A 54,105-nucleotide genomic window follows, 5' to 3' on the forward strand; every position below is an offset into this window, starting at 1 on the left:
GGGGGGGGGGGCCGGGGGGGGGGGGGCCGGGGGCGGGGGGGGGGGGGGGGGGGGGCGGGGGGGGGGGGGGGGCCCCCCCCCCCCGCGCCGGTTATCGGATTCTGATGATGACCTTTCCGAACGGGCTGGTCGACTCGTAGTAGCGGAACGCCGCGCCGGCTTCCTCGAACGGGAACGCTCGGTCGATGACGGGCCGAAGCTGGTGCGCGGCGATGATCTTGTTCAGCTGAGTGAACTGTGCGTGACTGCCGACGGTCAACGCCCGGACCGTCGCGGCAACACCGAACAACAGGCGGGGGTCGAGTGGCCGCCAGTCACCGGTAACGGACCCCACGAACGCGACGTGCCCGTTGACGGCGAGCGACTTCAGCGACTGCTCCAGGGTTCCGGCGGTGTCGACGACCCGGTCCGCCCCCCGCCCACCAGTGAGGTCGCGGACCGCGGTGTGCCAGTCGGGAACGGCGCGGTAGTTGACGACCTCGTCAGCGCCCAGGTCACGAAGGCGCTGCTCCCTGTCCGCCTGGCCGGTCGTAGCGATCACTGTCGCACCGAGCAGTTTGGCCAGTTGTACCGCGAACAGTGATACGCCGCCCGAGCCGGTGGTCAGCACCGTGTGCCCGGGCTGGATCCCAGGACCGTCCCCGGTCAGCGCGTTCCACGCGGTGACCGCGGCACACGGGAGCGTCGCGGCCTCGGCGTAGGAAAGGTGTTCGGGGACCGGGACGAGGGCTTGCTCCGGCAGGACGGCGAGTTCGGTGAGCATGCCGTCGAGCGAGCCCCCCAGTTGTGGCAGGTACGCCGGTTCCAGGGGGCCGTCCAGCCACCGCGGGAACAGGGTGGCGGTGACCCGGTCACCCGGTCGCACCCGCTGGACACCTGGCCCCACGGCGACAACCTGCCCGGCGCCGTCCGAGACGGGGATGACGTCCGGTTTGACCGGCAGCACGTATTGTCCACGCAGGACCAGCAGTTCGCGGAAGTTGAGCGAGACGGCGTGGACCGCGACGGCGACCTCGCCGATGCCGGAGATGGGCGGCTCGTGGCTACGCAGCGACAGGCCATCGATGCCGTCGCCGCTGTTGACGTGATAGCTACGCACGGACGGGGGCAGCACCGCCGTCATCGCGGTCATCCCTCGATGAACTGGTAGTCGCTGACGATGCGCCCGTCCGCGCCGAGCACGAGGATCTCCAGCCCGACACCGGCCACGTCGCCACCGGCGCGGGGCACCATCTCCCAGCGGAACTTGACCACGTCGTGGAGCCGGTCGGCATCGCCGCGGGACCGGAACACGAAGGAGCCCGGGGCGACGAAGGTTTCGTACGCACGCGTCACCCGGACCTCCAGCGCGTCGTACCCGCGCGCCTCCAGGGTCAGGCGACCGAACCCCAACCCTTCCGCGGTCTGTCGCATCTCCTGCGGGGGCTGCAGGACATGGACCGCGTCGGGCGACCAGAGCGCGCGAATGGCGGCGCGGCGACGTTCCGGGTCAGGCTCACCCCACACCGCGACGTAGCGGTCGGCGAGGTTCTTCAGGTCGTTGTCAGCCATGGTGATCCTTGGTCGTAGATGATCGTTTGCGACCACGACTGTGCTGTGCCCGGCGCGCCGTCACAATTCCCCGAAGGGAATCGCCGACCAGCGCTCCACCCCGTATACAGAACGGATGATCACCGAATCGGCGGGCGGCGGACTCGCGGGCGCGTTGCGCACCTGGCGCACCCGCCGACGCGTCAGCCAACTCGAACTGGCGGTGCGCGCCGGCACCACCCAACGGCACGTCAGCTTCATCGAGAGCGGACGCTCAACCCCCGGCCGGGCGATGATCATACGGCTGGCCGAATCGCTGGAAGTGCCGATCCGCGAACGCAACGAGCTGCTCCTCGCCGCCGGATTCGCGCCCGCGTACCCGCAGACCGATCTGGACGACCCTCGGTTGGCGCCGGTCCGGACCGCCCTTGATCGCGTCCTGCACGGCTACCTGCCGTACCCGGCCGTGATCGTCGACCGACACGGCGACCTCGTCTCGGCCAACGCCGGGTTCCACATGATCACTCGGGGAGTCGACCCGGACCTGCTCGCTGCGCCGGCGAGCGTCCCCAGGATCCTGCTGCATCCCCGAGGTCTCGCGCCGCGCATCGTCAACCTCGACGAGTGGGCATGGCACATCATCGACAGCGTCCAGGCCAAGAGTTTGCGCAACCCGAACGACCGGCTTCGCCGACTCGCCGCAGAACTTGTCGACCTGGCGCCACCGCGTCCACGGCAACTCCCGCCGCATCACCTCGGCTTCGCGGTGCCGCTGCGGCTCCGCACGAGCGCCCCGGACAACCGGGAACTCCAGCTCATCACCACCCTCACCCACTTCGGTACCGCCACCGACGTCACCATCGCCGAACTGCGACTGGAAGCATTCCTACCGGCGGACGAAGCGACCAGCGCCGCACTGACCGAGCTCGTCAGGTGGTAAACACCATCCGCTCATGCCCCTGACCGTGTGCCACCTGGCGTCCGGCCCAGACCGCCTGAGCCTCGGCATGACCTGCCGTCGGCACTCCGCGTTGCCGCCCGGCGTTCGGGAGGGCATCGTCAGCCCGGGGCCTTCTCGAGGCCGGCTCGTTCGCGCGCAGCGAGGATGTCCGGGACGTGCGCCTCGGCCCACTGTCGTACGGCACGCAGCGGAACCAGCAGGGAACGGCCGAGTTCGGTCAGGGCGTATTCGACGTGCGGCGGGTTGCCACCCAGGTCGGTACGGGCGAGCAGGCCGTCAGCCTCCATGGCGCGCAGCGTCTCGGTGAGGGCCTTGGGGGTGATCCCGCGGATATGCGCTTTGAGTTCGGTGAACCGCATCGGTCCGGCCTCCAGCGCGTTGACGGCGAACACCGTCCAACGCGCCCCGATGCGGTGCAGCACGGTGCGACTCGGGCAGGTCGCCGCCATGACGTTGTACGCCTCGCCCACGGGTGTCCTCCCGGTAGCGTTGAAGATACCGGTAGCAAATGTATACCGTCCCCGTCATGAGCGAGAGCCTGACAGGCAAGCGGATCCTGGTCGTCGGCGGCGCCCGCGGTATCGGCGCTGAGATCGTCCGGCGCACCGGGCAGGCCGGCGCCGACGTCGTCGTCGCGACACGGTCCGGCCCCGAAGTCCGGATCGACGTCACCGACGAGACCACCATCGCGCGGGCCGCGGAGTCGCTCGGCGCCTTCGACCACGTGATCTCCACCGCGTCGGCTCACCATGACGTGCCGGTGCCCGACCTGGAACCCGACAAGATCCAGGCCGCGTTCTCCGCCAAGGTCGTCGGTCCGCTACTGCTGGCCAAGCACTTCGCCCCACGGATGCCTGCCGACGGATCGTTCCTGTTCTTCTCCGGCATCGTGGGCTGGCGGCCCAAGCCCGGCACCGTCGTCAAAGGTACTGCGAATGCTGCCCTGGCCGCGCTGGTCACCCACCTGGCCGTCGAGCTCGCGCCGCTGCGTGTCAACGCCATCGCGCCCGGCATCACCGACTCCGGCACCTGGGACCGGCTTCCGGACGAGCGCCGCCGTGCCCTGTACGACAGCGCCGCCGCGGCCTCCCTCGCAGGCAGGGTCGGGACGCTCGAGGACGTCACCGACACCGCCCTGTGGCTCCTGAGTGCGGGATGGGTGACAGGCGAGACGGTCCATGTCGACGGCGGTGCCCGGCACCGCTGATCCCAGCGCCACCAGTGCCGTGGAAACCACCACCAGGATCCGTCCCCGCGCCCTTCTCCGCGCCTGCGGAGGTCCCCGCTACGCCGTCGCCCTGGCCGTGCAGACCCGGTGCGACAACAAGGCGGGCATCCGGCCGATCACCATCCACGACGCCCGGCGCACCTGCCCCTCGCTGCTCGCCGACCTCGACGTCCACCCGCGAGTCGCCATGCAGGTGCTCCGGCACGCCCGCTCATCGGGGGGATGTGCGGGTGCGGCGGTATTCGCCGGGCGTCACAGCGAAATGGCGCCGGAAGGCCAGGTGGAAACCGACGGCCGAGCGGTAGCCGACCCGTTCGGGAAGCACGCCGAGCGGCAGGGCGGTCTCGTTCAAAAGGCGGGCCGCCTCGCGCATCCGGCGGCCGGTCAGGTGGCGGGCCGGGGCCTCGCCGACGAGGCGGGTGAATGTGGTCGCGAACGCCGACCGTGACATGTTCGCCTCCCGGGCCAGTGACTCCAGCGTCCACGGCTCGTCGAAGCGGGTCTGGATCGCCAGCAGGGCACGGCCGATCGCCGGGTGCCGCAGCGCCTGCAGCGCGGGCGAGGCGTCGGCGAGCCTGCCCACCGCCACCCGCAGCGCCAGCACGAAGACCAGCTCGAACGAGCGCAGCGCCACCAGCTGGGCGCCGGGCGCGTCGTCGCGCGTCCCGTCGGCCAGACGGTCGAGGGTGCCGGCCAGCAGTGGCTCGCCGGCCAGCATCTCACGGTCGAGCACGAGGACCTCCGGCAGCGCACGATACAGCGGTGACACGGCGCTCTCGTCGTAGTGCAGCCCGCCGCACAGCAGCTCGGTCGCCGGGCCCGGGCCGTCCACGCGGACCTCGGTGGTCGTCCCGGCAGGGCGGCCGGGGAGCAGCAGGTCGATCGGGGTCGTGGCGCGGCCGGGCCGGTCCGTCAGCTCGTGCGCGGTGCCGTGCGGGAAGACCGTGAGCTCGCCCGCGCCCAGGGTGATCGGGTCGGATCTGCCGGGCATGGTGATCGCGCACTCGCCGGAGTGCACGTAGTGCAGGATCGCGTTCCGTTCCTGGTCGCCGCGCAGGCCCCAGGGCGCGCGAGCTTTCCAGCGGCTGGCGAACACGCCCCTCAGGCGCAGCGGCGCCAGCAGTTCTCCGAGCAGATCGGCCCCGGGCGAGGACATCTCCCGCACCTTCACGGTCATGGACGATCCTTAAACGAACCAGGACTCATGTTTATGGAACGTACAGGAGGATTCCCGGCAGTCTGGAGGGCATGAGCGGTACCTACCTGGTGATCGGCGCGGGCGGCGCGCAGGGCGGAGCGGTCGCGCGGCGGCTGCTGAGGGACGGGCACCGCGTGCGCGGCTTCGGCCGGAGCGCGACGGGGCCGTCCGGTGTGGACTGGGTGCGCGGCGACCTCGCGGACCCCGCCGCCGTACGCGCCGCGTTCGACGGGGTGACGCGGGCCTCGGTCACGTTGCCCCTGGAATTCGATCCGGCAGCGGTGGCCCGGCATGTGGACAACATCGTCGCGGCGGCCGACGGCCTGGAACGACTGGTGTTCAACACCGGTAACCGGATTCCGGTGACACGGACGGGCGTTGCGACCTTCGAGTCGAAACGGGTCGCGGTCGAGGCCCTCCTGTCGTCCGGCGTCCCGACCATCGTGCTGCGCCCACCCGTCTACCTGGACAACCTGGCCGCTCCCTGGGCACGGGCAGCCCTGGCCAACGGCTTCCTTCCCTACCCGCTTCCGGAGGGCCACCGGGTCGCCTGGCTGGCCCACGACGATCTCGGCGCCCTTACGGCCGCCGCGTTCGACTGCGACGACCTGACCGGAACGGCCATCGACGTGGGCGGAAGGGACGCGGTGACCGGCCCCGAACTGGCGGCCGCCTTCGCCTCCGTGCTCGGCCGGGAGATCCGGTACGTGCCGGTGCACGCCGACACGTTCGAGGAAGACATGGCACCCATGCTCGGCGCGACCGTCGCGGCGGGCGTGGCCGACACATACCGGTGGCTGGCCGCACCCGAGGGCATCGGTCTCTACGACGGCGAGGCGGACAGAATCGAAGCGCTCTTCGGCGTCGAACTAACACCTCTGCGCACCTGGATCGAGAGGAACACCAGGACGGAGCGGAACGCCGGGGCCGTGCTGTGAACGGCGCCGTCGATGAAATCGTCCAGCATCATCGTTTCATTGAGAGCTGGCTGCGTGGCGAGGCGGACCCGGCCGACATCCGCCCCTTTCTCGACATGCACACGCCGGACTTCACGTGGTACGACCCGGACGGCTCACTCAAGACCCTGCCCGACATGGCGCCGATGATGAAAGAGGCCCACGGAGCCGCCCCGGGCCTCGTCCTGGAGATCCGCGACCGGCGCGTACTGCTGGACGAGGACGGCATGGTCGTGGCCGCCTACGAGGAGCACCAGCGGACGCCGACCTCGTCCAACGCCCGCCGCGCCGTGGTGATCTTCGCGTCCGCGCCCGACGCCCGCAACGGCCTGCGCTGGCGTCACCTGCACGAAACCTGGATCACGTGAAGCAGGACCAGGATCGCGGCGAGCGCGCACCACCGACCGGCCCGCCGCGGTCCTCCCGGGCGCCGGCCGATGACGGTGCGCCCGCTGATGGCGGCCTCTGATGACGCGAGCGCGAGGACGCCGGGCCCGAGGCCGGTACCGTCCGGGTGCACACATCCGCTCGTCGGCGCGCCCAGATGTGTGCACCCGGACGTTCACTACCGTCGCCGGTACCGGGCCGGCCCTGACGTTGGTTCGCGCCCGATCACGAGCGAGCGCGCACGGACCGCCGCGCGATGTAGTCCGGCGCGTGGCCACCGCGCCTCCCGCCCCGGCTGAGGCCCACGGCGGCTCATCGGTTTCAGGTACCGGACCGGAAGGCGATCGTGAACGGCAAGTTTGCCGGTGCGGTCACGGGAAACGCGGGCGACCAGGCGCCGGACGTCGGGAAGTGCGCGGTTGGCCTCGACGCGGAACGTCCCGTCGCCGGCGTTGACGAGGCCGGGATGGCAGTGGACGCAGCGGAACGAAGGCAGGGCAAGGCTCGTGTGCCGAAGGGTCCAGGACAGCACGATATGAGGATGCGTAGACATGATCTCCCTGAAGACCTGACAGAGGGCATGGGAAGGAGCCGACGGCGACGTCGGCGACCGATGCACGGGAAAGTTGTCAGGTCTAGAGGGCAGGCGGCGTCACGCGGGGCGAGTCCTCTCGCAAGTCGGAGGGCGAAGACGATGCAGGTGCACGGTAGGGCGGGGCGGGCCGGCCAGGCCACCCATTTTGTTCTGGTGCCGAGCACGGAAGGCGTGGTGCTGCCCACGCCCACCCTCGATGAGTCCGTTCTCGCCGAGGGGGTTGCGTTCACTGATGCTCGGCGGTCGACGCCGGCCCCAGGAACAGAACGGGTTCTCGGGCGGGTTTGTGGCGGCGTGCCAAGCACACTGTTCTCCGTACCGACCGTGTGAGCCAAGCCTGACGGCACGCTCAGCAGACCGGATTGTCCCCGGATCCGGACCGGTCCACCCAGCACATCGGTCCCAATGAACCACCACACGCATTCGGCGGCTGGGCGCGCCCGGGGTGTCGAGGTCCTTTTGCTGCCTTCCCGCTTCCTCCGAAGGCTGGCCCCTCAGTTACGAGTCAGGGCCCCTCTACCGGGAACCTCGATTGGCCGCGACTGACGTGAGCACGCCTCCTGCGTGTCATCCTCCGCTCGTGTGTGAGCGTTGCTCGGAGAAGCGATCGCTAGCCGGGTGTCGCGTCGCATCCGCGTCTTTCGGCGAGGCGCCGGGCCTGTCCTGTGTGTATGTCGCTCACCCACTCCCAGCCAGGCTTGGCCGACGGGCCGATCCGTGGGTCGTCGGGAGCACGGCCGTCCCGCAAAGCATGCATGTAGGCGCGGTCCTGTTCGATCCGCGCGGGTACCTGGTCAGCCCTGCCTACGGACCCGTGACCCGGAACGAGGACATCGACCTCGTCCGCCACGCCCTCCAGGAGGCTGAGCCCCGTGAGGTAATCCTCGACCGGGTCGTTGGTGCCGTTGAAGTCGTCGAGCATCGGAATGAAGACGTCAGACAGCATGTCGCCAGCCACGAGAACCCCTCGCTCCTCGATCAGGAGTGCCGCATGGCCCGGGGAGTGAGCAGGATGCTCGATGATCCGGGCCCGAGGGCCGTCCCAGGGAATCTGCACCGTTCCGGTGGGCAGACCGGTGATCAGGCCGAACAGGTCGAGCGGCACCTCCTCGGCGATCTCCGGCGGTAGCGCCTCGGCGGCGCGGGCCTTCCAGTCCGCGCGGGACCGCAGATCCCTCATGACGTCCGCGCAACGCGCTGTGCCGTACCGGGGCACCTCGCCCAGTTCGGCGTGCCAGAGCACGTGATCCCAATCAGGGTGGGTCGCGAAACCCGCGACAACGCGCTGGCCCGAATCGGCCAGGTCATTTGCGAGGCAGCGCATCTCGCCGTCCGTGAGCCCCGGATCGATGACCAACACGCCGGCCCGGCCGTGCACAACAACGGCATTGTTCTGGAGCAACTCGCTCTGGTGGATCAGTACACCCTCCGCGACCTGTGTCAGCACGGGTGGTTCCTTCCGCTCGTGGTCTGCCGCCGTCTGTCGGGACCGTACTCCGTGAAGACGGCCGTCTCGTGCCGAGCGACTCAGCTCACCAGTGCTCGTTGCAGGACGGCGCGGAGGTAGCCCGGATCAGCGGGGCCGTTGTCGAGCAGGATGGCAGTGCAGAGCCCGTCGGAGGCGGCGACCACGCCGGCGATGGCTGTCGGATCGTCGGTGAGGGTGGCGGCCAGCTCGGCGACGTTCTCCCGCCATCGACGCGCCACCGGACGCAGGGCGGGCCTGCGGGCGGCGAGGGTGGCGAGCTCACGTTCCGCCAACGCGCGTTCACGTCCCGCGCCGGCGGTTTCCGCGATGAGTTCGGCCAGGCCGGCGAGCTTGTCTCCGGGCGTGTCGATGATCTGGCGGATCCGGGCGGTATAGGCATCGGCGACGCTGGTCAGGGCGGCGACGAGGAGGTCGTCGAGGGTGGCGAAGTAGTACGTGCTCAGGCTCGTGGTGATGCCGGCCTGCCTGGCGACGGTGCGATGGGTGACCCCCGCGGCGCCGTCGCGGGTGACCACCGCCAGGGTGGCTTCGATGATCTCGGCTCGGCGTCTGGCTCCACGGGCGAAACGCCCGTCGACGTGCTCGGCACCGTCGTCGTCGGTCATGCCACCTCCTCCTCCCACCCACCGACCCCCAGGGTAGTCGGACCATCGTTCAACCAATCGCCTCCGTCTCCTGCTCGTGCTGCTCGTGCCCGAGTCGCGGCAGGTGACGCAGCATGCGCAGGCACAGCACGGTGGCGGCGGCGATCGCTAGCCCGGCGACCAGGGAGGCGATGTTCACGCCCGTGGCGAAGGCCAGCTGCGCGTCGACCAGCGCGCCTGCCGGCAGGTCATCGGCGATGGCGACGGTCGCGCCGAGGCTGTCGGCGAGCGCGGCGGTCTCGCTCGCGGAGAGGGCCTCTGGCACGGTGACGTTGTCACGGTAGATGGCCGTGGTGAGGCTACCCAGGATCGCGACGCCGATGGCGATGCCGAGTTCCTGGACGGTCTCCGACAGTGAGGCCGCCGAGCCGGACTTCGACGCCGGGGCGGCGCCGACCACGATGTCGGTGCCCAGGGCGGCGATCGCGCCAAGACCGAGGTAGACGAAGGCGAACCCGGCCGCGACCGGCAACTCGTCATGCAGGCCGGCGGTGGCCAGTAGCCCGTAGCCGATCAACGAGACACCCAGGGTGCCGCCCATCACGTAACCGGGACGGATGCGTCGAGCCAACATCGGCGCACCGACACCGGCGGCGAACATCGCCAGCGCCGGGGGCCCCATCCAGAGGCCCGCCACGAACGGAGTCAGCCCCTCCACCAGTTGCAGGTACTGGGTCACCAGGTACATGGTGCCGCCCACCCCGACGAGCCCGATGAGCAGCACGGTCAACGCGGCGCTGAACGCCCGGTTCCGGAACAGGGTGACATCGAGCAGTGGATCGGCCAGGCGGTGTTGCCGGCGCCAGAACGCCACCCCGGCGATCAACCCCACCATCACGGCGATGACGACGCTCGCATCGAATCGCTCGGCGGCGGCACGCTTGACCGCGTAGACGATCGGCAGGATCACCGCCAGCGACAACGCCACGCTGCTCAGATCGAGCCGTCCCGCCCGCGGGTCGGCGTATTCGGGCAGCAGCACCCGACCCAGCGTCAGCACGACGACCGCGATCGGCACCGCCACGAGGAACGCCGCCCCCCACCAGAACCTGTCCACCAGCGCCCCGCCCAGGATCGGACCGGCAGCCATGCCCACGGCGAACATCGTGGCCCACACCCCGATCGCCACCGCCCGCTGCCGCGCGTCGGTGAACATGTTCGAGATCAGCGACAGCGTCGAGGGCATCAGCGTCGCACCCGCGATCCCCAACAGCGCCCGCGCCGCGATCAACAGTTCCGGGTTCGGCGCGAAGGCGGCGAACACCGACACCGCCGCGAACGCGGCGACGCCGATCAGCAACAACCGGCGCCGCCCCAGCCGGTCCCCCAGCGTGCCCATGGTGACGAGGAATCCCGCCAGCAGGAAGCCGTAGGCATCCATGATCCACAGCGTCTGCGTCGCCGAGGGCCCGAGGTCAGCCGCCATGGCCGGCAGCACCAGGTACAACACCGTCACATCCAGCCCCAGCAGCACCGTCGGCAACGCCAACAGCGCCATGCCCGCCCATGCTCGCGCACCCGCCGGCGCGGTTACCTGCCCCGTCATCGATCCCCCCTCACCCCTGCAACTCGGCAATTGGACCTTCGTACAAGTAGTACTAACGTACAAGCAGTTGTGACGAGGGTCGCGGTAGGGGCCCGAGCGGGAACCGTCGGGTCGGGAGTCGCTGCTGCCACTGCTGCTGTCGACACCCGCCTGGCTCACCGCTTGCCGCCGAGGGGTGGGTGTGGATGCGGGCGGCTGAAGCACCTGCGAGCCGGAGTCGTGCGACGTGCAGCCCGGGTGACCCGGCTCAAGACAGCGACCGACACTCCAGACGTCCTCGCCGAGCTGGTCCAGTTCGTCGCGGGAAACTCGGCGTCGCCGAGGAGGCCGCCGGTGCTGTCGATGATCGCCGCGTGGTGGGTGTCGTGGTGGGTATCGACATCACCGATGACCGATCGCTTCTTCGCTGCCATGCTGGCGAGGTCCGCCCTTCTCGTTCGCGTCGAGAACACGTGACCACGTCACCGGTCAGGCGATGCGGACAACACAGTGGTGGGCGCCTCTCGCACAGGCTCCTATCAGGTCACGCTTCCTGACTGGTGACATGCAACTGCCGGGGCCACCGAGCCAGCCGATGAATCGGGCTAAGGACAGCAACCGTCGGTCTGCGGTGAGTCAGACCAACCCGGCGACCCACCCCACCATCCTCACTGTCTGCCGTCGACCCGCACTCCCGTGGAGCGGGCCTCCGCCCGGCCCGCCACGTCATGACGGTACGGGTCCTGGTTGTGCCAGCCTGGTACGGGCTCGGCGGGATGATCACCGGCCCAGTACGGCAGTTCGAAGTCGTACGGTCGACGACGTTGCCGGACCGGGTGTCGCGTTCCTGTGTCACGCCGTAGACCTTGAAACGGGATCTGTCGAAGACCGACTTCGTCTACGTGTGGGCCAACGGCGTCCACCTGAAGGTGCGCCTGGACAAGGCCAAAGCCTGCGTGCTGGTCATGGCGGGCGTCCGGACCGACGGCAGCAAAGCTCTGATAGCCCTGGACGAAGGTTACCGGGAGTTTGGCCAGTCGTGGGCGAACCTGCTGCGCGACTGCGCCCGGCGCGGGATGCGGGCTCCGGGGCTGGCCGTCGGTGATGGGACGCTCGGATTCTGGAAGGCGCTACGCAAGGTGTTCCCCGAAACGCGCGAGCAGAGATGCTGGGTCCACAAGACGGCGAACGTCCTGGACGCCCTGCCGAAGTCGGCACAGCCGGCGGCGAAGAACGCGATCGCAGATATCTACAACGCCGAGGACAAAGACCAGGCCACGGCCGCCGTCAAGGCGTTCGCCCGGCAGTACGGGGCGAAGCTCGGAAATGCTGTAGCGAAGGTCGTCGACGACGAGGACGTGCTGCTGGCTTCTACGACTACGCCGCCGAGCACCGGATCCACCTGCGGACGACCAACCCCATCGAGTCCACCTTCGCCACCGTGCGGCTGCGCACCAAGGTCACCCGCGGCGCCGGCTCGCGCACCGCGGCGCTGGCGATGACGTTCAAGCTGATCGAGTCCGCCCAGGAGCGCTGGCGCGCCATCAAGCACCCCACCTGGTCGCCCTCGTGCGCGGCGGAGCCCGCTTCGAGAAGGGAATCCTCGTCGAGCGCGAGCAGGCCCGGGTGGCATGACCAGCCGCCCGGCCCTCGGATGATCTCTGGCTCAGCGGGCGGAGCGCATGTACTCGTCGATAGTGCGGAAGATGGTGTCCGACCCGCCTTCCCACGCGGGTTTCGGGTCCGGCTGCCCCGGAGCGGGCTGGTACACCCACCACAGATTGCCCCACGGGTCTTCGATACGAGCAAGCGTCAGTGATCCATAGAACGGTGTCGGAGGTGTCACGATCACCGATCCCCGATCGACGGCGCGAGCCAGCATCGCCTCGACGTCGGACGTCCAGATTTGGAACATGCCCGAGTGCGTCCGCCATCCTTCCTGCGGGTCGGCAAGCAGCACCAGGGAATCACCGATCCGCACCTCGGCGTGGATGAGCTTGCCCGCCGGCGTCGGCGTTCGCGCCTCGGCGACTTCGCGGGCGTCGAAGACCTCCTCTGCGAAGGCTATGAAGCCGGCCGCGTCCTCCACGACGAGGAACGGATTGACCGTGTGGCCACGCCCCGTGATGGTGCCGGCATCGAGCGTGATCTGATCTTGTGTCATGCGCGCATGTCTACCAGGCGGCACCGACAAGGCACAGCTCATGGCCGACCCCCCAGCTCGCCTAATCGGGGGTTTCCTGCACAAGGCAACCAACGAGCCCGGCTCCGCGAGCCGAGGGGATCGACCCACGACCCCCAGAATTTGACAACTTCTCCCGGTCGTCTCTATCCGGGCCTGCTGCTGTCAACGCTGCTGTCGATGCCGCAGCGTGGCCAGTTTGTGTGGCCGGGCTGCGTCCACGGGAGTGGCGTACGACTTGCCCGTGATGGACGTGTTGCGTAGATAAGAGACGGCCATCGCGTCGATCCTCCAAGACGACCAAGTCAGAGAAGGAAGAGAGAACGCGATGGCCGCATCAGAGAGTGCGAACCCTGTTGACCTGCTGCGCGAGCAGATCGAGGGCGCGTCGCCGGACATGTTGCAGGCGATGATCAAAACGTTCGCGCAGGCGTTGATGTCCGCCGAGGCCGACGCGATCTGCGGCGCCGGTTACGGGCAGCGCAGCGACGAGCGGGTGAACTCCCGCAACGGCTACCGGCCTCGGGAGTGGGACACCCGGGCCGGGACGATCGACCTGGCAATCCCGAAGCTGCGTTCTGGCTCGCATTATCCCGGACTGGTTGCTGACCCATCGCCGGCGGGTGGAGCAGGCCTTGGTGTCGGTCGTGGCGACCTCCTACCTGCTCGGGGTGTCGACCAGGCGGGCGGAGAAGCTGGTCGAGCAGCCCGGGATCCGGCAGCTGTCCAAGTCGCAGGTATCGGAGATGGCCGCGCACCTGGACGCGCAGGTCGAGGCGTTCCGCAACCGGCCCCTCGACTCAGGCCATTACACGTTCGTGTGGATGGACGCGCTGACGATGAAGGTCCGCGGGCAGGCCGGACCGTCAACGTTCATGCCCTGATCGCCGTCGGCGTCAACGCCGACGGCGGGCGCGAAGTCCTCGGCCTCGATGTCGCCTCAGATGAGGACGGCGCCGGTTGGCTGGCGTTCCTGCGATCGCTGACCGCCCGCGGCCTGTCCGGTGTCCGCCTGGTCATCTCCGACGCCCACGCCGGCCTCGTGGCCGCGATCGGCGCTGCACTGCCCGGCGCGTCATGGCAACGCTGCCGCACCCACTACCTGCGCAACCTGCTGACCAAAGTTCCGAAGTCGGCGCAGCCCTGGATCGCCACACTCGTCCGCACGATCGGTGGCTGGCCTGCTGTTTCTTCGGTGTTACTGGTCGTCGTCGGTCATCTCTGGTCGGCGTTTGACGGCCCGTCGACGGCCCAGACGGCCCAGGGACGGCCCAGAGCGCCGTTGTGGGTGTGCACGCCGGCAGCCAGGTTGCCGCCAGCGCACACCGCATCGGTCAGCAGCAGCTGACGCAGCTCCGCTGGTGGCGGGCTCCTTCTCGGTGGCCGGCGTGCAGCAGCTTGGGAATCGGGTTGATCTACACGGCGGCCGTCAGATCAACTTGACGTCAGGATGATCTGACGAAAGACTCGGCTGCGTGACACCAGATGAGGCGGAGCGGCAATTCACGCTCCTGACGGCGGCGGCACGGTTCGACGAGCTGCGACGGCGGGACGCGCTGGCACCGCCAGGGCTAGAGGACCCAGATCCGCAGGCGGAGCCGCTGAGCAGAGAAGAGGCGTTGGAGCTGCTCGCGCTCGGCGAGGTGCTCATCCGCAAAGCGGGTTATGGGCGGCAGCTGTCGGTCCGAACGGCCCGTGCCACCGGCGCCTCCTGGTCACAGATCGGCGCCGCGCTCGGCACTACCAAACAGTCCGCTTGGGAGACCCACCTGAGGTGGCTAGAAGAGCAGGAGGACCCCGATGAATGAGGACACGAAGGCCCTGCACCCATTCCGACTAGAGGTATCGGAAGCTGAGCTGGCAGACCTGCGGGACCGGCTTGCGCGGGCCCGCTGGCCGCAGCCACTGCCCGGCACCGGCTGGAGCCGCGGCGTACCGGTTGACTATCTGAAGGAGCTAGTCGACTACTGGCTCACCAAGTACGACTGGAGAGCGCACGAGGCCCGGCTCAACCAGATCCCGCAGTTCACCACCGTCATCGACGGGGCGGCAATCCACTTCCTTCACGCCCGCTCACCCGAACCGAATGCGCTGCCGCTCATCATCACCCACGGGTGGCCGGGCTCGGTGGCGGAGTTCCTCAACATCATTGACCCGCTCACCGATCCACGCCGGCACGGCGGAGACCCGTCCGACGCCTTCCACATCGTGGCGCCCTCCATCCCTGGCTTCGGGCTGTCCGGGCCCATCTCCGAGCCGGGCTGGGACATACCACGGATCGCCCGGGCATGGGCCGAGCTGATGCGGCGACTCGGTTACGACCGCTACGGCGGCCAAGGCGGCGACTGGGGTCACGCCATCACCCGGGAACTGGGCATCATTGACGCGGATCGCCTCATCGGAGTGCACCTCAACACCGTGCTTACCCTGCCCTCAGGTGATCCGGCCGAGGCGGCAGCGCTCTCTGATGAGGATCGGGCCCGGCTAGAGCGTTTCTCTCGGGTCGAGCCGGAACTGTCCGGCTACGCGAAGATCCAAGGCACCCGGCCACAGACCCTGGCATATGGGCTGACCGACTCCCCTGTCGGCCAGCTCGCCTGGATCGTCGAGAAGTTCATGGAGTGGACCGACTCGAAGCAATCACCCGACGATGCCGTCGATCGCGATCACCTGCTGACCAACGTCATGCTGTACTGGCTCACCGGCACCGCTGGCACCTCAGCCAACCTCTACTACGAGACCTTCCACCCGGCGACGCCACCGGCCAACCAGCGGTCACGCACACCCACAGGCGTCGCTGTCTTCCCAGGCGACACCGTGCTACCCGTACGGCGGTTGGCAGAACGGGACAATCACATCATTCACTGGCAGGAGTTCGACCGTGGTGGTCACTTCGCCGCGATGGAACAGCCCGACTTACTCGTCGGTGACATTCGCGCCTTCTTTGGCCAGCTGCGGCGACAGGAGTCGTCCAGCGAGTAGCGGCACCGACAGAATCACTCGCCATTCCGTGTGCCGCCGACCCGCCCTGCTGGGGAGCGGGCCGCCGCCGGGCCCGCCACGTCATGCGGACCTTGACGGCTCGTACGGACGCTGGCGGGCCGGGCGGCGGTCTGCTCGGCTTGCCCGGGTCGATGGCGGACGGGATGGCCTACCGCAACCACCCATGGATCCGGCGGTTGCCGTCGATCTTCGGCCGTCCTGGAGCCGCTGCGCCCCCGCCGGAGGCGCAGTGACCGCAACCCCGCGACTGCCGCCAGCTCGCCGACGCGGGCGGCGTGCGCTCCCCTTCGCCGCGCGGGCTCTTGGCCGCGCGGTCCGGCCGGCTGTCGGCCCGCCACACCCCCGGCCAACGGTCTGTCGTGCTGCGGCGGCCCTCCGGGCTTTCCGCTTTCCGCGCCAGCCGCCGGGCGTCAGGCGTCAGGCGTGTCGGCCGCAGAGCGCCAGCGGCAGCGGCCGGCGCGCGCCCAGGCGGCGGCCCGTTCAGGGCCGCCTTGAATAGACGTAAGGAAAGTCCCCTCACACACGGCCGGCAGCCGGCTTGTCGTACTCCACATGACGCGTTACGTCGTGGCTTCACTTGAAGCGTGAAACCCCGATCCGGCTGGTTGGCTACCCGCCGTAGACGCGGGCGGCGGAGAGGCTAACGCAGCCGCTTCTGCCGACGAGCGCGTGCCCGTGAGGCATCTGGCACCATGGGCCCCGTGCGGCGAGATTCGACCGGACCACCGACCTCCATACTGGCGGGCGCCGACGTGGTGCTCGTAGGCCTGTTCTCGGCAAAGGATAAGGAGTTTGGCGCAAAGCTCGATCGGCTGGCGGCTTCGGTGAAGGCACATGGTGGGCGGGTAGTGAGCCGGCATGTCCAGCGGCGGGGCGTCTCGCACGGCGGTGCGGCCAAGATGACCGAGCCGTTCTCGCGGCGGACGCTGTTTAGCCCCGGCAAAGCGCGCGAAATCGCGCAAGCGTGCCGGGCCGCGGAGGTCGGCGTTGCGGTCTTCATAAACCCGCTCACGGAACACCAACGAGCTGTCCTCGGCGACATGTTCGGGTGCCGCGTGATCAGCGGCGAGGACCTCCTCACCCCCGGTCGGTGAGCGCCCGCACATGCTGACCGCGCCCCTCTGACGGACCGTCGAATCCCCAGCGTCCGGCAGAGTAGTAACTAATAACTCTGGTGCAGCGGCAGCCCATCCTGTGGGAACCCGTCGCGCATCAAGTGAAGCCACCGTGTAACGCATCAACCGGAGTCGGACAGGCCGGCAGCCGGCTTCCCCAGGCCGCTACTCGGCCTCGGCCAGATAGCCGACGTACGGTGGCCCAGCCGCAGAGCGCACGTTGTAGCCCCAGCGGCGCAACGCCTGCATGATCTTTCTAGCGCCGGCCGGGTTCGCTGAGTGGACGTAAACGACGCCGATATCGAACGGGTGCTCCTCAAACGCGGCCCGCTCCAGCACCTCGATAACGGGCCAGATCGTGTCGTCCTCGCCGAGGTCGTGATCCAGCCACAGCTCGTCCAATCGCTGTCCGCAGTGTCGCTTCAGCGCCTCAATGCCGGCCCTGCTGGTACGCGCAACTTGTGCCACCCGGCCATCAACGAACGAGCGCAGGTCGTCAACCAGCACAATTCCCGGCAGCTTCTCGGTAACCACGGCACCATCCTTGGGCCAGCACCGCCACCATCGCCACCGCTATTGGGGCCCGCACTTCGCACCGGACTACGGCGGGTTGACGTGTCGGTACCCGGTGCTACCCTGGCGCTCGTCCTGCACACCAGCGCGGCCTTCCTGCCGGATCGCTGGACTCGACGTCGGAGATGCTGAGCGGCCTTCCTGCCGCTGACGCGGGCCACGTCCCGCCGGCTCTCGATCGCACCGGCCACCATGCCGGCTCCCGAATCCGCTGAGCGGCCCCAACACGGTCTTCCCTGCCGTCCACGATGGCCCGGATTCGCACTGCTTCACGGGTGGGGACAGCCTGCGGCAACCCGCCGGATGCCGACATCCCAGGCTCCCACCCGTGCCGGCCATTCGCCAGGTTCACGAGCGTGAAAGGACATGACCCATCGGCGGAAAGTGGCATCACCAGTCATCCGCCCTCCGGCGTCAGCCGCCCTCTCGGCGGTGCCAGGAGACACGACGAACACCACCAGCGGACCCAGGTCCACGGCTGGTGGTGCTTCGTCTCCCGTCCCTGCCACCTCGAAGAGGGTCGCCGAGATGCAGCGCCGGGCCGCCGTGCACTTCCACGCATTGCTGCGCCTCGACGGCGTCAACCCCGACGACCCGGACGCCCTCGTGCCGCCGCCAGCCGGCATCACCGTCGACGACCTGGAGGAAGCCGTCCACGCCGCCGCCCGGCAGATCACCGTCACCACGCCTCCGCACCCTGACCAGCCCGAGGGCTGGCTGGTCGCCTGGGGCGAGCAGGTCGACATCCGCCGCATCAACACCGCCGACGGCGACCTGACCGACGGCAAGGTCGCCGCCTACCTCGCCAAGTACGCCACCAAGACCACCGAAGCCACCGGCCGCTCCTTCACTCGGCTCACCCCGGCCACCATCGACTACTACGCCGATCCGGAAGGCGACCACGTCGCCCGCCTCATCGACGCCTGCTGGCACCTCGGCCGCACCACCCCCACCGACGGGACCGGTGGCGCCGCAACAGCCGACGACCGTAGAGACAGCCTTGACACCAAACCGAACACCTGCGCCGGACTACGCCGATGGGCGCACATGCTCGGCTTCGGCGGCCACTTCCTCACCAAAGCCCGCCGCTCCTCCGTCACCTTCGGCCAGCTCCGCGACACCCGCGCCACCTACCGCCGCACGGAGGATGGCCAACCCGCCGACACCATCATTGTCGGCATCCTTACCTACATCGGGTCCGGCTGGCTCACCGAAGGCGACGCCCTGCTCGCCAACACCGCCGCCCAGCAGCGACGCGAGAGCAGACGCATCGGCCGGGAAGAACTCGCCCACGAAGGCTGGCTGATCGGGGCCGCCGCATGAGCCATGACCTCCGCCCCCGCTGGTACTCGCCCGCCAAGGTCGCCGTCCTGCTCGGCTTCGGCCTGTCCAAGGTCAAGATGAAGATCGCCACCGGCGAGCTGCGCTCCATCAGGACGGCAAGTACCGACGCATCCTCCCCGAATGGGTCGACGACTACATCCGCGAACAGGTCGAACGGCAGGAGGCCGCCTGATGCCCGGACGCGCACGCGCCAACGGCGAAGGCTCCATCTTTCCCTACCGCAACGGCTTCGCCGCCTACGTCTGGGTCACCAAGCCGGACGGCAAGCGCACCCGCAAGTACGTCTACGGCAAGACCCGCGAGGCCGTCCACGACAAGTGGATCAAGCTGCACCAGCAGGCGAAGCAAGGGCCGGTGGCGACCAGCGTCCCGACGGTCGGCAGCTTCCTCACCTACTGGCTGGCCGAGATCATCGAGCCGAACCGGGCACCGTTGACCTACGCGACCTACGAGACGTTCGTCCGCCGCTACATCTCCCCCGGCCTCGGGGCCAAACGGCTCGACCGGCTCCAGTCGCGGGACGTGCAGACCTGGATCAACCAGGTGGCCCGCACCTGCCAGTGCTGCGCCCAAGGCAAGGACGCTGCCCGCCCCAAGCAGAAGCGGCGCTGCTGCGCCGTCAGCCGCTGCTGCCAGGCCGTCCCGTCCACACGGACGGTCAGCGACATCCGGGCCGCCCTCACCCACGCTCAGGCCGAAGACCTCATCGCCAAGAACCCCGCCGTGCCGGTCACCCTCGCCACCGTTCGCCGGTGGCGGGGGAAGTCGTGGTCGAGCGACGAGGCCCGGAAGTTCCTGGAGTCCGCCCGCCGAGACGAGGATCCGCGCTACGCCGCCTACGCCCTGGTCCTCGTCGTCGGTCTGCGCAAGGGCGAGACGTCGGGACTCACCTGGGACGACGTCGACCTAGACGCGGGCGAGCTGACCGTCGGCCGCCAACTGCAACGAGTCCGAGGAAGACTGCTTCACCGTGACACCAAGACCCAGGCGTCCGACGCCACACTCCCCCTCCCCGATATCTGCCTGACCGCGCTCAAGTTGCGAAGCGAACAACGCAACGTGGCGCGAGAACAGCCGGAAAGGCGTGGCAGGAAACCGGCCTCGTATTCACCACCCGCTATGGCACACCGATCGAGCCACGCAACTTCCAACGGAGTTGGCAGACCCGGTCCGACAAGGCGGGCACACGGCCGATCACCGTCCGCGACGCACGGCGTACCTGCGCCTCGCTGCTCGCCGACCTCGACGTCCACCCGAGAGTCGCCATGCAGGTGCTCCGGCACGCCCGCTTCTCAGTAACGATGGAGATCTACACCCAGGTCTCGTCCAAGGCGACGCGGGAAGCCCTCAAGCGCCTCGGTGACTCCCTCGGCCGATGACGCCGCTGCTGTACTTCACTGCTGTACGACAGCAGAAAAGCCACCTCCCGAAGCCGGGAAGTGGCTTTTGACCTGCGTGGGCGATACTGGGATCGAACCAGTGACCTCTTCGGTGTGAAGCGGGACGCCGCACCCACTCTGACCCGCGAAAACGAGAAGCCGCAGGTAGGGGTGGGTGCCGTTGAGCGCCGTTCAGTGCCGTTGGATGCAGTTCAGCGCCGTTCAGGACACCCGGCTGCTCCCACCGCGCTCCCTGCGCCCGCCGCGCCCGTCGGCTCGCGCTCCAGTTCCACCGTAGCCGCGCTCGCGGGCCAGACGCGATACTCGTCGTCTGGTGCCGCCTATGGCTTTGCATTCCGGGTCGGCGGTTCAGAGCAGGGCGGTGTGGGCGTCGGTGAGGAAGCGGTCGCGGTCGTCGCCGTGGGCGATTGCCGCGTTGTAGATGGCGTCGATCGCGGCGACCAGCGGATCCTCATTTGCCAGGGCGATCAGGGCGGGGAACGCGGCGGCCTGCTGGAGCGCGTCGGTGACGTGACGTGTGCCGGACGCCCTCACGGCCAGGTGGAGCGTGATGGTGGTGCGCGGCACCTCGGGATCGGACAAGAGCCGGTTGAACGCGGCGGTGCCGCCCTGCTCGGTGAAGGGTCGGGGCAGTGAGCGGTCGGCATCGGCAGCGGCGAGCGCGTCGGCGATCCACCCGATCCGTTCCAGTCCGGCCACTCGCATCGCGCGGCGGGCCGCCCAGCGGGCTACCTCGCGCTGACGGGCGGCGGGCAGCGCGTCGATGCGGTCGAGTAACAGGCGGTCGATCCGGGCAAGGGACCGCGCCTGGCTGACGAGCACGCGGACGCGGTCCGACGGCGGCGAACCTCCCCACTGCTCGGCCTCACGCTCGGCCTTAAGGCGGCGGGTCTTCTCGACCAGCGCGGTCGCCTCTGCGGCCTGAACCCGCAACGTCTCCATCCACGGATACGACCCGGCGGTATCGAGCAGATGGTCCCAAATCAGGCCGAGGGCGAAGGCGTGCCGGCCCAGCACTCCCTCGTGCCGCAGTGTGAAGCCGTCAGGGTCGGACGTCAGACGTACGTAACTCTGCTCGTCGTCGGGCAGCGTGTCCAGCGGATGGGGGAAGATCGGCTCGCTGGCGGTGGCCCACGACCACGTGAGAGTCTGGCCGTCGACCCGCTCCAGCCGGACCTCCAGGTCACCGGCGGGCAGCACTCCCCCGGCAACCTGGACCGGCGCGGGCCGGTGACGGACCACCGTCACCCGGGGCAGACCGGCGTCGTCGTCATACGGGTTGGCTGGCAGTGGCCACGGGATGGCCGGACGGCCGGACGGGCGCGGCACCAGAGACAGCATCGCCCGCTCGGCGGCCTTCGCCGGCTTCTGCTCCCAGTCACCGCCGCTCGGGTCGGCCAGCACCGTGCGCCTTGGCGTCTCCTCGGACACCGCCCAGATGTGCAACTCGTGCCGCTCGGGCGGGTCGTCATCGGTGCGTCCCGTCTCATGCAAGCGGTCGCGCGCATGCACCCGCACCCGGATCAGCCCGCGCGGCACCGCCACGTCGGTGAGCGCCTCCGCGGTGCCACCCATCAAGCCGACGACCGAAAGCCTGCCACTGGGACTCCAAAGGGTCGCCTCGCTGATCGCGTCCCAGCCGGTGTCAACCTCCGCCGGAGGCCCGGGCAACACACGGACGCGTGCCTCGATCCAGCCGGTGTGTATGCCGCAGAAACCGGTGAGCTGATTCGGGCCGTCGATGTGCAGCAGGTCGTCACCGAGGACATAGATCCCCACGCCGGACGCGCCCGGCACGGTGAACACCTCGTACTGGCGGTGGCTGACGAACAGTCGCGCCCAGCCAGTCACGGATGCCGGAGGTCGATCATCTGCGCCACGCACATCGTCCACCCCCAGATCCTACGGACGTCGTCATCGGACCCGTGGCCCGCGAGGTCGCCGGAACGTCCTCCCAGGAACCGTCCGACCAGGCTGCGGCATTGTTCGGACCTGAGTTCGTAGACCTGGGCCTAGGCTGGGCCGTCATGAGTGAAGAACTGCTCAACCAAGTCGTGTACACCGACTACCGCCAGCTGACGTTGGAGTGGGGGGAAGAGATCTGGGACGGCGACGCTGAGCGATTCTTCAAGGACCAACAGAACGGGCTTGTCGGCGCAGCGGTCCCCGATAACGTCGTGATTATGCTTGCCCGTCGGTCAGGTGGTTCCGCCGTACGCATCGTGCTGGAGGTCACCGAGCCAAGAGCAAGTGCCGATTGGGAAGACATCGTCGAGGCATCGATCGACTTGCCCCCAGGTCGCGTCATGCGATGGTCGACCTGGGCGGGCGAGTCCGGCGGGTCGCTCGCCGTGCCGCCAGGGCAATACCGTCTGAGAGTGTCGGCCGCGGGTCGGGACGCCGGTGCGCAGGGCGAGTTTGCCGACGAAGTGGTCGATAGGTATCTCATCGAACTCTGGCCTGCGCCGGCGGCGCCGGATGCTGTACTTCGCGTGGGCAGCGACGACGCCGGCCACTGGCATGAGAGATGGGGAAGTCGCCGCTGAGCCGCCTCACCAGTCTTTTGGACGGGCCGGCCGCGGGCTCTCAGAGGTCGGGGCGCCAAAGAACGGTGTCTGCTCGGTCCGGCCCCGGAAACGGCCGAAGGACTCGTATAAGCGGTGGGAACGACCTGCGCCGATGCAGTTGTGGCAGATGGACATCGTCGGTGGGGTGCAGTTGGTCAACCCGGCCACCGGTGTGCTGCGAGAGGCGAAGCTCGTCATCGCCGTCGACGACCACTCCCGGTACTGCGTGATCGCCAAGGTCGTCGAGAGAGCCACCGGCCGGGCGGTGTGTCTGGCCCTGGCGGAGGCCCTGGCCCGGTTCGGGGTCCCGGAGGAGATCATCACCGGCAACGGCAAGCAGTTCACCGATCGGTTCGGCAAGTATCGTCCCCGCACCGGTGAGGTGCTGTTCGACAAGATCTGCCGCCACAACGGCATCACGCACCGACTGACCGCGACCGCTTCACCGAATCAGAACGGCAAGGTCGAACGGTTCCATGGCACCGTTCGTCCCGACTTCCTCGACACCGCCGAGGCGTTCACCCAGCCTCCGGGAAGCCCCGGCCGCGGTGGACGCGTATGTGTTGCACTACAACACCGACCGGCCCCACCAAGCCCTCGACCCGAGAACACCGGTCACTCCGGCTGACCGGTTCCAGCCGGTCGGAGCCCAGCAGCGGGCACTGGTCGACCTGTGGTTGCCGCCCACCCTGGACCCCGTCCCTTGCACCCCGGCCCAGGAGGTGGCAGCCGACGCACCACCGGTCCCGGTCCAGCCGTCGGCGGTGGACCCGGGTGCGCCGGTGGAGTTCGATCGGGTGGTGCCGCCGTCGGGCAACCTGATGGTGTGTTAACGCCAGTTCTGGATGGGCACCCACCGAGCCGGCATGGTGGCCCGGATCTGGGCCGACTGCGACCTGATCCACGTCCTCATCGCCGGCATCCGGATCAAGACCGTCCGCTCTCACCTGAGCGTCAACGACTTGGCCACCCTCATCCGCCAGGGCGCCGTCCCGGCCGGCCCCGCACCGCTGCCGCCGGTTGAGGAGGGCGACGCCATCGAGGTCGAACGCTGCGTCAACCGCGGCGGCGGCGTCTCACTCGGCCAACACATCGTCCTGGCCGCAGAGATCCTCGCCGGCCGCCGCGTCGGCATCCGCATCGAACCGACCACCCTCATGTTCTACGACCTCGTCACCCGCGAACTCTTGCGTACCCGAACCAACCCACTGCGCCCGGAACAGATGAAACGCCTCCGGGGCGCCCGGCCGGCAGGGCCGCCACCACGACCGTCGATCGAACCCGTCCGGGTGCAGCGACGGGCCTCCAACAGCGGCATCATCATGGTCGCCGGCCAGAAAGTAGCCCTCGGCCGACTGCACCGCCACCAGACAGTCACCGTGACCGTCTCCGAGACGAACCTGGCCATCGAACTCACCGACGGCGACACCAAGGTCATCCGACGCACGACCATGCAGCCAGTCCGTAGCATCAAAGGCCAGCGACTGCGGATCGCTACCTCAGTTTCCTAGACCATCCGTCGCACATCACCTGGCAGAGCTACGTCGCACATCAGCTGACGGATCACAGGCCGGCACCCGGTCGGCCTGCGGAGCCGGTTGAGGAAAGGGTGACTTGGCCGGCAGGATTGTGGCTACCAGAGGGTCCGGTTTCTTGAGGAGTCCCGATACCAGCAGCCTTGACCAGACGCGCTCGAAGCTTTGTCCACGCCCATGGGCACCGCCTTTACACCGAGATGAGCACCGGCGTTCGCGACCACTGGCTGAGCCACGGCATCCCGGCCGCAGTCGTCGAGCGGATGGCGGCGTTCGAGGCACTGTGGGGCGGCTTGCAGCTACCTCCGGCACCCCTGTACGAGGGTGGCCCCAAGATGTTCCAGAGCGACATGCCGGAGATGACCTCGACGGGCGACTGGTGGTTCGACGCAGGCGCCCAGCGAGTCTCCATGGCGTACGCGTTTTGCATCGGCCCTCAGGGTGAGTTCGGCATCGAGGATGGTGCCCGGAGAGCCGTTCTGCATGAATCGGTCGCTGGCTGGGTCGAGTCCCTCGCGCTGTCCTACCAAGCTCGCCGCTGGGCAACTCAGATCACACAAGTCCGTGGCCACGCCCTTGACCGCTTGGACCTGTCCGATCTCGAGCCGTTCGCGGAAGTCGCCGGCTGTTCGGACACCTGGTGGCGTGGTGGGGAAACGACAGTGGCCGTGTACCGGGGTGAAGCTGACCTGTTCAGCGATCCGCAGCTGCAGACCGCCGTGATCTACAGCGGCATTACCGAGGCTCCCGTATATCTCGACTACTGACTTCCTATCGCTGGATCATGGCGGGGTTTGACGTGTCAGTACCTGGTGCTACTCTGACGCTCGTCGAGCACTCACCAGCGCGGCCTTCCCCGCCGGATCGCTGAACTCGACTTCGGAGACGCTGAGCGGCCTTCCTGCCGCTACTGCGGGCCACGCCCGCCGGCTCTCGATCGCATCGGCCCACTGTGCCGGTCACCCCCGAATCCGCTGAGCGGCCCAGCACGGCCTTAGCCGTCCACGATGGCCCGGGTTCGCTGACTCCAACGGATGGAGGGGCCTGCGGCAACCAACCGGATGCCGACGAGCAGGCTCCTCCACCCGTACCGGCTTCACCATTAGGCCGTCAGCAACAGCCAGAGGCCATCAGCTTCCTTGGGCGGGAGTGGCACACAGCTTCCGCCTCCGGCGTGAGCCGCCGTCCTCGGCGGTGCCAGGAGACACGACGAACGCCACCAGCGGCAGCACCTCCGCGAGCGGTGGCGGATCGTTCCCCGTCCCTGCCACCCCCTGAGGAGAGAATGGCATGTCCACCCCGCTCGACCTGCACCGGTCCGGTGTCGCCGCCGGCCGCGACGCTCAGGCCATGTTCCGCGCCGCCATCACCCCGGACTTCTTCGGCTGGCTGGAGCACACCCGCTCCGCCGGCGGCTGCACCCGGCCGATCCGCCTCACCGGCACCCTCACGACCGCCGAGGCAGACACCGGCCGAGTGCTGCGGGAGCGACACACCGACGAACTGCCCGACCGCACGCTCTACAAGGCGTGCGGCAACCGCCGCGCCGCGCAGTGCCCCGACTGCGCCTGGACCTACGCCGGTGACGCTTTCCAGGTCGTCCGCTGCGGCCTGACCGGCGGCAGAGGCGTCCCCGCCTCCGTCGCCCGGCACCCCGTCGTCTTCGCCACCTTCACCGCCCCGTCCTTCGGCGCGGTCCACCACCGGCACATCCCCCGACACACCTGCGGCAACCGGCGGCGCTGCGACTGCCGGCCAGTTCCCTGCCACGCCCGCCGCACCGCCGCCACCTGCGGCCACGGGCAGCCCGCGGCGTGTTTCGCCCGCCACGACGCCGACGACCCCCGGCTCGGCCAGCCGCTCTGCCTGGACTGCTACGACCACGACCACCAGGCCGTCTGGAACGGGTTCTCGGGCGAGCTGTGGCGGCGCACCAAGCAGGCCGCCGAACGCGACCTTGCCGCCCTCTGCCGCCGAACGCGACCTCGCCGCCCTCTGCCGCCGACGCGGCATCCCGCCCGTCCAGGTCGTCAGCGACTCCGGGCGGGTACGAACCGTTCCGCCCGTGCGGCTGTCGCACGGCAAGGTCGCCGAGATGCAGCGCCGGGGCGCGGTCCACTTCCACGCCCTGCTGCGCCTCGACGGCGTCGACCCGGACGACCGCGACGCCCTGGTGCCGCCGCCGGCCGGCGTCACCGTCGATGACCTCGACGCCGCCATCCACGCCGCCGTCCGGCAGATCACCGTCACCACACCCGCTCACCCCGACCGGCCGGAGGGCTGGCTGGTGGCCTGGGGCGAGCAGGTCGACATCCGCCGCATCGGCACCAAGGACGGCGACCTCACCGACTCGTCAGTCGCCGGGTACCTGGCCAAGTACGCCACCAAGTCGACCGAGGTCACCGGCCACTGCTCGACCCGACTCACCCCGGACACCATCGACGCCTACGCCGACCCGGAAGGCGACCACCTCGCCCGCCTCATCGACGCCTGCTGGCGACTCGGCCACCCCACCCACACCACGACAGCCACCGGCGCCGCAACCAGCGGCGAGCGTCAAGGCCACCTTGACACCACACCGAACCCCTACGCCGGGCTGCGCCGCTGGGCACACATGCTCGGCTTCGGCGACCACTTCCTCACCAAGGCCCGCCGCTACTCCGTCACCTTCGGCCTGCTCCGCGACACCCGCACCACCTACCGCCGCGCGGAGGACAACACAGCCGACATCATCACCGTCGGTGTCCTCTCCTACTCCGGGTCCGGCTGGCTCACCGACGGAGACGCACTCCTGGCCAACACCGCCGCCGCGCAACGCCGGCAAGCAAGACGCATCGGCCGCGAAGAACTCGCCCACCAAGAGTGGCTGATCGGGGCCGCCGCACGAGCCATGACCTCCGCCCCCGCTGGTACTCCCCCGCCGAGGTCGCCGTCCTGCTCGGCTTCGGCATCTCCAAGGTCAAGATGAAGATCGCTACCGGCGAACTGCGCTCCATCAAGGACGGCAAGTACCGCCGCATCCTCCCCGAATGGGTCGACGACTACATCCGCGAACAGGTCGAACGCCAGGAGGCCGCCTGATGCCCGGACGCGCACGCGCCAACGGCGAAGGCTCCATCTTTCCCTACCGCAACGGCTTCGCCGCCTACGTCTGGGTCACCAAGCCGGACGGCAAGCGCACCCGCAAGTACGTCTACGGCAAGACCCGCGAGGCCGTCCACGACAAGTGGATCAAGCTGCACCAGCAGGCGAAGCAAGGGCCGGTGGCGACCAGCGTCCCGACGGTCGGCAGCTTCCTCACCTACTGGCTGGCCGAGATCATCGAGCCGAACCGGGCACCGTTGACCTACGCGACCTACGAGACGTTCGTCCGCCGCTACATCTCCCCCGGCCTCGGCTCCAAGCGGCTCGACCGGCTCCAGTCACGCGACGTGCAGACCTGGATCAACCAGGTGGCCCGCACCTGCCAGTGCTGCGCCCAAGGCAAGGACGCCGCCCGCCCGAAGGACAAGCGGCGCTGCTGCGCGGTCGGCCGCTGCTGCCGGGCCGTCCCGTCAACCCGCACGGTCAGCGACATCCGGGCCGCGCTGCGGGCCGCTCTCACCCATGCCCAGGCCGAAGACCTCATCGCCAAGAACCCCGCTATCGCGGTCACCCTGGCCACCGTCCGCCGGCGGCGGGGCAAGACCTGGTCGAGCGACGAGGCCCGCAAGTTCCTCGAATCGGCCCGCGCCGATGAGGATTCTCTCTACGCCGCCTACGCCCTGGTCCTCGTCACCGGCCTACGCAAGGGCGAGGCCCTGGGGCTGACGTGGGAGGACGTCGACCTCGACGCCGGAGAGCTGACCGTCGGCCGCCAGCTCCAACGCGTGCGCGGCCAACTCCTGCACCGCGACACCCAGACCCAGGCGTCCGACGCCACCCTTCCCCTCCCCGACATCTGCCTGACCGCGCTCAAGCTCAGACAGCAACAATGCGACGAGGCACGTGCAGCCGCCGGCAAGGCGTGGCACGAGAACGACCTCGTATTCACCACCCGCTACGGCACACCCATCGAGCCACGCAACTTCCAGCGCTCCTGGCAGACACGGTGCGAGAAGGCGAAGGTCAAGCCGATCACCGTTCACGACGCCCGACGTACCTGTGCCACACTCCTGGCCGACCTCGACGTCCACCCGCGAGTCGCCATGCAGGTGCTCCGGCATGCCAGGTTCTCAGTAACGATGGAGATCTACACCCAGGTCTCATCGAAGGCGACGCGGGAAACGTTGAAGCGCCTCGGCGATTCCCTCAGCAAATGACCGTTGCTGTACTTCGCTGCTGTACGGCAGCAGAAAGGCCACCTCCCGTTTCCGGGAAGTGGCCTTTGACCTGCGTGGGCGATACTGGGATCGAACCAGTGACCTCTTCGGTGTGAATGTCGATCTCACCCGCCAACACGCTCCAAGCGGCGCCGCTTGATGTCGTCGCGTGCGCTACGTATGCCGTCGACCGCCGCCCGATGGTGGAGGTTGACGATCCTCTAGCTGACTTCTTGCTGACGCAGCCTCATGGGGCACCCGAGCCGCGGCTGCGCTCGCCTCTCCTCAGCACTCGCGCGCCAGGACGCCTAGGTGGCACCGGCCAGCGTGACTCGACGACTCCCCATGCCCGCTACGCCCAGCGGTCCACAACCGAGGGCGCCAGGCGACACCCCGTACAGAGTGGACTTCGCCCTGTTGACGGTCTTGACTTCCCCAACATCGAGAATTAAGTTCTTAATCTCGACAGCAAGGTCTTCTTGCGTCGGTTAAGATCTTGCGATCCAGGAGTCTCTGTGAGCATCTTGATCGACCCCGCTCGCCTAAGCGGAGTCAAGCGATCGAGCACCTACCTCGCCATGCGCTCGACGCAGGGCGGCCGCACCGTCTACAGCCTCCGCGTCCCGCTCGCCGACCTGAGCGTGATCCTGCCGGTGCCGAACCCGGAAGAGCCTGATCCGGATAACCGGAAGGTAGACCGGCGTCACGCGAAGGACTTCGGCGACTACCTACATAAGAAGGTCGATTGGGTCGCCCCAGCGTTGTTGGCTCGCGACAACGGCGGGTGCAAGTTCGACGAGATCCAGGGAGCGCCCGAGGGGCGGCTGGGTTACCTAGAAATCCCCTGGTCGGTCGGTGCACTCTCCCCCTTGAGCACGATCGACGGGCAGCACCGCATCCTTGGCGTCGACATCGAGATCAAGAGCCTGACTGAGCAGATCAATAAGATCAATAAGGATATCGAGCGCGCCCGCTCCGAGGACCGCCTCGCCCAGTTGAGGCAGCAGCGTGACGACCTGCTGCAGCGCCTCCAGCGGATGGACACCGAGTACGTCGGCCTCGACATCTACCTGGAACCCGATAACATCCGCAGCCGACAGATGTTCGTCGATGTCGCCGACAACGCCAAGGGCATCTCCAGTGCCTTGCGGTCCCGGTTCGACGGCTCGAAGATCGCCAACCGCACGCTTGACAGGGTCATGGACCACGCGCTTCTTAAGGGCCGCGTCGACCTTGAGCAGGACCGGATGACGGCCAAGAACCCCAACCTCATGGGCGCCAAGCACGTCGCCGACCTCACCCGAGCGGTTGCCGTCGGCGTCGCCGGCCGGATCGGCAAGAAGCGCGAGACCGAACTCGATGACGCTGCCGTCACCGAGGCCGTTCACAAGTTCCTGGAATGCATCACGGAGGCGTTTACCGACCTCGCCGCGGTCGCGGACGGCAGGCTCTCCCCGCTTCAGCTTCGACAGCAGTCCCTGCTCGGATCGGTCGGAACGCTACGCGTACTGGCCGGCGCATACCACGTCTTCACGGAGGAGATGGACCTCGACGACGAGGACATCATCGAGTTCTTCCGCCGGCTCAACCCGCACATGAACGCACCGGTCACCAGCACCAGCCTCTGGCGTACGACCGCGGCTAGCGCCGACTTCGAGATCAACGCGTCAGCACCGGTTATGCGAACGCAGAACCTGCAACACCTGGTCAACGTCGTCACCGGTTGGTACAAGAACCCGCCTACCAGCCTCTGAATTGCGCGGTATCGACGGTGGCCGCCTGTTACCAAGGCGGCCACCGTCCCAATAGTGGCCTCCGTACAAACCGGCGTTTGCTGCGGTCCGTCGCTGAAAGGCCCCGGACTCTAATCGCCTACGACGGGTTCAACAACAGCGGCCATCACACGACCTGAAACCTTCGACTGGCGTCCTCGTAAACACACATGATCCGGTGGCTCCGCAGCAGGTCGAGTAAATCCTCGGACGGCCTGGCCGGCAACAGGACGGCGAGCTCAGGGCAGGTCGCAATATGGCGCCTATAGTCGAGGAGCTGTCCTACCGCCATTCGTATCGCCTCTCGTGTCGCCATACCCTTTGCCTCGTACAACACATTATCTGTGTAGTCAAAGAGGTCCGTGTACAAGACGGCCAGTTCGCCTGGTGGCCGAATCTTGTATCGTCCGCAGTCGTGCCCGCGGCGCTCAAGGTATGCCCGATAGCGCCTTACAAGATCCGCTTCCCACTTGACAGCTATGACACTAGTAGATGTTGAAACAGCATAGCTGCTCCTGGTGGACACTTCGAGCGGGACCGCCTCAGCGCCGCCGGCTAGCAATTCAGCTACTTCCATCGGGACGGGTGCTGCAAGTGCCTCTCTAGACGCGTCCTCTACCTCACTTGCATCCTGCTCTCTCCGGAGCACCTGACCGACGGGGAGCAGTCGAAAGACGAAGACCGTCCGAGCATTGCCATCGACGTCGGGCGCCTCGGCTGTTATATAGGGATTCTCCGTGTCGATCCGGAACTCACCGAGGTACCGCTGTATCTTCGCGGTCGAGTTTGCCTCGGTTCCGTCGGCGACGAAGAGCCGCAGGGCTCTTCCATCTTCCCTATGCTTCAAGATTGCTGCATTTCCCTCACGCATCTGCTGATGCCCCCGGCGCCCCTCGCCGGTATACAGGAATAGCTTTCCGTCGGAGGTCCAGCCGTCGTAGTCGTAACCGTAGAGGCTGCCAGCCTTCGGATCCGAGTAGAGGAATACGTTCGGGGTTCTGCCAGAGGGTTCGACTCCTCCGTATTTCCCGCCGCCATAACGGAGCATCCGCTGTTCACGACTCAAAGTAGTTCCTACGCCGATTTCCCAGCCCGTCACACGAGAAACGCTAGCGAGGTGTGATATCCATAGCTTCTCTAAGTGAGCATCGGCAGGTGGGGCGACTAGCTGCCCAGAGGCGAGAATCGCATTCCAATGATGGCCAGGCACCGATTGTTGCAGCTCATCGATGCCAAGCCGGTCCCCGATTGGAAGGACACGGTCCCAAGCGACCCAGACGTACCATGCCGTACGTGTTGCGTCTCCCCAATGCTGGTCCTCAAAAACCGTGTCGCTGGTGATTCGCCCACTCGCGACGATGCCACGATCTGCATTCTGCCGGAGGAGAAATACTCTGTCGCCGATGGTCACACCACCTCGGCGCGACCCGACGCTCCAGCGCGACGGAACAGTGCCCCCGGCCTCTGTTGCTGCTACATCGGCCTGGTACGCGAGTGCCGGGTAGACAGACTCGCTGGCGTTCCAAGTAAGAATAAACGTCACCACCCGCCGAGCCTGCCGCGGCACAGCCCGGTATGCAATCCAAGTTCCAGACAGATCTCCGCCGCAATTCTGAATAAAGCATGACAAATCGGCCGAATTTCTGTCCGATCTACGCCATCCGAGGATCTCAAGCCATGTAGACACGACACTTCATGGCTTGAGATCATGGAGGGGGAGGCCAATGTGAGGGTTTCGGAATTCTACAATTTGAACAAATCACAATCGGAGCTAGATTTTGTAGACGTTGATATCGTCAACGACGTTGAGCTCTATATTGACCCGAGTGCGATAGCCCACCTTTCCTCACCCTGGGCGGACAGCTGCATCGCCAGCATACAGTCATTCTTCCAGCGAGTTTTGGATGCCATAGGTGACAGCAACGACGAAGGTGCAATCTCCCTGCTTGCAGAATTGAGAGAGCCGAACGAGACGCATCTGGGCCAATCGAGTGGCCGATCCCAGGGCAGCGGCCTAGGGGATAAACTTGCGGAAAAGTTTTGGGAATCCCTCTCGAATAGCAGGGCGGCCCGAAGTGGCCTACTTGAGGATCTAGAAGATACCGCATTGCTTGTCGAGGGCGTCGACAAGGATCGAATCTCGGACATTACAACCAACCTAATTCGAGCTCAGCTTGTGGAGTTTACGCAGGAGACTGCGGAGTACCACGGCATCGAGCTAACCCCCGATGTGGCTTACGGCCCATTTTGGGATCCCCTGAAGGGCGAGTGGTACCAGAAGTACACAAACCTTCCGACACCTAATGGCGAACGCCTGCTGCTCGTCCCGAAGGCCATCGCCCGGCGCGGGTTGCACCTGAGCGCTAGCGAATTCTACCGCCACACTGTCCTCAACTATCTCGTCATCCAGGAGCGGGCGGAACGGTCTTTGGGAGCCGTGATCCGCAGTAGACGGGGAGTCACGAAGACTTCCGTCAACGAGGTACTTAAGGAACAGTTCGACGCCGGCAGGCATAACCCCGGTGTTGAAAAACGAATTAACACGTGGGCAACTCAGCAGAACCCCGAGCTTTTGCGAGGATACAAGGAAGAGAAGGCGGCGACAGGAAACCCACCCCTTCCAAATGAAGATCTCGCCGAGAGGGTTGGATCCGATACCTCGCGGCTCAGAGATTTGCTGGAGGATGTTCTTCGCACACCTGCAGGCAGAGATGATGCGGACGCATATGAGCGTCGGATAGAGTCTTTCCTATCCGCGCTATTCTATCCGCACCTCGTCTTTCCTAGGCGACAGAAGAAGATCCACGACGGCCGCAAAAGGATCGACATTTCATACACGAACGCCGCAACCCACGGCTTCTTTTATTGGCTTGCCATGCATTATCCGGCTGCGCACATCGTGGTTGAGTGCAAGAACTACGGCAAGGAGCTGCGCAATCCTGAGTTCGATCAGCTACAGGGTCGCTTCTCACCCTCACGAGGCAAGGTCGGACTGCTTCTCCACCGAGGCTACGGAGACAAAGAGAAGGTCTGGAGCTCTTGTCGCGATACAGCCCGGGACGACCGCGGGTTCATCATCGCCCTGGACGACGATGACCTGCGCCTTCTTGTTCAGGAATCCGAAGCGCCGACATCTGCAGAGTCGTTCGGGTACTTGCATAAGCTTTTCCAAAAGCTAATCGACTAGCCTGCTTGACGCGTTCCTTGCCATCCCGTCTGCCGCCGACCCACACACCGTGGAGCGGGCCAGGGCCAGGGTGACAAGGTGGAGCGCCCTACTGGACGAACGACCTTGTCACCCTGGCCCTGGTCTGCTCGGCTTGCCTGGGTCGGTGGCTGGCGGGATGGCATCCCACCCCAACCACCCACGACCGCAACGGTTCGGCAACTCCATCCTGGAGTCGTTGCGCCCCCGCCGGAGGCAGCCCTAACCCCAACCCCGCCCCCACCCTTCGCCCTCCTTCTACCTCCACCACTTCCCCACCTCGGACCCGTGGGCGGCCTGACGGATTCCGTTCGGCAACTCAACCGGCCGACCGTCGACCGGTCCGCGGTGAGACGTCACCAGGGTTGCAAGAGACGGAAGGTAGAGCTGTCGGATGGTCTCGGTCAGTCCGGGACTCGTCACCGGGTCCCCTTCACGGACCCAGGGGTGACGCGCGGGGCGGGGCGTGGTTTGCGGGCCGGCTGACTTTCCGCCCCGGCGCCGTAGGCGGCCGGGGCGGCGGCTCCGTAGGAGCCGGTTGCCGCGCCCCGGCCCGCGCCGCGCGGAGCGCCTTGATCTAGTACAGGCCAATTCGGCAACAGATCACAGCCAGCTCCGAGCCGACCAAGACCACCACGGCACCAACCACCGCCCTGCACTTCCACCCGCAGCGGCTACGCAACCCGGTACCGCATCGAGTCCGGCCCCTGACCGAGCTGCCCCCGCTCGCAATCCGGCCAGCCACTCCCCCGGCATCTCCCTAACCAATGACGCCGCGTTCGTGCTCATGCCTCGACCTCGGCCCCGCCTTCCCCTTCTCCCCCGCTGAACAAGCCGAGGGCGGCTCCTCTCGAAGCCGCCCTCGCTCTGCCATCTCTTGCCCTGGTCACTTCAACGGAAGCGCCTGTACGGTTCGCCACTCGTACATCTGCTGATCGCGATGCATCTCGATGAGGTCGACGTGGTTGATCGTCAACCGTGCGGTCCCGACCTCTGCGCGACTCACGGCGTCGATGTACGGGACCGCCGATCCGTCCGCGGTGATGTAGGCGACGCTGACGTGTGGGCGAAACCGGTTGGCGTCCTCGGTGACCTGGTCCTCACCAAGCACCCGGCCGATGGCCTCGCGGGTCAGGTGGCGTAGCTCGCGAATCGGTTCCGCTGGCTCGGCAGGCATGACAATCGCTTCGTCCGCCACGACGACCGATCCGAACTCCACGCCGAAGGCCGGAACGCCCGCGAGCAAGGACCTAGCCTCCGCAGCGATCCTGCCGACGACGTCGGGTGCGAGTTCATCGGCGAAGCCAACACCCTGCATCGTGAGGTGTAGCCACCGGTCCGGAATGAGGGTCAGGCTCGGCCTCTCCGCCAGGGCCGTACGGTACGCGGTCGCCAGGTCGTAGAGGGTGGGTTGGTTGTCGAACGTGATGTGGAAGGCGTAGAAGCGCCTCCCGACATGCCATCCGGGACGCCACCACCAGTGATTGCGCACGTGGGCGGCGTGAGTGCCGGGAGGAAGGTCAACGAGCGACATGGGCTACCTCAGACTTCGGAGGGCGTGTCGGGTTCGGAGGGCTCCGGCTCTACCGGGTACTCGTCGATGACGACGATGCGGTCCGCCGGCCAGACCGATTCGGAGACCTCCAGCACGGTTCCGTCCTCGGCGCGGGCCACGTGGATGACCTGCATGACTGGTGCGCCTGTCGGCAGCTCCAGCGCTGAGGCTTCTTCGGCCGTGGGTAGACGGGAGAGCCAGTGATCGCGAGCGGTGGCGTACCGCTTGCCGCTCAGCTCTTCGATGCAGAGGAACAGGGCTTTCGGCACCACCGTGGGCTCTTCAAGGTAGGTGCCGCCGCCGATGTCGGTCAGGATGTAGCTTGCGCCGATCTCTTCGGGTTTGCCCGTCTCACGGTTGTAGAGGTGCCGGCGTCGGACCACTACCTCGGTGCCGGCTGGCAAATCCATCGCTGCGGCGATCTCGTTTGATACCGGCGCCCGGCCGGCGAAGACGATGTCATGGCGCAGGTGTGCGGTGAGCAGCTTCTGATCGTTCCTCGCCCGGCCGTAGCGATGCCGCGAACGGCGTTGAAGGCGTCGACTTTCTCGCACGAACGTTCCCACGCCGTGGCGGGACTCGATCAGCCCTTCTGCGCGGAGCACGCTGATCGCGTTGCGCAGGGTAATCGGGCTGACCTTGAAGCGTTCGGCCAACGCCGTCTCGGCTGGCAGCCGCTCCCCGGCCTTCATCTGCCCGTCGCGGATACTCCGCCGCAGCTCTGCTGCGATCTGTAGGTATTTAGGGGCTCTTGTGCCCAGGTCGTCGGTCATCGCCGTCCTTCCGGGCCAGTCCTCTTCAGGACAACCCCTCTACCTCACTCTACGTGCGCTCAACGTTCAACGCATGTGCGGCACTCACCACCAGGTGTAAAGACTCGTCCTATAGAGGTCTTGTGGACTCCCCAGCACTCCGCTACGGTCCTCTATAGGTCTACATGAGTAGACGAAGCGACTGACGTACGGAGGTGAAGAGCGATGGCTCTTCGTGGTGGTACTCGGTTCACCGTTCCCTTCGAAGCTGTCTTCCCGCACGGTGCGGTCTTCGTGCCGGACTCGATCGCGGAGGCGCAGGACTTCAACGAGGCGACCCGGCAGCGGACGCCCGCCAAGGACAAGGTCACCGGTGAGCGGGTGTGGCAGTGCCGGGTGATGGACATGGACCCGGAGCTTGGGTCGCGGTCGCGGGAGGTGTCGATCAAGATCCTGTCGAACGTGCAGCCGGTGCCGCCGGTGGGTCCGTTCCAGCCGGTCGAGTTCGAGAACCTGACCGTGACCCCGTACGTCGGCTCCAACGGCCGGCTCGCCTACTCGTTCCGGGCGACCGGGATCGTCGCGCCGAAGACCCTGGCCGAGTCGCGCGGGAAGGCCGCCTGATGCGTACCTACGTCAGCGCGTCGATTCACGTGAAGCCGGATACCGAGCTGTCGTTTCACAGCTATCCCCAGGACGGCCGGGTGACGGTGCAGCTCGGGGAGAGCCCCGGTGCGGTGACGCTGTTCCTTCCTCGGGCGGAGATCGACCGGTTGGCCGGTGTGCTGGCTGAGGCGCGAGAGGCGCTGTCGGCTTCGGGCGTGAAGGAGGCTGCGTGATGTTCGGCCGGAAGCGCTCTGAGGCGGAGCCGGTGCGCAAGGAACAGGTGTTGCGGCTGATTTCGCTCGGGATGCGCGAGACCGACGCCGCCGACAGGGACATTGACGGCCCGGAGTTCGACGAGGCCAAGGCTGTGTTCGAGGCGGCGCTTGGCAAGTCGACGCAGGCGGAGAAGAACGCGGCGATCGACGCGCTCCGGCGGCACGGCTACTAGATGTGGCGCGGGGCGGCCCATGCCCTAGGAAAGCCGGCCGCCCCGCTGCCCTCACCAAATCCTCTCGGCCTGGAAGGGCAGGTTCATCATGCCAAGATTCCTGGACTGGACGCGCACGGGCAGTGCCGGCGATCCGGTCCCGTGTGTCATCTGCGGTAAGCCGGCGATCTGCCGTAGCCCTGCGGGCAAGCCGGTGCACAAGGTCTGCGCTGAGGCGTGGATCGACCAGCGCAACGCCGGCAAGGCGGTGGCGTGATGCGCGCTCCGCTGGTCAACTTCCGTCGCATACAGGTCGCCGCGCCGTGGCCGCTGGTCTGGACGGTCACCTTCTTCATCCTGCTCGTCCGGCTCGTGGTCTTCCTGGTGGGCATCGCTGTCACGGCGGTGCGGCATTGGCGGGCCTGGCCGGCGGTCGCCCTGGTCGTGCTCGCCGTCGATGTGCACCGCTCGCACGGCTGGTGGCCTCACCTCCTGGTCCTCATCGTCGTCGCCGCTTCGGCGGGTGTGTGGTGGTGGCGGTCTCGGGAGTCCTTCGAACGCCTGGTGGTGTTGCGGGGGCTGTCGTGGTGGCGGCGGCTGTGGGTGTATCGGCGTCAGTGGCACGAGGTCATGTCGCTGTGTGGGCTGGTGAAGAAGTACGACGGTGGCGAGAAGCTGCCGGAACTGCTGTCGGTGCGCTGTACGTATGCCACGGATGAGGTCGTGTTGCGGATGCCTCGGGGGCAGAACCCGGAGGCGTACCACAAGGCGGCGCGGGATCTGGCGTACTCGTTCGGTACTCGGCACTGCCGCGTCTTCTCCGGCCGCCGCCAGGCGCCCCCGGCCCGCTCTGGCTCCCTCGCCTGGATCCTGCGCCGCGTCGACGCCATCCGGTTCCGCGACCGGCCTCGGCAGGTGTGGTTGGTGCTGATCCGCCGTGACCCGCTCACCCGCATCGTCAAGCCCCTGCCCGTACCCGCACGCCCGGACTTCACCGCCCTACCGCTCGGTCTACGCGAAGACCTGGCCGTGTACTGCCTGCGCCTGCTCGCCACGCACGTGCTCATCGGTGGGGCGACGCGGATGGGCAAGGGCTCGGTCATCTGGTCCCTGCTCCGGTCCCTCGCCGCCGGTATCCGCTCCGGGCTGGTGCGGGTGTGGGCCATCGACCCGAAGGGCGGCATGGAACTGTCGATCGGTCGGCCGCTGTTCTCCCGCTACGTCGATGACGACTGGACCCGCATGGCCGACATGCTCGATGACGCCGTGACCCGGATGCGGGCGCGTCAGCGGGTGCTGCGGGGCAAGGTGCGGGTGCACACCCCGACCGTCGATGAACCGCTGATCGTCATCGTCATCGACGAGATCGCTGCACTGCTCGCCTTTCTGCCGGACAGCGACATCCGCCAGCGCATCACCCAAGCCCTGGGCTTGCTGCTGACCCAGGGCGCCGGATTGGGTGTGTTGGTCGTCGCCGCCACTCAGGACCCCCGCAAGGAAGTCGTCTCGGTCCGTGACTTCTTCCCCACCCGCATCGCCCTGGGCGTGACCGAGCGCGGCCACGTCGACCTACTCCTAGGCGACGGCGCCCGTGACCGCGGAGCACTGGCCGACCAAATCCCGCTCTCGGCAAAGGGCGTCGCGTACGTCCTGCTTGACGGGCAGCCGGAACCGGCCCGGGTCCGCTTCTCCTACCTGGCCGATGACGTGATTCGGGAGATGGCCGCGACCTTCCCCGCTCCGCCCGAGGTCCAGCCCGAACCGGTCGACGCCCCCGCCCCGGCTCCGGCTGCGGTCAAGGCCCGGTCGATCGGCAACGGCCGGCACACCTACCGGCCCACGCCGCCGAAGCAGGCCGCGCCGTTGCTGCCGCCGTCGCTGCTTCACGCCCTGGACCTCGACGTCACCCCGAACGGAGGCGACCCCCGATGACCACCGAACTGCCCGAGAGCACCCCGGCCCGGATGCCCTACGCCGACCAACCCGACACCCAGGAGCAGGAGCCGCGGCGCTTCTACCGGCTGCGCGCCCCGCACGTCGACAAGGCGTCCGTGCCGGTCACCGTCCGCGTCACCCCCGACGCCGACCTCTACGTCGCCGTTGGTGCCGGCCGCCGCCGCATGTACCTCACTCCCAACGAGGCGTGGGCGCTGTGGCGCTGCCTCTCCGAAGCGGTCGCCTCGACGGGTGAGCCGCCGGAGTGGATCCGCGTGCACGTCACCCCCACCCACCGCTGACCTTCCCCGCACGTCTCTCAACGAGGAGTCCTCTGGTGACTGCCCGTCGCCTCACCCTGCGCCCGATCCGCCGTACCTGCCTCGACCTCAACCACACCGACCCCGACCAGACCTGCCCCTACTGCACCCCCGACACCCACGCTGCGGACATTCTCGACGCCGCTCTCGCCCGGCACGCCGAGATCGCTGCCGAAGACGCCGAAGCGTGGGGGTGGGCCGCATGACCGCCCGGCGCCTGCACCCGTTCGGTCAGCCCGTCGCCGTCTTTGCCGTCACCTCCGCCGGCCTGCTGCATCTGGTCATCAACCCCGAGGACTGCTCCCTGTGCCGCGCCCGCGGGGAGGTCCAGATCTGGAACCCCGAGATCCGCGACGCCCTTACCCACGAACGCACCTCACCCGCGCACCGCATGTGGAAGATCCCCTGCCCCGTCTGCCGCCCGGCCGACTTCGCCACCTGGGAGGCCCCGCGATGAGCTACCAACTGTGGTCCTGGCTGCTGATGGCCGTTGGCGTCACCGGCCTGTGGCTCGCCGGAAAGCGCTCGTGGACCGGCTGGGCTGTCGGCCTCGGCGCCCAGGTGCTGTGGCTCGCCTACTCCCTCGTGACGGAGCAGTGGGGCTTCCTCGTCTCCTGCTTCGTCTACGGCGCGGTCTACATCCGCAACCTGCGGGCCTGGCTCCGTCCGACCCCGGCCCCGGTGACTGCCTCGGCAGAGCAGGAGGTGACCGAATGCGCCGCGTCCTGAACACCGAACGCCTCGAAGGCGTCGCCCTGGTCGTGATCCTCCTCGCCGTGGGCGGCATGGCTGGTGCCGCGTCGTTCACCCACGTCAAGGACTGGACGATGATCCACGCCCCCGCCGGAACGCACGAGTGGTTCGGCTGGTCCAACGCCGTCATCTCCGAACTCACCCCCGCCGCCGCCCTGCTGGTCATCCGCCGCCGTCGCCGTCTCGACCCGGACGCCTCGGTGTTCTACCCGCTGTCGATTCTCGTCGGCGCGGTCGCCCTGTCCCTGGCCGCGCAGATCGCGGTAGCGAACGACAGCTTCTCGTCACGGCTGCTGTCGTCGGTGCCGGCGCTGGCGTTCCTCGCCCTGTCCAAGCTCGTCCTCACCGCTCCCGCCGCTCGCCCGGCCCGGGAGTCGGCCCCCGCCAAGCCCAAGCCCGAACCGGTGCCGGTGGCCGTCGAGGAACCCGCCGACCTGGAACCGGTCGACCTGCCCATCGACCCGGCACCCGTCTACGTCCCGCCAGCACCCCCGCCCGCCGTCGCCCCGGCCTCGACCCCAGCCACGCCGGTCCGCTCCGCGCTCATCTCGTCCGTCGTCCAGGCCCCCCGCAACGGTCAGGTCTTCGCCTCGGAGGTTGTCCGATGACCCGCACCCAACTCCCCCGCCGCAACCTTGCCCGCCCCACGGTGATCGCCCGCCGTGTCGTCGGCACCCCCGCCGAGGTCGCCGCCACCGTCGCCCTGGTCCGCGACTCCGGCCGCCTCGTCTCGATGACCGCACCCCGGCAAATGCCCGGCGACCCTCGCGTCACCGTCACCGTCCGGTTCCTCGACAACAACGACCCCGGCCCCGCTGCGGTCCGCCGACTGCGCCGAGGTCACCTCGTCGCCGCCGTCGCCGTCCCCGCCGTGGGTGCTCTCGCCGCTGCCGGGTACCTCCCCGCGCAACTCGTCGACGCCGTCCGCTCCGCGGCGCCGCTCATCGCGGGCGTCGTCCTGGTCCTCGTCGTCATCGTGGCGCTGCTGCGTCGCTCCGGTCGCTGCTGCCCCGGACTGCACTGCCCCGGCTGCGGCCACTGACCCGCGATGACTGCTGGTTGGCCCACCTACTGCGCCCGATGCCGTAGGTGGGCCACCGCCCTCATCGAATCCGGCCACCCCGGCACCGGCCACTACCCCGCCGAAACCGCCTGCCCCCGCCAACAACAAGCCGCCCACCGCTGGGCCGGCCGCCTCGGACCGACCCGCACCACCCCGATCGGTGACACCCAACCCACCCTGTTCGAGCTACCGGAGGTGACCCGTTGACCGCCCCGACCCTGCCCGGCCTCACCCCCGACACCGCCACCGCTACCGAACCGACCCCGGCCGCGGCTGCCCCGCCGGCGCCTGGCTCCCGTGCCGCACGCCTCGCCCTGCCCATGTCCCGGCAGGTGCTCAAGGAGATGGCCGCGGAGTACGGCGTGTGCCTGCGCCCGGTCACCCTGCGCCGCACCGACCTGCACACCGGACAGACCGAAGTCATCGACCTGCCCTGCGGCAGCACCCGCGAGGACAAGTGCTCTCCCTGCGCCAAGCGTGCCCGCCGGCTACGGCAGACCCAGATCCGGGAGGGCTGGCACCGTGCCGACGAACCCAACCCGGCCGGCGCCAACCCCGCCACCGATGCGCAGCGAGAGTTGGTGCTGCTGCGGGCGCACCTGGAATTCGCCCGTGACGAGGCACAGCGCTCCGCCCAGTTCGACCAGGTGCCCGGCATCGATCAGGCCATCGCGGAGGTAGAGGAAGCCATCGCCGCCGAAGGAATGCGCGGACAGGTCGCCCCACCCCACGACGACGACACCGACAGCGGCCGGCGCAAGCGGTCCACCAAACGGCGCCAGGACGCCCCGGACCTGCCCCGTAAGAAGGTCGAGCCACGCACGGTCGGGAAGGTCTACACCGCCCCCGACGGCACGCAGCACCGTCCGTCGATGTGGCTGTCGCTCACCCTCGACTCGTATGGCCGGGTACTGCCTGACGGCACGCCGGTTGACCCCGGCTCGTACGACTACCGGCGGGCTGCCTGGGATGCGGTGCACTTCGCCCGGCTGCTCGATCGGTTCTGGCAGAACCTCAGGCGGTGCGTCGGCTGGAACGTCCAATACGCCGGCTGCGTCGAGCCGCAGCGGCGCCTGGCACCGCACGCGCACTTCGCCATCCGCGGCACCATCCCCCGCGCCATGCTGCGGCAGGTCGCCGCCGCCACCTACCACCAAGTCTGGTGGCCCCCGGCTGACGAGCTGGTGTACTCGCTGGACCGGCTGCCGGTGTGGGACAACGACGCCGACGCCTGGGTAGACCCCGACACCCGAGAGCCACTGACCACGTGGGCTGACGCCCTGGACCTGCTCGACGCCGACCCCGACGCCCAACCCGTGCACGTCGTGCGTTTCGGCCGCCAGGTCCACGCCGAAGGCGTCACCCCCGGCACCGTGCACGCCGACCGGACCATCGGCTACATCACGAAGTACATCACCAAGAGCGCCGCCGACTGCCACAAGGCCGAGACGGACCGGCAGCGCGACCACCTCGACCGGCTCTGGCACCAACTGCGCATCACGCCGTGCAACGAGCGGTGCGCCAACTGGCTGCTCTACGGCATCCAACCGAAGAAGGCACACGGCCGCCTGCAAGCCGGACGCTGCAAGGGCAAGGTCCACCAACGGGCCACCCTCGGCATCGGCGGCCGGCGCATCCTCGTCTCGCGCGACTGGTCCGGAAAAACCCTCGCTGACCACCGCGCCGACGCGCGTGCCTGGGTCCGCAAGCTCCTCGGCGTCAGCACCGGTGCCGACGACGCCGACGCCGACTCCGTCGACCAGGACGACGCGCCCGCCTACGCCTGGGAGATGGCTCGGCCGGACGACCCCGACATCCCACCCCTGCAACACCGCCTGCTTCGGGCGCTGTCTCAACGCGCTCAGTGGAAGGCCGCACTGCTCGCCGCCAGAGACCGTGCCGCCACCACCGACACCAACACGCCGTCCGTCCCGCCACCCGCTGAACCGGAGGAATGATGCAACGCTCCGTCGTCTCCCTCACCGACCGTCCCCGTCCCTCCACCACTGAACCCGACGCCCCCGGCCGCCTGCTGCGCATGGCCGACAGCCGGGCCGTCTACTCCGTCCGCGAGGTCGCCCGACTGCTCTCGCTCTCCCTCGGCAGCACCTACGCCCTGGTCCGCGAAGGCGAGATACCCGCCCGCAAGCTCGGCGGACGCTGGGTCATCCCCAAGAAGCGATTCCACGCCTGGCTCGACGAATGCACCGAGCAGCCGACCAACGACCCGGAGGGCTGGGCCTAATGGGACACATCATCAAGACGCCTGCGGGCACTTTCCGGGCCAACTGGCGGGACGCGAGCGGCCGGCAAAAGGCCAAGACCTTTCCGACCAGGCGTCAGGCGGCCTCCTTTCTCGCCGAGACGGAAACCGCCATCGCGCGGGGCGGGTACGTCGATCCACACGCCGGTCGACTGCCGTTCGGGAAATACGCGGAACGGTGGCGGGAGTCGCGCAACGACGAACTCACCACGAAGGCGCGGGATGCCTCGATCCTGCGAACGCACGTGCTCCCGCGCTGGTCCGATGTGCCACTGCACCGGATCGATCACCTTGCCGTACAGACCTGGGTGACGGAGCTCAGCGCGCGACGCTCGCCCGCCACGGTGGCGGAGTGCTTCCGACTGCTCTCGGCTGTCCTTCGTTCCGCCGTCCGTGACCGGCTCATCGGCACCAACCCGTGTGAGGGCGTCAAGGTGCCGGCGCGCCGCAGGAAGGACACCGACGGACACGTCCTGTCCCGCGCTGATCTGGTCGCCAAACTCCTGCCGGCCGTGCCTGACCGGTACCGCGCCCTGGTCGCGCTTGCCGGCGGCACCGGGCTGCGTTGGGGCGAGTGCACCGGGCTCCGCTGGGATTCGCTCGACCTGACCAGGAAGACGGTCGAGGTCGTTCGGGTCGCCGTCGAGGTCGCCGGCACCGTCACCAGCAAGCCCTATCCGAAGTCGCGGGCAGGTCGGCGTACCGTCCCGGTGCCAGACTTCGCGGTCGAGCTGCTGACGGCCCATCGCGACGTCTTCCCCGCCGGTCCCCGCGGCGAGGTCTTCACCAACTCGTCCGCTGGCCCGCTACGCCGGACGTTGTTCCGCGCTCGGGTCTGGCGGCCGTCGCTGGTCCGTGCCGGCCTGCTCGGGAACGTGAGTCGGATCGGGCACTTCAAGTGGCGTGCGGCCTGGCTCGACCCCGAGGGCGTCGAGTGGACGGCGGAGTTCACCACCGAGCGGGAGGCGGTGGCGCACGTGGCGAAGATGGCGCCGGGCGGGCTGCGCTTTCACGACCTGCGGCACTCGTACGCCACCGAGCTGGTGTCGCGCGGCGTGCCGGTCAACGACGTCCAGGGCGTGATGGGCCACGAGAAACCGTCGACAACCCTGAACCTCTACACCCACCGCTCCGACGGGCGGGATCAACGCATCCGCGAGGCGTTCGCTGACGATCTGCTGACGCCCAACGACGACTGACGATGGAATCAGCAAGAGCCACCCTCTTCCGAGGGTGGCTCTTCTGCGCTACTTCGATGGTGGGCGATACTGGGATCGAACCAGTGACCTCTTCGGTGTGAACGAAGCGCTCTCCCGCTGAGCTAATCGCCCTCAGCGCCGATGACTCTACCTGATCGAGGGACCGGACCGGAAATCCGGGGTCCGCGTGCCGCGAGGCGGCCGGGCGGCTCCCCGGAGCCGCGCGTCAGTGCGTCGCCAGGTAGTGCAGCGCCTCGGCGACGACGTCGATGCCGAAGCTGTACTTCAGCGACAGCCAGACCACCGTGCCGACGAAGACCAGGCCGACGCTGCCCAGCACGAAGCGCACGCCCAGCGACCGGCCCTTCACCCATTGCGTCCAGTTGTGCACGTGGCGGCGGGTGAAGGCGAGCAGCCTGCGGGCCCAGTGGAACTCGACGGCCCAGATGCCGAGGCCGGCGATCACCAGCAGCCAGCCCGGCCCGGGCAGCGGGATGAGGGCGATGCCGATGGTCACCACGAGGGCGCCGGCGATGGCGATGAAGATCTTGAGGGCGACCCGGCCGGTCGGGTTGGCCCGGATCAGGTCGAGGGTGGTGGCCAGCCGCTGCCGCCAGCGCGGTCGCGGGCGCCGTTCGGCCAGCGCCGTCCCGTTGGTGCCACCCCGGTCGGCCGGCGGCCGACCGGGCCGGTCGTGCTGCTCCATCGGCACTCCGTACCCCCGCTTTTCGGTTGCCCGGACCGCGACTTTCGGCCCGCCCGGCGCGGCCATGGGATCCACTGAGGATCGTTTCGTGACCATTTCCTCCCCCAGTGTGGCTCGCGCCCGTCACTGCAACCGTCGACTGGACGTTACCGGAGTAAGTCGACGACTGAACCACCCGATGCCGGGCGGGATCACGCACTGGGCAGAACCGGAAAACCCTACATGAATCCTCACATTCACGCGGACTTTCCGACCCCCTTCCCACCACTGGGTGAAGTCAGCGTATGGCGGAGCGTAGCCAGGAGTAGCACCTGAGTATGGGAAAAGCGGGACACGCGCGTTCCGCAGCGGTGCCGGGGGGAGATCGTCCATGAGTGTCATCCGACCGACGACCGTAGAGGTCGAGACGTCGCTAAGGCTCGTCGCACCTGACGCCACCGCCTTGCCGGTGCGTGCCAGTCTGCGTTACGACCCTGCTGATCCGTATGCGGTCCATGTCCTGTTCCATGCCGAATCGGCCGGCGGCGAGGCGGTCAGTTGGTCCTTCGCCCGCGAGCTGCTGGTCACCGGCCTCGACGAGCCGGCCGGCATCGGCGACGTGCGGGTCTGGCCCTGGGCCACCCCGCGCGGGGACTTCGTCGCGCTGGCGCTGTCGTCGCCCGACGGCAACGCTCTCTTCGAGGTGCCGCGCAGCGTCCTGGTGCGCTTCCTGCGGCGGACCTACGTCGTCGTTCCGCGCGGCCGCGAGGCCGAGCACCTGGACGTCGACACCGCGGTCAACCGGCTGCTCGCCGGCCGCTGACACACCGGCAAGACCGGCCGACCGGGGCCGCGCGGATCTGCCGAGTCCGCGCGGCTCCGGCCCACCAGGGGTACGCGGGCAGCCTCCCGCCCGTCGCCGGGCTCAGCCGTGGGTGGTGATGCCGCCGTCGACCGGGATCACGGCGCCGGTGAGGTACGCCCCGGCGCGCGACGACAGGTAGATCGCGGTGCCGGCCATGTCCTCCGGGCGGCCGATCCGCCCGAGCGGCACCTGCCCCTCGATGGCGGCCCGGGACGCGGGGTCGTCCAGCGCGAACGCCATCATCTTGCTCTCGAACGGTCCCGGCGCGATCGCGTTGACCGTGATCTGCTCGCCGGCGAGCTGGTGGGCCAGGCTGCGGGTGAGCATGTGCACGGCGGCCTTGGTCGCCGAGTACGCGTACACCTCCATGAACGGCACCCGGATGCCGTCGACGGAGCCGATGTTGATCACGCGGGCCGGGTCGTCGGCGCTGGCGGACGCGCGCAGCGCGGGCAGCAGCGCGGTGGTGAGCCGGAAGACGGCCTTGACGTTGACCGCCCAGAGCTTGTCGAACGCGCTCTCCGGGTACGACTCCAGCGGCGCGCCCCAGGTCGCGCCGGCATTGTTGACCAGCACGTCGAGCCGGTCGACGCGCTCCCGGACGGCGGCGGCGAGTCCCTCGGCGCCCGCGTCGTGCCCGAGGTCGGCGGGGATGGCCTCGCAGCGCCCCTCGGTGGCGAGTTCCTTGGCCACGGCCTCGCACACGTCGGCCTTGCGCGACGAGATGATCACGTGCGCGCCGGCCCGGACGAAGCCCTGGGCGATCATCAGGCCGATCCCCCGCGAGCCGCCGGTGACCAGGACCGTCTTGCCTTCGACCGAGAACAGATCCGTCATGCCCATCCCATCGCGAGTCGGCCGGGGCCGCCGGGCGACACGGCCGGCCCGGCCGATGCGGACCGGCGGTGGGCGTGCCGCGACCGGACGGCGCTACCGCCCGGTAACGTAGCCCGCCCCCGACGATCTCGACAACCCCCGCCCGCCCCGCCCACGGGCAGCTTTGCGGGTGGCCTCGGGATGCAATGGTCGTCGCCTCGGGCTACCGTCGCAGGCGATGGTCTCTTCCGGTCAGCTCTCCCCCGCGCCGCTCGCCGCCCACGCGACCGTCCCCGCCGAGATCGACACGCTCACCCTCGGTGACCTCGCGTCCGACCCCGGCTGGCGTCGTCCGGTGCTCCTCGATCGGGACCTGCTGGTGCTGACCACCGGCGGACACGGCACCGCCGAACTGGATTTCCGCGTGCTGCCCTGCCGGCCCGGCACGCTGCTGCGGGTGCGCGCCGGTCAGGTGCTGCGCTGCGCCGGCCCGCACCTCGACGCGACGGTGGTGCGCTGGGACGCCGACGCGCTGCGCGGGCTCGACGTCGAGCCCGACTCCGTACCGGCCTGGATCCAGCTCGCCGGCGAGGACGAGGACGCGGTGATCAACGAGGTCAGCCAACTGGCCGTGGACTGCCAGCGGCACCACGGGATGGCCGCGGCGCGCGGCCTGCTCCGCCACCAGCTCGCCGTGCTGCTGCTCCGGCTGTCCCTGGCGCCCGAACGCCCCCGTCCGGGCCCGGTGGGCGAGCGCCCCCGCCCGGACGTGGTGCCCGAGCGTCCCCGCCCGGCGCCTCGGGCGGAGGTGGCCACCTTCCACCGGTTCTGTCGGGAGGTCGAGCGCGGCTACCAGCACACCCGCCGGGTCGAGGACTACGCTGCCCGGTTGGGGTGCTCGGTGCGCACGCTCACCCGGGCCTGCCTGGCGGTGACGGGGCGCAGCGCCAAGCAGGTCGTCGACGAGCGGGTGGCCCTGCAGGCGAGCCGACTGCTGGCGGCCACCGACGAGCCGATCGCCCGGATCGGGCGGCGGCTCGGCTTCTCCGAGCCGACGAACTTCGGCCGGTTCTTCACCCGGGAGGTCGGGATGAGCCCGGGCGCGTTCCGTGCCGCGCGGGAGCGGCCGGCCCCGGGCCCGGTCGTCCGGCCCCGTCCGCCCGCCGACGCGGTCGACGGCCCCGGCCGGGCATGATGACGGGGTGCAGATCTCCGCGCGCGGCGACTACGCGGTACGGGCGGCGCTGAGCCTGGCCACCGCGTACCCCCGATTGCTCTCGACCCAGGCCATCGCGGCGGAGCAGGACATGCCGCGCAAGTTCCTGGAGGCGGTGCTGGCCGACCTGCGGCGGGCCGGCATCGTCCGGGCGCAGCGTGGCGCCGAGGGCGGCTACACGCTCGCCCGGCCGCCGCGGGAGGTGACCGTCGGCGCGGTGCTGCGCGCGGTGGAGGGCCCGCTGGCCGGGGTCCGTGGCCTGCGCCCGGAGGAGACCAGCTACGAGGGCGCGGCGGAGCACCTGCCCGGGCTCTGGGTCGCGGTGCGGGCCGCCGTGCGCCGGGTGGTCGACGAGGTGAGCCTCGCGGAGATAATCAGTGGCCGGCTGCCCGCCCACGTGCGTAGGTTGACCGCCCTGCCCGACGCCTGGGAGCCGCGCTGATGCCCACCCCCGTCCTGCGCACCGACCGCCTGCTGGTGGAGCCGTACCGGCCCGACGACGCCGAAGACTTCGTCGCCCTCTTCACCGACGCCGAGGTGGGCCGGTTCATGGGCGACGGGCCCATGGCGGCCGACGAGGCCGGCGCGCTCTTCGGGCGGGTCTTCACCAAGGTGTACGCGAACGACCTCTTCGACGTCTGGGCGGTCCGCCGCGACGGCCGCTACGTCGGGCACGCCGAGATCAAGCGGACCGACCAGGTCGACGGCCACGAGATCGTCTACGCGCTGGCGAAGCCCGCCTGGGGCGCCGGCCTCGGCACCGAACTGGCCCGTGCCCTGGTCCGGTACGGCTTCGACACGCTCGGCCTGCCCCGGATGTACGCGACGGTCGCCGACGCCAACCACGCCTCGCTGGCGCTGCTCGGCAAGCTCGGCTTCGTCCACGAGCGGGACATCGCCGAGGACGACGGCAGCGTCACCCGCGTCCTCGTCGTGCACCGCCCCTGAGCCCGGCCGCTCCGGCGCCCCCGGGGCGTCACAGCGTGGTGATCACCTCCCGGGCGTGCAGGCGGGGCAGGCGGTCGCGCCGCGCGTCCGGGCCCGGGCGGCCGATGTTCATCAGCAGCAGCACCTCGTGCCGGCCGTCGGGGAAGAACTCCCGTTGCACGCCGGCCGCGTCGAAGCCGGCCATCGGGCCGGCGGCCAGCCCCGCCGCCCGTACGCCGACCACCAGGTAGCCGATCTGGAGGGTGGCGTTGAACCGGGCCTGCGCGGCGCGCTCCGCCCGGTCGCCGAGCCAGTCGCGGGCGCGCGGCCGGTGCGGGAACAGCTCCGGCAGCCGCTCGTGGAAGTCCACGTCGGCGGCGAGCACCGCCACCAGCGGCGCGGCCGCCGTCTTCGCCCGGTTGCCGCCCGAGACGTGCGGCAGCAGGCGGGCCCGGGCGGCTGCCGAGCGGAGCAGCAGGATCCGCAGCGGCTGGCCGTTGAGCGCGGTCGGCCCGTACCGCACCAGTTCGTGGATCGCCGTGACCTGGGCGTCGGTCACCGGCTCGTCGGTGAAGGCGTCGGCCGTGCGGGCCGCCCGGAAGAGCAGGTCCTGGGCGGCCCGGTCCAGCGCGAGCGGCTCCCCGCCGGGTGTCGGCGGGCCCGCCCCCACCGCGCCGCCCGCCGACGCCCCGCCCGGCGGCACCACGCCGCTCGCGGGCGGCGCGGCGGACGGCCGCCGTACGTCGGGCGCGGCCGATCCGGTCACGCCGACACCGCCGGGCCCGCGCTGGTGTACCCGCCCCGGTGGTAGACCAGCGGATCTCCGTCCTCGCCGCCGCCGAGGGCGAGCGGCTCGGCGACGAAGAGGGCGTGGTCGCCGGCCGGCACCCGGTGCACGACCCGGCAGAGCAGCCGGGCCAGCGCTCCGGTCAGCAGCGGCACCCCGAACGGCCCCGGCGTCCAGTGCGGGTACGCGGCGAACCGGTCCAGCCCGCTGGTGGCGAAGACCCGGGCGGCCTCCCGCTGGCCGGCGCCGAGCAGGTGCACGGCGACGTGCTCGGCCCGGACGAGCACCGGCCAGCTCGACGAGGCGACGCCGAGGCAGAACGAGACCAGCGGCGGATCCAGCGAGACCGAGGTGAACGACGTGGCGGTGAACCCGGCCCGGACGGGCTCGCCCAGGCCGCCGAGGCAGGCCGGCTCCACGGTGCCCGGGGCGACGGCGGTGACCACGGTGACCGTCGCGGCCTGCCGGCGCAGCAGCGCCCGGAACAGGTCCCGGTCCACCGGTAGCAGGTCGGCGGCGTCCGCCCGGGGACGCTCCACGGTGGTCACGCCGGCACCAGCGTCGGGGCGGCGTAGGTGCTGACGGGACGGGGCAGTCCGTAGTGCTCGCGCAGCGTGCGGCCCGCGTACTCGTGCCGGAACAGGCCCCGGGCGCGCAGCAGCGGCACCACGTGGTCGACGAAGTCGGCCAGCCCGACGGGGAGCAGCGGCGGCATGACGTTGAAGCCGTCGGCGGCGCCCTGGGTGAACCAGAGTTCGATCTGGTCGGCGACCTGCTCGGGGGTGCCGGCCACCACCCGGTGACCCCGGCCGCCGCCGAGCCGGCCGATCAGCTGCCGGATGGTGGGCCGCTCGCGCCGGACGATGTCGGCGACGAGCTGGTAGCGGCTCTGGTGGGCCTGCACCGTGCCGGCGTCGGGCAGCTCCGGCACGGGCCCGTCCAGCGGGAGGCCGGTCAGGTCCAGGCCGAGCATGCCGGAGAGCTGCGCGAGGGCGTGGTCCGGGACGATCAGCTCCTCCAGCTCGGCGGCCAGGGCGCGCGCCTCCGCCTCGGTGCCGCCGAGCACCGGGGCGATACCGGGCAGGACCTTCACCTGCTCGGGGTCCCGTCCGGCGGCGGCCACCTGGCGCTTCAGCCCGGCGTAGAAGGCCTGCCCGTCGGCGAGGGTCTGCTGGGCGGTGAAGACCGCCTCGGCGTACCGGGCGGCGAAGGCCACGCCGTCGGCGGACGAGCCGGCCTGCACCAGCAGCGGCCGGCCCTGCGGCGGACGGGGGACGTTGAGCGGGCCGCGGACCTGGAACTCCGGCCCGCGGTGGGCGACCTCGTGCACCCGGTCGGTGTCGGCGAAGACGCCGCCCGCGGCGTCGAAGAGCAGCGCCTCGTCCTCCCAGCTGTCCCAGAGCTTGATCGTCACGTCGACGAACTCGGCCGCCCGCCGGTAGCGGTCGGCGTGGGCCGGGTGTTCGTCGAGGTTGAAGTTCCACGCCTCCCGCGTCTGGGCCGAGGTGACGATGTTCCAGCCGGCCCGGCCGCCGGAGAGGTGGTCCAGCGAGGCGAACTTGCGGGCCACGTGGAACGGCTCGTTGTAGGTGGTGGAGACCGTGGCGATCAGGCCGATGTGCTCGGTCACCGTGGCCAGCGCGGCGAGCAGGGTCAGCGGCTCGAAGACCGCCTGGATGTTGTGCCGGGGGTTCGGGCCGACGGAGAGCCCGTCGGCGAGGAAGAGCGAGTCGAGGGTGCCGCGTTCGGCGATGCGGGCCAACTCCTGGAAGTGCCGCACGTCGGTGACCCGTCGGGGGTCGGTGCGCGGGTGCCGCCAGGCCGCCTCGTGGTGGCCGACGCCCATCAGGAACGCGTTGAGGTGCAGGGTGCGGGGCATGGGAGGTCCTCTCAGGCGGAGACGTCGACGCGCCAGGTGGAGAAGCGGCGTTCGAGGGCGACGAGGAGCTGGTTGACCAGCAGGCCGATGGCGGAGATCGTGATGATCCCGGAGTACATGTCGGGGATGGCGAAGTTGTACTGCGCGTAGTTGATGAGGTAGCCGAGCCCGGCCTTGGCCCCCACCATCTCGGCCGCGACCAGCACGAGGATCGAGTACGCCCCGGCCAACCGGACGCCGGTGAAGATGGTCGGCACCGCGGCCGGCAGGATCACCTTCTGGAACAGCCGCAGGTGGTTCAGCCCCATGGACCGGGCCGAGCGCACCAGCAGCGGGTCGACGCCCTTCACCCCGGCGATCGTGTTCAGCAGGATGGGCCACGAGCAGGCGTAGAGCACCAGCGCGATCTTCGAGGTCTCCCCCAGCCCGAGAATGAGCACGAAGACCGGCAGCAGGGCCAGCGCGGCGGTGTTGCGGAACACCTCCAGCAGCGGGCTGAGCAGGTCGGCCAGCGGCCGGTACCAGCCGATCAGCAGGCCGAGCGGGACGGCGGTGAGCACGGCGAGGCCCAGCCCGGTCAACGACCGGGTCAGGCTGGCGCCGACGTGCTCGGCGAGCTGCCCCGTGCGCAGCAGCTCCGTCCAGCCGACCAGCACCTCCGACAGCGGTGGCAGGAAGACCCGGTCGACCAGGCCGGCCCGGGGCACGAGTTCCCAGAGCGCGGCGAGCAGGGCCAGCGCGGCGGTGCGGTGCAGCACCCGGCGGCCGAGGCCGAGCAGCCGGCCGGGCAGCGGGCCGCTCGGGGTGGCGGGCTCCGCCGGCGCGGCGGTCGGGGCCACCACGCGGGCGGGCCGCTCGACGACGTCAACCAACGCGGGCCTCCTCGGGTCGGGTCGCCGGGCCGGCGGCGGGATCGGTCGGTGCGGTGCGCCCGTCGGCGGCCTGCGCGGCGCGGCCTGCGACGCTCCGCGCGGCGCGGACCTGGGCGGCGCGCGCGGCGCGGCCTTCGGCGGCCTGCGCGGCGCGGACCTCGTCGCGCAGCAGGGTCCAGATCTGGTGCCGGTGGTGGCGGAAGGCGTCGGAGGAGCGGACGTCCTCCACGGCGGTGCGGTCGCCGAGGTCGATGTCGATGACCTGCTTGATCCGGCCCGGCCGGGAGGTCATCACCGCGACCCGCTGGCCCAGGTGGACCGCCTCGTCGATGCCGTGCGTGATGAACACGATCGTCTTGCCGGTGCGCTCCCAGATCCGCAGCAGCTCGTCCTGCAACGAGTCGCGGGTCTGCGCGTCGAGGGCGGCGAACGGCTCGTCCATCAGCAGGATGTCCGGGTCGTACGCGAGGCTGCGGGCGATGGCGACCCGCTGCTTCATGCCGCCGGAGAGTTCGTGCGGGTAGCGCTCGGCGAACCCGGTGAGCCCGACCAGCTCCAGGTGGTGCGCGATCAGGTCGGCGCGTTCGGCGCGGGGCACGCCCTTGGCCTCCAGTCCGAACGCGACGTTGCCGGCGGCGGTGCGCCAGGGCAGCAGCGCGTACTGCTGGAAGACGATGCCACGGTCCAGGCCGGGCCCGGTGACCGGCCGGCCGTCGACCAGCACCTGCCCACCGGTGGGCCGGGACAGCCCGCCGAGCAGGTCGAGCAGGGTGGACTTGCCGCAGCCGCTGGGCCCGACGACGACCAGGAACTCGCCGGCGCGTACGCCGAGGGTGACCTGGTCCAGCGCGGTGACCGCGCCGGCGGACGCGCGCCGGCCGGCGCGGACCGGGAAGGTCTTCGTCACCCGGTCGAAGAGGATCTTGTCGGTGCTCATGCCGCCGCACCTCCGGCGGCGAAGGGGTTGTACTCGTTGGTGTAGACGTCGCCGGGTCTCGGCTTGTCCCCCTTGAGCTCGCCCTCGGCGGCCAGCCAGTCGATCCAGGTGGCGAACTCCTGGTCGGTGATGACCCCGCCCCGGCCGGCGACGCCGCTGCTCTTCCAGTGCCGCACCAGCGACGGGTCCTCGTTGCGGCCGCGCTTGGCGATGATCGACTCGAAGCGGGCCACCACGGTCTCCCTGGGCTGACTGCGGGCCCACTCGATGGCCCGGCCGACGCCGGCGACGAACGCCTTCACCGTCGCCGGGTTGCGCCGGATGAAGTCGTCGCGGAAGACGTAGGCGCCAGCGCTGAACGCGCCCAGCAGCTCGAAGTCGGTGAAGATCGTGCGGATGCCGCCGTTCGCGACGGCCTTGTCGCGGATCACCCCGCCGAGCACGGCGACGTCGATCTGCCTCTGGCGCAGCGACTGCTCGATGTTGACCGGCGGCAGCGCGACCAGCTCCACCTGGGCGATCTCCTCGGCGCTGAGGCCGCCGCGGGACAGCCACGTCTTGAGCACGGCCTCGGCGTGCGCGCCGAGCGTGTTCATGCCGACCTTCCGGCCGACCAGGTCGCGGGGGCCGCGGATCGGGCTGTCGTCGGGCACGTAGTAGCCCTGGAAGCTCTGGGCGTCGGAGCCGTAGTAGCTGATGACGGCGGTGATCGGGGCGTTGGCGGCGGCGAGCTTGACG

At 69.1% G+C, this 54,105-nt stretch carries 56 protein-coding genes, 1 tRNA gene and 7 pseudogenes (1 of these 64 cut by a window edge); 42 read left to right on the forward strand and 22 right to left on the reverse strand.

Annotation, left to right across the window (positions count from 1 at the left end; genetic code table 11):
* Window positions 1–91: 91 nt before the first annotated feature.
* Together ACGF7U_RS08225 and ACGF7U_RS08230 are read right to left on the reverse strand one after the other, a co-directional pair.
* Entirely contained in the window at window positions 92–1,123 is a 1,032-nt protein-coding gene (locus ACGF7U_RS08225) for an NAD(P)-dependent alcohol dehydrogenase (protein ID WP_393104305.1), read from the reverse strand.
* Window positions 1,124–1,128: 5 nt separating this feature from the next.
* On the reverse strand, window positions 1,129–1,551 hold the full coding sequence (locus ACGF7U_RS08230; RefSeq protein ID WP_393104307.1) for a hypothetical protein: 423 nt from the start codon (window positions 1,549–1,551) through the stop codon (window positions 1,129–1,131).
* A gap of 115 nt (window positions 1,552–1,666) precedes the next feature.
* Here ACGF7U_RS08230 and ACGF7U_RS08235 point away from each other — a divergent pair, with 115 nt between their 5' ends.
* A complete protein-coding gene (locus ACGF7U_RS08235; RefSeq protein WP_393104309.1) occupies window positions 1,667–2,470 on the forward strand; it encodes a helix-turn-helix domain-containing protein in 804 nt (267 codons plus the stop codon).
* A gap of 119 nt (window positions 2,471–2,589) precedes the next feature.
* Here the strand turns inward: ACGF7U_RS08235 and ACGF7U_RS08240 are convergent, their stop codons facing one another.
* Window positions 2,590–2,961: a winged helix-turn-helix transcriptional regulator gene (locus ACGF7U_RS08240; RefSeq protein WP_393104311.1), complete on the reverse strand. Its 372-nt coding sequence runs from the start codon at window positions 2,959–2,961 to the stop codon at window positions 2,590–2,592.
* 56 nt (window positions 2,962–3,017) lie between these two features.
* On the opposite strand from ACGF7U_RS08240, the gene ACGF7U_RS08245 reads away from it, so the two are divergent.
* A complete protein-coding gene (locus ACGF7U_RS08245; RefSeq protein ID WP_393104313.1) occupies window positions 3,018–3,698 on the forward strand; it encodes an SDR family oxidoreductase in 681 nt (226 codons plus the stop codon).
* 100 nt (window positions 3,699–3,798) lie between these two features.
* Window positions 3,799–3,936 (forward strand): annotated as a pseudogene (locus tag ACGF7U_RS08250) (site-specific integrase); the annotation flags it as partial.
* On the opposite strand, the gene ACGF7U_RS08255 reads toward ACGF7U_RS08250, so the two are convergent.
* Window positions 3,931–4,896, reverse strand: a complete 966-nt coding sequence (locus ACGF7U_RS08255) for an AraC family transcriptional regulator (RefSeq protein WP_393104315.1) — start codon at window positions 4,894–4,896, stop codon at window positions 3,931–3,933. The pseudogene ACGF7U_RS08250 and the gene ACGF7U_RS08255 overlap by 6 nt on opposite strands.
* Window positions 4,897–4,967: 71 nt before the next feature.
* On the opposite strand from ACGF7U_RS08255, the gene ACGF7U_RS08260 reads away from it, so the two are divergent.
* Together ACGF7U_RS08260 and ACGF7U_RS08265 are read left to right on the forward strand one after the other, a co-directional pair.
* Complete coding sequence (locus ACGF7U_RS08260; protein ID WP_393104317.1) at window positions 4,968–5,855, forward strand: SDR family oxidoreductase; 888 nt, start codon at window positions 4,968–4,970, stop codon at window positions 5,853–5,855.
* Window positions 5,852–6,241 (forward strand): hypothetical protein, encoded by a 390-nt coding sequence (locus ACGF7U_RS08265; protein ID WP_393104321.1) that lies wholly within the window; start codon window positions 5,852–5,854, stop codon window positions 6,239–6,241. The genes ACGF7U_RS08260 and ACGF7U_RS08265 overlap by 4 nt, the downstream gene beginning before the upstream one ends.
* 1,224 nt (window positions 6,242–7,465) lie before the next feature.
* On the opposite strand, the gene ACGF7U_RS08270 is transcribed toward ACGF7U_RS08265, so the two are convergent.
* The 3 genes from ACGF7U_RS08270 to ACGF7U_RS08280 form a co-directional block, all read right to left on the reverse strand.
* Entirely contained in the window at window positions 7,466–8,302 is an 837-nt protein-coding gene (locus ACGF7U_RS08270; RefSeq protein WP_393104323.1) for an MBL fold metallo-hydrolase, read from the reverse strand.
* An 80-nt stretch (window positions 8,303–8,382) separates the two neighbouring features.
* On the reverse strand, window positions 8,383–8,949 hold the full coding sequence (locus ACGF7U_RS08275) for a TetR/AcrR family transcriptional regulator (protein ID WP_393104325.1): 567 nt from the start codon (window positions 8,947–8,949) through the stop codon (window positions 8,383–8,385).
* Between the two features lie 49 nt (window positions 8,950–8,998).
* Window positions 8,999–10,486, reverse strand: coding sequence for an MFS transporter (locus ACGF7U_RS08280; RefSeq protein WP_393104327.1), 1,488 nt, complete (start codon window positions 10,484–10,486; stop codon window positions 8,999–9,001).
* A gap of 285 nt (window positions 10,487–10,771) precedes the next feature.
* Here ACGF7U_RS08280 and ACGF7U_RS08285 point away from each other — a divergent pair, with 285 nt between their 5' ends.
* A complete protein-coding gene (locus tag ACGF7U_RS08285) occupies window positions 10,772–10,990 on the forward strand; it encodes a hypothetical protein (protein ID WP_393104329.1) in 219 nt (72 codons plus the stop codon).
* Window positions 10,991–11,385: 395 nt separating this feature from the next.
* Window positions 11,386–12,148 (forward strand): annotated as a pseudogene (locus ACGF7U_RS08290) (IS256 family transposase); the annotation flags it as partial.
* Between the two features lie 31 nt (window positions 12,149–12,179).
* Here the strand turns inward: ACGF7U_RS08290 and ACGF7U_RS08295 are convergent.
* Window positions 12,180–12,677, reverse strand: a complete 498-nt coding sequence (locus ACGF7U_RS08295; protein WP_393104331.1) for a VOC family protein — start codon at window positions 12,675–12,677, stop codon at window positions 12,180–12,182.
* A gap of 346 nt (window positions 12,678–13,023) precedes the next feature.
* Here ACGF7U_RS08295 and ACGF7U_RS08300 point away from each other — a divergent pair.
* The 4 genes and pseudogenes from ACGF7U_RS08300 to ACGF7U_RS08315 all read left to right on the forward strand — a co-directional run.
* A pseudogene (locus ACGF7U_RS08300) lies at window positions 13,024–13,896 on the forward strand (IS256 family transposase); the annotation flags it as partial.
* Window positions 13,897–14,170: 274 nt separating this feature from the next.
* On the forward strand, window positions 14,171–14,503 hold the full coding sequence (locus tag ACGF7U_RS08305) for a hypothetical protein (RefSeq protein WP_393104333.1): 333 nt from the start codon (window positions 14,171–14,173) through the stop codon (window positions 14,501–14,503).
* A complete protein-coding gene (locus tag ACGF7U_RS08310; RefSeq protein ID WP_393104335.1) occupies window positions 14,496–15,677 on the forward strand; it encodes an epoxide hydrolase family protein in 1,182 nt (393 codons plus the stop codon). The genes ACGF7U_RS08305 and ACGF7U_RS08310 overlap by 8 nt, the downstream gene beginning before the upstream one ends.
* 722 nt (window positions 15,678–16,399) lie before the next feature.
* Window positions 16,400–16,792, forward strand: coding sequence for a hypothetical protein (locus ACGF7U_RS08315; protein ID WP_393104337.1), 393 nt, complete (start codon window positions 16,400–16,402; stop codon window positions 16,790–16,792).
* 186 nt (window positions 16,793–16,978) lie between these two features.
* Here the strand turns inward: ACGF7U_RS08315 and ACGF7U_RS08320 are convergent, their stop codons facing one another.
* Window positions 16,979–17,347: a cyclic-phosphate processing receiver domain-containing protein gene (locus tag ACGF7U_RS08320; RefSeq protein ID WP_393104339.1), complete on the reverse strand. Its 369-nt coding sequence runs from the start codon at window positions 17,345–17,347 to the stop codon at window positions 16,979–16,981.
* Between the two features lie 555 nt (window positions 17,348–17,902).
* On the opposite strand from ACGF7U_RS08320, the pseudogene ACGF7U_RS08325 reads away from it, so the two are divergent.
* The 3 pseudogenes from ACGF7U_RS08325 to ACGF7U_RS08335 form a co-directional block, all read left to right on the forward strand.
* Window positions 17,903–18,709 (forward strand): annotated as a pseudogene (locus ACGF7U_RS08325) (replication initiator); the annotation flags it as partial.
* Window positions 18,706–18,902 (forward strand): annotated as a pseudogene (locus ACGF7U_RS08330) (DNA-binding protein). The pseudogenes ACGF7U_RS08325 and ACGF7U_RS08330, both read left to right, overlap by 4 nt.
* Window positions 18,902–20,109: pseudogene (locus ACGF7U_RS08335) on the forward strand (tyrosine-type recombinase/integrase). Before ACGF7U_RS08330 ends, ACGF7U_RS08335 begins: the two co-directional pseudogenes overlap by 1 nt.
* A 369-nt stretch (window positions 20,110–20,478) precedes the next feature.
* On the opposite strand, the gene ACGF7U_RS08340 reads toward ACGF7U_RS08335, so the two are convergent.
* Window positions 20,479–22,023: a hypothetical protein gene (locus ACGF7U_RS08340; protein ID WP_393104341.1), complete on the reverse strand. Its 1,545-nt coding sequence runs from the start codon at window positions 22,021–22,023 to the stop codon at window positions 20,479–20,481.
* Between the two features lie 134 nt (window positions 22,024–22,157).
* Between ACGF7U_RS08340 and ACGF7U_RS08345 the strand changes: the two genes are divergently transcribed.
* The 9 genes and pseudogenes from ACGF7U_RS08345 (at window position 22,158) to ACGF7U_RS08385 (ending at window position 30,287) form a co-directional block, all read left to right on the forward strand.
* Complete coding sequence (locus ACGF7U_RS08345; protein ID WP_393104343.1) at window positions 22,158–22,676, forward strand: hypothetical protein; 519 nt, start codon at window positions 22,158–22,160, stop codon at window positions 22,674–22,676.
* Between the two features lie 133 nt (window positions 22,677–22,809).
* A complete protein-coding gene (locus ACGF7U_RS08350) occupies window positions 22,810–23,325 on the forward strand; it encodes a DDE-type integrase/transposase/recombinase (RefSeq protein WP_393104345.1) in 516 nt (171 codons plus the stop codon).
* The gene (locus ACGF7U_RS08355; protein ID WP_393104347.1) at window positions 23,258–23,530 is read left to right on the forward strand and encodes a hypothetical protein; all 273 of its coding nucleotides are present in this window, start codon (window positions 23,258–23,260) and stop codon (window positions 23,528–23,530) included. The genes ACGF7U_RS08350 and ACGF7U_RS08355 overlap by 68 nt, the downstream gene beginning before the upstream one ends.
* Window positions 23,531–23,563: 33 nt before the next feature.
* Window positions 23,564–24,208 (forward strand): hypothetical protein, encoded by a 645-nt coding sequence (locus ACGF7U_RS08360; RefSeq protein ID WP_393104349.1) that lies wholly within the window; start codon window positions 23,564–23,566, stop codon window positions 24,206–24,208.
* 224 nt (window positions 24,209–24,432) lie between these two features.
* Window positions 24,433–24,999, forward strand: a complete 567-nt coding sequence (locus ACGF7U_RS08365; RefSeq protein ID WP_393104351.1) for a hypothetical protein — start codon at window positions 24,433–24,435, stop codon at window positions 24,997–24,999.
* A 523-nt stretch (window positions 25,000–25,522) separates the two neighbouring features.
* A pseudogene (locus tag ACGF7U_RS08370) lies at window positions 25,523–27,116 on the forward strand (replication initiator); the annotation flags it as partial.
* Window positions 27,095–27,313: an excisionase family DNA-binding protein gene (locus ACGF7U_RS08375; protein ID WP_393104353.1), complete on the forward strand. Its 219-nt coding sequence runs from the start codon at window positions 27,095–27,097 to the stop codon at window positions 27,311–27,313. The pseudogene ACGF7U_RS08370 and the gene ACGF7U_RS08375, both read left to right, overlap by 22 nt.
* Window positions 27,313–28,533: a tyrosine-type recombinase/integrase gene (locus ACGF7U_RS08380; RefSeq protein ID WP_393104355.1), complete on the forward strand. Its 1,221-nt coding sequence runs from the start codon at window positions 27,313–27,315 to the stop codon at window positions 28,531–28,533. Before ACGF7U_RS08375 ends, ACGF7U_RS08380 begins: the two co-directional genes overlap by 1 nt.
* Before the next feature lie 515 nt (window positions 28,534–29,048).
* Entirely contained in the window at window positions 29,049–30,287 is a 1,239-nt protein-coding gene (locus ACGF7U_RS08385) for a DNA sulfur modification protein DndB (RefSeq protein ID WP_393104357.1), read from the forward strand.
* A gap of 145 nt (window positions 30,288–30,432) precedes the next feature.
* Here ACGF7U_RS08385 and ACGF7U_RS08390 read toward each other — a convergent pair whose 3' ends face one another.
* Window positions 30,433–31,404 (reverse strand): hypothetical protein, encoded by a 972-nt coding sequence (locus tag ACGF7U_RS08390; RefSeq protein WP_393104358.1) that lies wholly within the window; start codon window positions 31,402–31,404, stop codon window positions 30,433–30,435.
* A 609-nt stretch (window positions 31,405–32,013) separates the two neighbouring features.
* Here ACGF7U_RS08390 and ACGF7U_RS08395 point away from each other — a divergent pair.
* On the forward strand, window positions 32,014–33,492 hold the full coding sequence (locus tag ACGF7U_RS08395) for a hypothetical protein (RefSeq protein WP_393104360.1): 1,479 nt from the start codon (window positions 32,014–32,016) through the stop codon (window positions 33,490–33,492).
* Window positions 33,493–34,396: 904 nt separating this feature from the next.
* On the opposite strand, the gene ACGF7U_RS08400 is transcribed toward ACGF7U_RS08395, so the two are convergent.
* Together ACGF7U_RS08400 and ACGF7U_RS08405 are read right to left on the reverse strand one after the other, a co-directional pair.
* Window positions 34,397–35,044, reverse strand: coding sequence for a 2'-5' RNA ligase family protein (locus ACGF7U_RS08400; RefSeq protein WP_393104362.1), 648 nt, complete (start codon window positions 35,042–35,044; stop codon window positions 34,397–34,399).
* A gap of 8 nt (window positions 35,045–35,052) precedes the next feature.
* Window positions 35,053–35,838 (reverse strand): GntR family transcriptional regulator, encoded by a 786-nt coding sequence (locus tag ACGF7U_RS08405; protein WP_393104364.1) that lies wholly within the window; start codon window positions 35,836–35,838, stop codon window positions 35,053–35,055.
* A 204-nt stretch (window positions 35,839–36,042) separates the two neighbouring features.
* Between ACGF7U_RS08405 and ACGF7U_RS08410 the strand changes: the two genes are divergently transcribed.
* The 14 genes from ACGF7U_RS08410 to ACGF7U_RS08475 all read left to right on the forward strand — a co-directional run bounded on the left by ACGF7U_RS08410 (window position 36,043) and on the right by ACGF7U_RS08475 (window position 44,383).
* Window positions 36,043–36,441, forward strand: a complete 399-nt coding sequence (locus tag ACGF7U_RS08410) for a transcriptional regulator (RefSeq protein WP_393104366.1) — start codon at window positions 36,043–36,045, stop codon at window positions 36,439–36,441.
* Entirely contained in the window at window positions 36,441–36,656 is a 216-nt protein-coding gene (locus ACGF7U_RS08415; RefSeq protein ID WP_393104368.1) for a hypothetical protein, read from the forward strand. Before ACGF7U_RS08410 ends, ACGF7U_RS08415 begins: the two co-directional genes overlap by 1 nt.
* On the forward strand, window positions 36,656–36,871 hold the full coding sequence (locus ACGF7U_RS08420) for a hypothetical protein (protein WP_393104370.1): 216 nt from the start codon (window positions 36,656–36,658) through the stop codon (window positions 36,869–36,871). Before ACGF7U_RS08415 ends, ACGF7U_RS08420 begins: the two co-directional genes overlap by 1 nt.
* Window positions 36,872–36,959: 88 nt before the next feature.
* Window positions 36,960–37,127 (forward strand): hypothetical protein, encoded by a 168-nt coding sequence (locus tag ACGF7U_RS08425; RefSeq protein WP_393104371.1) that lies wholly within the window; start codon window positions 36,960–36,962, stop codon window positions 37,125–37,127.
* Complete coding sequence (locus ACGF7U_RS08430) at window positions 37,127–38,782, forward strand: FtsK/SpoIIIE domain-containing protein (protein WP_393104373.1); 1,656 nt, start codon at window positions 37,127–37,129, stop codon at window positions 38,780–38,782. Before ACGF7U_RS08425 ends, ACGF7U_RS08430 begins: the two co-directional genes overlap by 1 nt.
* The gene (locus ACGF7U_RS08435; protein ID WP_393104375.1) at window positions 38,779–39,087 is read left to right on the forward strand and encodes a spread protein; all 309 of its coding nucleotides are present in this window, start codon (window positions 38,779–38,781) and stop codon (window positions 39,085–39,087) included. The genes ACGF7U_RS08430 and ACGF7U_RS08435 overlap by 4 nt, the downstream gene beginning before the upstream one ends.
* Before the next feature lie 35 nt (window positions 39,088–39,122).
* A complete protein-coding gene (locus tag ACGF7U_RS08440) occupies window positions 39,123–39,311 on the forward strand; it encodes a hypothetical protein (protein ID WP_393104377.1) in 189 nt (62 codons plus the stop codon).
* Window positions 39,308–39,562, forward strand: a complete 255-nt coding sequence (locus ACGF7U_RS08445) for a hypothetical protein (protein WP_393104379.1) — start codon at window positions 39,308–39,310, stop codon at window positions 39,560–39,562. Before ACGF7U_RS08440 ends, ACGF7U_RS08445 begins: the two co-directional genes overlap by 4 nt.
* A complete protein-coding gene (locus tag ACGF7U_RS08450) occupies window positions 39,559–39,834 on the forward strand; it encodes a hypothetical protein (protein ID WP_393104381.1) in 276 nt (91 codons plus the stop codon). The genes ACGF7U_RS08445 and ACGF7U_RS08450 overlap by 4 nt, the downstream gene beginning before the upstream one ends.
* A complete protein-coding gene (locus tag ACGF7U_RS08455; RefSeq protein ID WP_393104383.1) occupies window positions 39,819–40,466 on the forward strand; it encodes a hypothetical protein in 648 nt (215 codons plus the stop codon). The genes ACGF7U_RS08450 and ACGF7U_RS08455 overlap by 16 nt, the downstream gene beginning before the upstream one ends.
* Window positions 40,463–40,900 carry a hypothetical protein gene (locus ACGF7U_RS08460; RefSeq protein ID WP_393104385.1) on the forward strand — a complete coding sequence of 146 codons (438 nt, stop codon included), beginning with the start codon at window positions 40,463–40,465 and terminating at the stop codon, window positions 40,898–40,900. Before ACGF7U_RS08455 ends, ACGF7U_RS08460 begins: the two co-directional genes overlap by 4 nt.
* A gap of 224 nt (window positions 40,901–41,124) precedes the next feature.
* Entirely contained in the window at window positions 41,125–42,879 is a 1,755-nt protein-coding gene (locus tag ACGF7U_RS08465; RefSeq protein WP_393104387.1) for a replication initiator, read from the forward strand.
* Window positions 42,879–43,166, forward strand: coding sequence for a helix-turn-helix domain-containing protein (locus tag ACGF7U_RS08470; RefSeq protein WP_393104389.1), 288 nt, complete (start codon window positions 42,879–42,881; stop codon window positions 43,164–43,166). The genes ACGF7U_RS08465 and ACGF7U_RS08470 overlap by 1 nt, the downstream gene beginning before the upstream one ends.
* Complete coding sequence (locus ACGF7U_RS08475) at window positions 43,166–44,383, forward strand: tyrosine-type recombinase/integrase (RefSeq protein ID WP_393104391.1); 1,218 nt, start codon at window positions 43,166–43,168, stop codon at window positions 44,381–44,383. Before ACGF7U_RS08470 ends, ACGF7U_RS08475 begins: the two co-directional genes overlap by 1 nt.
* 57 nt (window positions 44,384–44,440) lie before the next feature.
* Here the strand turns inward: ACGF7U_RS08475 and ACGF7U_RS08480 are convergent.
* Both ACGF7U_RS08480 and ACGF7U_RS08485 read right to left on the reverse strand, forming a co-directional pair.
* Window positions 44,441–44,515, reverse strand: a tRNA-Val gene (locus ACGF7U_RS08480).
* Window positions 44,516–44,609: 94 nt separating this feature from the next.
* On the reverse strand, window positions 44,610–45,185 hold the full coding sequence (locus ACGF7U_RS08485) for a TIGR02611 family protein (RefSeq protein WP_393104393.1): 576 nt from the start codon (window positions 45,183–45,185) through the stop codon (window positions 44,610–44,612).
* Window positions 45,186–45,459: 274 nt separating this feature from the next.
* Here ACGF7U_RS08485 and ACGF7U_RS08490 point away from each other — a divergent pair, with 274 nt between their 5' ends.
* Entirely contained in the window at window positions 45,460–45,891 is a 432-nt protein-coding gene (locus tag ACGF7U_RS08490) for an SsgA family sporulation/cell division regulator (RefSeq protein WP_007457244.1), read from the forward strand.
* Window positions 45,892–45,993: 102 nt separating this feature from the next.
* Here the strand turns inward: ACGF7U_RS08490 and ACGF7U_RS08495 are convergent, their stop codons facing one another.
* Window positions 45,994–46,770 carry an SDR family oxidoreductase gene (locus ACGF7U_RS08495; protein ID WP_393104395.1) on the reverse strand — a complete coding sequence of 259 codons (777 nt, stop codon included), beginning with the start codon at window positions 46,768–46,770 and terminating at the stop codon, window positions 45,994–45,996.
* Window positions 46,771–46,987: 217 nt separating this feature from the next.
* Between ACGF7U_RS08495 and ACGF7U_RS08500 the strand changes: the two genes are divergently transcribed.
* From ACGF7U_RS08500 to ACGF7U_RS08510, 3 genes are read left to right on the forward strand one after another with little or no spacing between them, the layout of a single operon-like run.
* Window positions 46,988–47,944: a helix-turn-helix transcriptional regulator gene (locus ACGF7U_RS08500; RefSeq protein WP_393104397.1), complete on the forward strand. Its 957-nt coding sequence runs from the start codon at window positions 46,988–46,990 to the stop codon at window positions 47,942–47,944.
* Between the two features lie 7 nt (window positions 47,945–47,951).
* Window positions 47,952–48,407 (forward strand): RrF2 family transcriptional regulator, encoded by a 456-nt coding sequence (locus ACGF7U_RS08505; RefSeq protein ID WP_393104399.1) that lies wholly within the window; start codon window positions 47,952–47,954, stop codon window positions 48,405–48,407.
* Window positions 48,407–48,913 carry a GNAT family N-acetyltransferase gene (locus ACGF7U_RS08510; protein ID WP_393104401.1) on the forward strand — a complete coding sequence of 169 codons (507 nt, stop codon included), beginning with the start codon at window positions 48,407–48,409 and terminating at the stop codon, window positions 48,911–48,913. The genes ACGF7U_RS08505 and ACGF7U_RS08510 overlap by 1 nt, the downstream gene beginning before the upstream one ends.
* 28 nt (window positions 48,914–48,941) lie before the next feature.
* On the opposite strand, the gene ACGF7U_RS08515 is transcribed toward ACGF7U_RS08510, so the two are convergent.
* The 6 genes in view from ACGF7U_RS08515 to ACGF7U_RS08540 are tightly spaced (at most 11 nt apart) and all read right to left on the reverse strand, a layout consistent with a single transcriptional unit that may run on beyond the window.
* The gene (locus ACGF7U_RS08515; RefSeq protein WP_393104403.1) at window positions 48,942–49,658 is read right to left on the reverse strand and encodes a malonic semialdehyde reductase; all 717 of its coding nucleotides are present in this window, start codon (window positions 49,656–49,658) and stop codon (window positions 48,942–48,944) included.
* Entirely contained in the window at window positions 49,655–50,227 is a 573-nt protein-coding gene (locus tag ACGF7U_RS08520; RefSeq protein ID WP_393104405.1) for a flavin reductase family protein, read from the reverse strand. Before ACGF7U_RS08520 ends, ACGF7U_RS08515 begins: the two co-directional genes overlap by 4 nt.
* Window positions 50,224–51,558: an LLM class flavin-dependent oxidoreductase gene (locus ACGF7U_RS08525; protein ID WP_393104407.1), complete on the reverse strand. Its 1,335-nt coding sequence runs from the start codon at window positions 51,556–51,558 to the stop codon at window positions 50,224–50,226. Before ACGF7U_RS08525 ends, ACGF7U_RS08520 begins: the two co-directional genes overlap by 4 nt.
* An 11-nt stretch (window positions 51,559–51,569) precedes the next feature.
* Window positions 51,570–52,430, reverse strand: coding sequence for an ABC transporter permease (locus ACGF7U_RS08530; RefSeq protein ID WP_393104409.1), 861 nt, complete (start codon window positions 52,428–52,430; stop codon window positions 51,570–51,572).
* On the reverse strand, window positions 52,423–53,367 hold the full coding sequence (locus tag ACGF7U_RS08535) for an ABC transporter ATP-binding protein (RefSeq protein ID WP_393104411.1): 945 nt from the start codon (window positions 53,365–53,367) through the stop codon (window positions 52,423–52,425). The genes ACGF7U_RS08530 and ACGF7U_RS08535 overlap by 8 nt, the downstream gene beginning before the upstream one ends.
* Window positions 53,364–54,105, reverse strand: partial view of an ABC transporter substrate-binding protein gene (locus ACGF7U_RS08540; protein WP_393104413.1) — the 3' portion only. It continues 290 nt past the right edge of the window; 742 of the gene's 1,032 nt are visible here — the last part of the coding sequence; the start codon falls outside the window, past its right edge — the gene reads right to left on this strand; the stop codon is at window positions 53,364–53,366. Before ACGF7U_RS08540 ends, ACGF7U_RS08535 begins: the two co-directional genes overlap by 4 nt.

The organism is Micromonospora sp. NPDC047670 (genome assembly GCF_043204915.1).
Taxonomy (GTDB): domain Bacteria; phylum Actinomycetota; class Actinomycetes; order Mycobacteriales; family Micromonosporaceae; genus Micromonospora.

Excerpts from the sequence above, each read along its gene's own strand:
- ACGF7U_RS08225 (WP_393104305.1), bottom strand. The coding sequence starts at position 1,123 with ATGACGGCGGTGCTGCCCCCGTCCGTGCGTAGCTATCACGTCAACAGC.
- ACGF7U_RS08230 (WP_393104307.1), bottom strand. The coding sequence starts at position 1,551 with ATGGCTGACAACGACCTGAAGAACCTCGCCGACCGCTACGTCGCGGTG.
- ACGF7U_RS08235 (WP_393104309.1), top strand. The coding sequence starts at position 1,667 with ATGATCACCGAATCGGCGGGCGGCGGACTCGCGGGCGCGTTGCGCACC.
- ACGF7U_RS08245 (WP_393104313.1), top strand. The coding sequence starts at position 3,018 with ATGAGCGAGAGCCTGACAGGCAAGCGGATCCTGGTCGTCGGCGGCGCC.
- ACGF7U_RS08255 (WP_393104315.1), bottom strand. The coding sequence starts at position 4,896 with ATGACCGTGAAGGTGCGGGAGATGTCCTCGCCCGGGGCCGATCTGCTC.
- ACGF7U_RS08260 (WP_393104317.1), top strand. The coding sequence starts at position 4,968 with ATGAGCGGTACCTACCTGGTGATCGGCGCGGGCGGCGCGCAGGGCGGA.
- ACGF7U_RS08275 (WP_393104325.1), bottom strand. The coding sequence starts at position 8,949 with ATGACCGACGACGACGGTGCCGAGCACGTCGACGGGCGTTTCGCCCGT.
- ACGF7U_RS08280 (WP_393104327.1), bottom strand. The coding sequence starts at position 10,486 with ATGGCGCTGTTGGCGTTGCCGACGGTGCTGCTGGGGCTGGATGTGACG.
- ACGF7U_RS08295 (WP_393104331.1), bottom strand. The coding sequence starts at position 12,677 with ATGACACAAGATCAGATCACGCTCGATGCCGGCACCATCACGGGGCGT.
- ACGF7U_RS08310 (WP_393104335.1), top strand. The coding sequence starts at position 14,496 with ATGAATGAGGACACGAAGGCCCTGCACCCATTCCGACTAGAGGTATCG.
- ACGF7U_RS08345 (WP_393104343.1), top strand. The coding sequence starts at position 22,158 with ATGAGTGAAGAACTGCTCAACCAAGTCGTGTACACCGACTACCGCCAG.
- ACGF7U_RS08350 (WP_393104345.1), top strand. The coding sequence starts at position 22,810 with ATGCAGTTGTGGCAGATGGACATCGTCGGTGGGGTGCAGTTGGTCAAC.
- ACGF7U_RS08360 (WP_393104349.1), top strand. The coding sequence starts at position 23,564 with ATGGTGGCCCGGATCTGGGCCGACTGCGACCTGATCCACGTCCTCATC.
- ACGF7U_RS08365 (WP_393104351.1), top strand. The coding sequence starts at position 24,433 with ATGAGCACCGGCGTTCGCGACCACTGGCTGAGCCACGGCATCCCGGCC.
- ACGF7U_RS08380 (WP_393104355.1), top strand. The coding sequence starts at position 27,313 with ATGCCCGGACGCGCACGCGCCAACGGCGAAGGCTCCATCTTTCCCTAC.
- ACGF7U_RS08395 (WP_393104360.1), top strand. The coding sequence starts at position 32,014 with ATGGAGGGGGAGGCCAATGTGAGGGTTTCGGAATTCTACAATTTGAAC.
- ACGF7U_RS08400 (WP_393104362.1), bottom strand. The coding sequence starts at position 35,044 with ATGTCGCTCGTTGACCTTCCTCCCGGCACTCACGCCGCCCACGTGCGC.
- ACGF7U_RS08405 (WP_393104364.1), bottom strand. The coding sequence starts at position 35,838 with ATGACCGACGACCTGGGCACAAGAGCCCCTAAATACCTACAGATCGCA.
- ACGF7U_RS08410 (WP_393104366.1), top strand. The coding sequence starts at position 36,043 with ATGGCTCTTCGTGGTGGTACTCGGTTCACCGTTCCCTTCGAAGCTGTC.
- ACGF7U_RS08415 (WP_393104368.1), top strand. The coding sequence starts at position 36,441 with ATGCGTACCTACGTCAGCGCGTCGATTCACGTGAAGCCGGATACCGAG.
- ACGF7U_RS08420 (WP_393104370.1), top strand. The coding sequence starts at position 36,656 with ATGTTCGGCCGGAAGCGCTCTGAGGCGGAGCCGGTGCGCAAGGAACAG.
- ACGF7U_RS08425 (WP_393104371.1), top strand. The coding sequence starts at position 36,960 with ATGCCAAGATTCCTGGACTGGACGCGCACGGGCAGTGCCGGCGATCCG.
- ACGF7U_RS08430 (WP_393104373.1), top strand. The coding sequence starts at position 37,127 with ATGCGCGCTCCGCTGGTCAACTTCCGTCGCATACAGGTCGCCGCGCCG.
- ACGF7U_RS08435 (WP_393104375.1), top strand. The coding sequence starts at position 38,779 with ATGACCACCGAACTGCCCGAGAGCACCCCGGCCCGGATGCCCTACGCC.
- ACGF7U_RS08445 (WP_393104379.1), top strand. The coding sequence starts at position 39,308 with ATGACCGCCCGGCGCCTGCACCCGTTCGGTCAGCCCGTCGCCGTCTTT.
- ACGF7U_RS08450 (WP_393104381.1), top strand. The coding sequence starts at position 39,559 with ATGAGCTACCAACTGTGGTCCTGGCTGCTGATGGCCGTTGGCGTCACC.
- ACGF7U_RS08455 (WP_393104383.1), top strand. The coding sequence starts at position 39,819 with ATGCGCCGCGTCCTGAACACCGAACGCCTCGAAGGCGTCGCCCTGGTC.
- ACGF7U_RS08460 (WP_393104385.1), top strand. The coding sequence starts at position 40,463 with ATGACCCGCACCCAACTCCCCCGCCGCAACCTTGCCCGCCCCACGGTG.
- ACGF7U_RS08470 (WP_393104389.1), top strand. The coding sequence starts at position 42,879 with ATGCAACGCTCCGTCGTCTCCCTCACCGACCGTCCCCGTCCCTCCACC.
- ACGF7U_RS08475 (WP_393104391.1), top strand. The coding sequence starts at position 43,166 with ATGGGACACATCATCAAGACGCCTGCGGGCACTTTCCGGGCCAACTGG.
- ACGF7U_RS08485 (WP_393104393.1), bottom strand. The coding sequence starts at position 45,185 with ATGGTCACGAAACGATCCTCAGTGGATCCCATGGCCGCGCCGGGCGGG.
- ACGF7U_RS08490 (WP_007457244.1), top strand. The coding sequence starts at position 45,460 with ATGAGTGTCATCCGACCGACGACCGTAGAGGTCGAGACGTCGCTAAGG.
- ACGF7U_RS08495 (WP_393104395.1), bottom strand. The coding sequence starts at position 46,770 with ATGACGGATCTGTTCTCGGTCGAAGGCAAGACGGTCCTGGTCACCGGC.
- ACGF7U_RS08500 (WP_393104397.1), top strand. The coding sequence starts at position 46,988 with ATGGTCTCTTCCGGTCAGCTCTCCCCCGCGCCGCTCGCCGCCCACGCG.
- ACGF7U_RS08510 (WP_393104401.1), top strand. The coding sequence starts at position 48,407 with ATGCCCACCCCCGTCCTGCGCACCGACCGCCTGCTGGTGGAGCCGTAC.
- ACGF7U_RS08525 (WP_393104407.1), bottom strand. The coding sequence starts at position 51,558 with ATGCCCCGCACCCTGCACCTCAACGCGTTCCTGATGGGCGTCGGCCAC.
- ACGF7U_RS08535 (WP_393104411.1), bottom strand. The coding sequence starts at position 53,367 with ATGAGCACCGACAAGATCCTCTTCGACCGGGTGACGAAGACCTTCCCG.